Source organism: Nesterenkonia flava (genome assembly GCF_031432335.1).
GTDB lineage: Bacteria > Actinomycetota > Actinomycetes > Actinomycetales > Micrococcaceae > Nesterenkonia > Nesterenkonia flava.
This window is the reverse complement of the sequence record NZ_JAVKGT010000009.1, coordinates 1-57,671: the sequence shown is the minus strand read 5'-3', so window position 1 is coordinate 57,671 and position 57,671 is coordinate 1. Positions and strand designations below refer to the sequence as shown.

Annotated in this window: 53 protein-coding genes, 3 tRNA genes and 1 pseudogene (1 of these 57 running past the window's edge); 46 read left to right on the top strand and 11 right to left on the bottom strand. The window is 65.8% G+C overall.

Annotated features, from left to right (window positions below; translation table 11 throughout):
- Positions 1–75: the end of a glycerol dehydrogenase gene (locus RH857_RS04985; protein ID WP_310536866.1), read on the top strand. 1,074 nt of this gene lie to the left of the window's left edge; only the last 75 of its 1,149 coding nucleotides appear in the window; its start codon lies off the left edge, out of view; it ends in the stop codon at positions 73–75.
- Positions 76–109: 34 nt separating this feature from the next.
- On the opposite strand, the gene RH857_RS04980 is transcribed toward RH857_RS04985, so the two are convergent.
- Positions 110–1,024 carry a LysR family transcriptional regulator gene (locus RH857_RS04980; RefSeq protein WP_310536865.1) on the bottom strand — a complete coding sequence of 305 codons (915 nt, stop codon included), beginning with the start codon at positions 1,022–1,024 and terminating at the stop codon, positions 110–112.
- Between the two features lie 92 nt (positions 1,025–1,116).
- Between RH857_RS04980 and RH857_RS04975 the strand changes: the two genes are divergently transcribed.
- The 21 genes from RH857_RS04975 (at position 1,117) to nucS (ending at position 23,344) form a co-directional block, all read left to right on the top strand.
- Entirely contained in the window at positions 1,117–1,869 is a 753-nt protein-coding gene (locus RH857_RS04975) for a LysE family translocator (protein ID WP_310536864.1), read from the top strand.
- A gap of 17 nt (positions 1,870–1,886) precedes the next feature.
- A complete protein-coding gene (argS, locus tag RH857_RS04970; RefSeq protein ID WP_310536863.1) occupies positions 1,887–3,557 on the top strand; it encodes an arginine--tRNA ligase in 1,671 nt (556 codons plus the stop codon).
- A 24-nt stretch (positions 3,558–3,581) separates the two neighbouring features.
- Positions 3,582–5,027: a diaminopimelate decarboxylase gene (gene lysA / locus RH857_RS04965; RefSeq protein ID WP_310536862.1), complete on the top strand. Its 1,446-nt coding sequence runs from the start codon at positions 3,582–3,584 to the stop codon at positions 5,025–5,027.
- A gap of 33 nt (positions 5,028–5,060) precedes the next feature.
- Complete coding sequence (locus RH857_RS04960; RefSeq protein WP_310536861.1) at positions 5,061–6,392, top strand: homoserine dehydrogenase; 1,332 nt, start codon at positions 5,061–5,063, stop codon at positions 6,390–6,392.
- Positions 6,393–6,408: 16 nt separating this feature from the next.
- Positions 6,409–7,476 (top strand): threonine synthase, encoded by a 1,068-nt coding sequence (gene thrC, locus RH857_RS04955; RefSeq protein WP_310536860.1) that lies wholly within the window; start codon positions 6,409–6,411, stop codon positions 7,474–7,476.
- A 42-nt stretch (positions 7,477–7,518) separates the two neighbouring features.
- A complete protein-coding gene (gene thrB / locus RH857_RS04950) occupies positions 7,519–8,556 on the top strand; it encodes a homoserine kinase (protein ID WP_310536859.1) in 1,038 nt (345 codons plus the stop codon).
- 186 nt (positions 8,557–8,742) lie between these two features.
- Positions 8,743–10,608 carry a transcription termination factor Rho gene (rho, locus tag RH857_RS04945; RefSeq protein WP_310536858.1) on the top strand — a complete coding sequence of 622 codons (1,866 nt, stop codon included), beginning with the start codon at positions 8,743–8,745 and terminating at the stop codon, positions 10,606–10,608.
- A gap of 193 nt (positions 10,609–10,801) precedes the next feature.
- On the top strand, positions 10,802–11,878 hold the full coding sequence (prfA, locus tag RH857_RS04940) for a peptide chain release factor 1 (RefSeq protein ID WP_310536904.1): 1,077 nt from the start codon (positions 10,802–10,804) through the stop codon (positions 11,876–11,878).
- Between the two features lie 131 nt (positions 11,879–12,009).
- Entirely contained in the window at positions 12,010–12,939 is a 930-nt protein-coding gene (gene prmC, locus RH857_RS04935) for a peptide chain release factor N(5)-glutamine methyltransferase (protein WP_374761121.1), read from the top strand.
- 30 nt (positions 12,940–12,969) lie between these two features.
- Positions 12,970–13,716, top strand: coding sequence for an L-threonylcarbamoyladenylate synthase (locus RH857_RS04930; protein WP_310536856.1), 747 nt, complete (start codon positions 12,970–12,972; stop codon positions 13,714–13,716).
- Positions 13,716–14,879 (top strand): MraY family glycosyltransferase, encoded by a 1,164-nt coding sequence (locus tag RH857_RS04925; RefSeq protein WP_310536855.1) that lies wholly within the window; start codon positions 13,716–13,718, stop codon positions 14,877–14,879. The genes RH857_RS04930 and RH857_RS04925 overlap by 1 nt, the downstream gene beginning before the upstream one ends.
- Entirely contained in the window at positions 14,869–15,294 is a 426-nt protein-coding gene (locus RH857_RS04920) for a hypothetical protein (protein ID WP_310536854.1), read from the top strand. The genes RH857_RS04925 and RH857_RS04920 overlap by 11 nt, the downstream gene beginning before the upstream one ends.
- A gap of 215 nt (positions 15,295–15,509) precedes the next feature.
- Positions 15,510–16,322 carry a F0F1 ATP synthase subunit A gene (gene atpB / locus RH857_RS04915; protein ID WP_310536853.1) on the top strand — a complete coding sequence of 271 codons (813 nt, stop codon included), beginning with the start codon at positions 15,510–15,512 and terminating at the stop codon, positions 16,320–16,322.
- Between the two features lie 83 nt (positions 16,323–16,405).
- A complete protein-coding gene (locus tag RH857_RS04910; protein ID WP_022872799.1) occupies positions 16,406–16,615 on the top strand; it encodes an ATP synthase F0 subunit c in 210 nt (69 codons plus the stop codon).
- A gap of 64 nt (positions 16,616–16,679) precedes the next feature.
- Positions 16,680–17,246 (top strand): F0F1 ATP synthase subunit B, encoded by a 567-nt coding sequence (locus RH857_RS04905; protein WP_310536852.1) that lies wholly within the window; start codon positions 16,680–16,682, stop codon positions 17,244–17,246.
- Complete coding sequence (locus tag RH857_RS04900) at positions 17,246–18,055, top strand: F0F1 ATP synthase subunit delta (protein ID WP_310536851.1); 810 nt, start codon at positions 17,246–17,248, stop codon at positions 18,053–18,055. Before RH857_RS04905 ends, RH857_RS04900 begins: the two co-directional genes overlap by 1 nt.
- 79 nt (positions 18,056–18,134) lie before the next feature.
- Positions 18,135–19,763, top strand: coding sequence for a F0F1 ATP synthase subunit alpha (atpA, locus tag RH857_RS04895; protein ID WP_310536850.1), 1,629 nt, complete (start codon positions 18,135–18,137; stop codon positions 19,761–19,763).
- 74 nt (positions 19,764–19,837) lie between these two features.
- The gene (locus tag RH857_RS04890; RefSeq protein ID WP_310536849.1) at positions 19,838–20,731 is read left to right on the top strand and encodes a F0F1 ATP synthase subunit gamma; all 894 of its coding nucleotides are present in this window, start codon (positions 19,838–19,840) and stop codon (positions 20,729–20,731) included.
- Positions 20,732–20,773: 42 nt separating this feature from the next.
- Positions 20,774–22,234 carry a F0F1 ATP synthase subunit beta gene (gene atpD / locus RH857_RS04885; RefSeq protein ID WP_310536848.1) on the top strand — a complete coding sequence of 487 codons (1,461 nt, stop codon included), beginning with the start codon at positions 20,774–20,776 and terminating at the stop codon, positions 22,232–22,234.
- Between the two features lie 5 nt (positions 22,235–22,239).
- Positions 22,240–22,503 carry a F0F1 ATP synthase subunit epsilon gene (locus tag RH857_RS04880; RefSeq protein ID WP_310536847.1) on the top strand — a complete coding sequence of 88 codons (264 nt, stop codon included), beginning with the start codon at positions 22,240–22,242 and terminating at the stop codon, positions 22,501–22,503.
- A 148-nt stretch (positions 22,504–22,651) separates the two neighbouring features.
- A complete protein-coding gene (gene nucS, locus RH857_RS04875) occupies positions 22,652–23,344 on the top strand; it encodes an endonuclease NucS (RefSeq protein WP_310536846.1) in 693 nt (230 codons plus the stop codon).
- Between the two features lie 24 nt (positions 23,345–23,368).
- Here the strand turns inward: nucS and RH857_RS04870 are convergent, their stop codons facing one another.
- Positions 23,369–23,677 carry an Rv1322 family protein gene (locus RH857_RS04870; protein ID WP_310536845.1) on the bottom strand — a complete coding sequence of 103 codons (309 nt, stop codon included), beginning with the start codon at positions 23,675–23,677 and terminating at the stop codon, positions 23,369–23,371.
- A 216-nt stretch (positions 23,678–23,893) separates the two neighbouring features.
- Between RH857_RS04870 and RH857_RS04865 the strand changes: the two genes are divergently transcribed.
- The 7 genes from RH857_RS04865 to RH857_RS04835 all read left to right on the top strand — a co-directional run bounded on the left by RH857_RS04865 (position 23,894) and on the right by RH857_RS04835 (position 33,024).
- Complete coding sequence (locus tag RH857_RS04865) at positions 23,894–25,933, top strand: hypothetical protein (RefSeq protein ID WP_310536844.1); 2,040 nt, start codon at positions 23,894–23,896, stop codon at positions 25,931–25,933.
- 124 nt (positions 25,934–26,057) lie between these two features.
- Positions 26,058–27,026 carry a tetratricopeptide repeat protein gene (locus RH857_RS04860; RefSeq protein ID WP_310536843.1) on the top strand — a complete coding sequence of 323 codons (969 nt, stop codon included), beginning with the start codon at positions 26,058–26,060 and terminating at the stop codon, positions 27,024–27,026.
- A 188-nt stretch (positions 27,027–27,214) separates the two neighbouring features.
- Entirely contained in the window at positions 27,215–27,970 is a 756-nt protein-coding gene (locus tag RH857_RS04855) for an ABC transporter ATP-binding protein (protein WP_310536842.1), read from the top strand.
- Positions 27,955–29,529 carry a transporter gene (locus RH857_RS04850; RefSeq protein WP_310536841.1) on the top strand — a complete coding sequence of 525 codons (1,575 nt, stop codon included), beginning with the start codon at positions 27,955–27,957 and terminating at the stop codon, positions 29,527–29,529. Before RH857_RS04855 ends, RH857_RS04850 begins: the two co-directional genes overlap by 16 nt.
- A gap of 66 nt (positions 29,530–29,595) precedes the next feature.
- Positions 29,596–29,955 carry a DUF3039 domain-containing protein gene (locus RH857_RS04845; RefSeq protein WP_374761120.1) on the top strand — a complete coding sequence of 120 codons (360 nt, stop codon included), beginning with the start codon at positions 29,596–29,598 and terminating at the stop codon, positions 29,953–29,955.
- A gap of 3 nt (positions 29,956–29,958) precedes the next feature.
- Complete coding sequence (locus tag RH857_RS04840) at positions 29,959–31,758, top strand: DEAD/DEAH box helicase (protein ID WP_310536840.1); 1,800 nt, start codon at positions 29,959–29,961, stop codon at positions 31,756–31,758.
- Between the two features lie 288 nt (positions 31,759–32,046).
- A complete protein-coding gene (locus tag RH857_RS04835; RefSeq protein ID WP_310536839.1) occupies positions 32,047–33,024 on the top strand; it encodes a hypothetical protein in 978 nt (325 codons plus the stop codon).
- An 8-nt stretch (positions 33,025–33,032) separates the two neighbouring features.
- Here the strand turns inward: RH857_RS04835 and RH857_RS04830 are convergent, their stop codons facing one another.
- Positions 33,033–33,680 (bottom strand): isochorismatase family protein, encoded by a 648-nt coding sequence (locus RH857_RS04830; protein WP_310536838.1) that lies wholly within the window; start codon positions 33,678–33,680, stop codon positions 33,033–33,035.
- 86 nt (positions 33,681–33,766) lie between these two features.
- Entirely contained in the window at positions 33,767–35,080 is a 1,314-nt protein-coding gene (locus RH857_RS04825; protein WP_374761119.1) for a nicotinate phosphoribosyltransferase, read from the bottom strand.
- Positions 35,081–35,108: 28 nt separating this feature from the next.
- Between RH857_RS04825 and clpS the strand changes: the two genes are divergently transcribed.
- From clpS to RH857_RS04795, 6 genes are all read left to right on the top strand, one after another.
- Complete coding sequence (gene clpS, locus RH857_RS04820) at positions 35,109–35,405, top strand: ATP-dependent Clp protease adapter ClpS (protein WP_310536836.1); 297 nt, start codon at positions 35,109–35,111, stop codon at positions 35,403–35,405.
- Positions 35,405–36,118: a DUF2017 family protein gene (locus tag RH857_RS04815; RefSeq protein WP_310536835.1), complete on the top strand. Its 714-nt coding sequence runs from the start codon at positions 35,405–35,407 to the stop codon at positions 36,116–36,118. The genes clpS and RH857_RS04815 overlap by 1 nt, the downstream gene beginning before the upstream one ends.
- Before the next feature lie 77 nt (positions 36,119–36,195).
- Positions 36,196–36,978: an MBL fold metallo-hydrolase gene (locus tag RH857_RS04810; protein ID WP_310536834.1), complete on the top strand. Its 783-nt coding sequence runs from the start codon at positions 36,196–36,198 to the stop codon at positions 36,976–36,978.
- Between the two features lie 28 nt (positions 36,979–37,006).
- Positions 37,007–37,747 carry a ribonuclease PH gene (gene rph, locus RH857_RS04805; RefSeq protein WP_310536833.1) on the top strand — a complete coding sequence of 247 codons (741 nt, stop codon included), beginning with the start codon at positions 37,007–37,009 and terminating at the stop codon, positions 37,745–37,747.
- Positions 37,744–38,403, top strand: a complete 660-nt coding sequence (gene rdgB / locus RH857_RS04800; protein ID WP_310536832.1) for an RdgB/HAM1 family non-canonical purine NTP pyrophosphatase — start codon at positions 37,744–37,746, stop codon at positions 38,401–38,403. The genes rph and rdgB overlap by 4 nt, the downstream gene beginning before the upstream one ends.
- Positions 38,400–39,545: a 3'-5' exonuclease gene (locus RH857_RS04795; RefSeq protein WP_310536831.1), complete on the top strand. Its 1,146-nt coding sequence runs from the start codon at positions 38,400–38,402 to the stop codon at positions 39,543–39,545. The genes rdgB and RH857_RS04795 overlap by 4 nt, the downstream gene beginning before the upstream one ends.
- Here RH857_RS04795 and RH857_RS04790 read toward each other — a convergent pair.
- Positions 39,526–40,200 carry an ADP-ribosylglycohydrolase family protein gene (locus RH857_RS04790; RefSeq protein WP_310536830.1) on the bottom strand — a complete coding sequence of 225 codons (675 nt, stop codon included), beginning with the start codon at positions 40,198–40,200 and terminating at the stop codon, positions 39,526–39,528. The genes RH857_RS04795 and RH857_RS04790 overlap by 20 nt on opposite strands.
- An 85-nt stretch (positions 40,201–40,285) precedes the next feature.
- Here RH857_RS04790 and RH857_RS04785 point away from each other — a divergent pair, with 85 nt between their 5' ends.
- The 3 genes from RH857_RS04785 to RH857_RS04775 are packed head-to-tail and all read left to right on the top strand — an operon-like array spanning position 40,286 to position 45,248.
- Positions 40,286–41,548 carry an exonuclease SbcCD subunit D gene (locus RH857_RS04785; protein WP_310536829.1) on the top strand — a complete coding sequence of 421 codons (1,263 nt, stop codon included), beginning with the start codon at positions 40,286–40,288 and terminating at the stop codon, positions 41,546–41,548.
- The gene (locus RH857_RS04780) at positions 41,545–44,634 is read left to right on the top strand and encodes an AAA family ATPase (protein WP_310536828.1); all 3,090 of its coding nucleotides are present in this window, start codon (positions 41,545–41,547) and stop codon (positions 44,632–44,634) included. Before RH857_RS04785 ends, RH857_RS04780 begins: the two co-directional genes overlap by 4 nt.
- A complete protein-coding gene (locus tag RH857_RS04775) occupies positions 44,631–45,248 on the top strand; it encodes a hypothetical protein (RefSeq protein WP_310536827.1) in 618 nt (205 codons plus the stop codon). Before RH857_RS04780 ends, RH857_RS04775 begins: the two co-directional genes overlap by 4 nt.
- Here the strand turns inward: RH857_RS04775 and RH857_RS04770 are convergent.
- The 5 genes from RH857_RS04770 to bcp form a co-directional block, all read right to left on the bottom strand.
- Complete coding sequence (locus RH857_RS04770) at positions 45,240–45,989, bottom strand: alpha/beta fold hydrolase (protein ID WP_310536826.1); 750 nt, start codon at positions 45,987–45,989, stop codon at positions 45,240–45,242. The genes RH857_RS04775 and RH857_RS04770 overlap by 9 nt on opposite strands.
- Positions 45,990–46,041: 52 nt before the next feature.
- Positions 46,042–47,538 carry a malate:quinone oxidoreductase gene (locus tag RH857_RS04765; protein ID WP_310536825.1) on the bottom strand — a complete coding sequence of 499 codons (1,497 nt, stop codon included), beginning with the start codon at positions 47,536–47,538 and terminating at the stop codon, positions 46,042–46,044.
- Between the two features lie 90 nt (positions 47,539–47,628).
- On the bottom strand, positions 47,629–49,269 hold the full coding sequence (locus tag RH857_RS04760) for an ABC transporter substrate-binding protein (RefSeq protein ID WP_310536824.1): 1,641 nt from the start codon (positions 49,267–49,269) through the stop codon (positions 47,629–47,631).
- 167 nt (positions 49,270–49,436) lie between these two features.
- Positions 49,437–49,520 (bottom strand) — tRNA-Leu (locus tag RH857_RS04755).
- 77 nt (positions 49,521–49,597) lie between these two features.
- Positions 49,598–50,065 (bottom strand): thioredoxin-dependent thiol peroxidase, encoded by a 468-nt coding sequence (gene bcp / locus RH857_RS04750; protein ID WP_310536823.1) that lies wholly within the window; start codon positions 50,063–50,065, stop codon positions 49,598–49,600.
- A gap of 81 nt (positions 50,066–50,146) precedes the next feature.
- On the opposite strand from bcp, the gene RH857_RS04745 reads away from it, so the two are divergent.
- A complete protein-coding gene (locus RH857_RS04745) occupies positions 50,147–50,695 on the top strand; it encodes a hypothetical protein (protein WP_310536822.1) in 549 nt (182 codons plus the stop codon).
- A gap of 112 nt (positions 50,696–50,807) precedes the next feature.
- Here RH857_RS04745 and RH857_RS04740 read toward each other — a convergent pair.
- Positions 50,808–50,883, bottom strand: a tRNA-Lys gene (locus RH857_RS04740).
- 291 nt (positions 50,884–51,174) lie between these two features.
- Between RH857_RS04740 and RH857_RS04730 the strand changes: the two are divergent.
- The 7 genes and pseudogenes from RH857_RS04730 (at position 51,175) to RH857_RS04700 (ending at position 57,650) form a co-directional block, all read left to right on the top strand.
- Positions 51,175–52,784 (top strand): annotated as a pseudogene (locus RH857_RS04730) (AbgT family transporter).
- A gap of 123 nt (positions 52,785–52,907) precedes the next feature.
- Positions 52,908–52,981, top strand: a tRNA-Pro gene (locus RH857_RS04725).
- Positions 52,982–53,030: 49 nt separating this feature from the next.
- Positions 53,031–54,383, top strand: coding sequence for a trigger factor (gene tig, locus RH857_RS04720; RefSeq protein WP_310536820.1), 1,353 nt, complete (start codon positions 53,031–53,033; stop codon positions 54,381–54,383).
- 164 nt (positions 54,384–54,547) lie between these two features.
- On the top strand, positions 54,548–55,156 hold the full coding sequence (locus tag RH857_RS04715) for an ATP-dependent Clp protease proteolytic subunit (protein ID WP_310536819.1): 609 nt from the start codon (positions 54,548–54,550) through the stop codon (positions 55,154–55,156).
- A 37-nt stretch (positions 55,157–55,193) separates the two neighbouring features.
- A complete protein-coding gene (locus RH857_RS04710) occupies positions 55,194–55,838 on the top strand; it encodes an ATP-dependent Clp protease proteolytic subunit (protein WP_310536818.1) in 645 nt (214 codons plus the stop codon).
- 135 nt (positions 55,839–55,973) lie between these two features.
- Complete coding sequence (gene clpX, locus RH857_RS04705; RefSeq protein WP_310536817.1) at positions 55,974–57,266, top strand: ATP-dependent Clp protease ATP-binding subunit ClpX; 1,293 nt, start codon at positions 55,974–55,976, stop codon at positions 57,264–57,266.
- Positions 57,267–57,365: 99 nt separating this feature from the next.
- Positions 57,366–57,650, top strand: a complete 285-nt coding sequence (locus RH857_RS04700) for a hypothetical protein (RefSeq protein ID WP_374761118.1) — start codon at positions 57,366–57,368, stop codon at positions 57,648–57,650.
- The last annotated feature ends 21 nt before the right edge of the window (positions 57,651–57,671 follow it).

Here is a 57,671-nt window from a genome sequence, read left to right as displayed (position 1 = left end):
ACCGAAACAACCTCTCGCCGAGTTCGTGCTGCCCATGGCCTGCCGGAGCCTCAGCTCTACCGGGCCCCTCACTAGAGAACCTTCCCCGTCTCGCGGCAGCGGTCTCTAGTCAGTCCTCCGGGCGCAGGCCGGCCTCCGCGGCCAGTGTGCGGAGGGTCTCCAGCGCCACCGTCACGGGGCGTGTGCTGCCGCGGTCCTGCCGCACGTGAGCGACCACCCGGCGCTGCAGCTGAGGTTTCTCCAGCGCTCGGATGCTCACACGTGCGGGCGCGTCCTGCAGCGCCAGCCGGGTCAGGACCGTGATCCCGACGCCGGCCCCTACCAGGCTCAGGGCGGCGTAATGGTCGTCCAGTCGTGCGACCACGTTGGGGGAGAAGCCCGCGGCGCGGCAGGCCGAACGGATGATCCGGGTGGCCGGCGTCTCATAGATGTCGTGGTCGATCCAGAGCTCGTCGCGCAGCTCATGCATCGGGACGCGCTCGTAGGACTCCAGACGGTGACCAGCGGGGAGGGCGACGTCGAACTCCTCCACCCCCAAGGGGTACCGCAGGTAGCCCTCCAGTCGCTCCTCCGGTGCCTCGAGGCTCTCCTGACGCAGGTCCAGATCCACCGGCTGGGGGGAGCGGCCCAGCGGGGTCTCGTTGAGGCTGATCTCCACCGTGACCTCGGGAGACTCCCGCCTCACAGCGGTGACCACGTGCGGCAGCCATTCCTTGGCCGCTGAGGAGAAAGAGGCCAGGGTCAGCTGGCGGGTGCGTCCGCGCCGCAGGTCCTCCGCAGTTCGCTCCAACCGGTCCAGTTCAGCCAGCGCGTCCTCGGCGTGCTCAGCCAGCTGCAGGGCAGCAGGGGTGGGCATCAGGCCTCTCCCGTGTTTGATAAACAGGTCCAGACCGGTCTCCCTGGCCAGCTCCGTCATGTGCTGGCTCACCGTAGCGGGGGAGTAGTGCAGGTTCCTCGCCGCCGCATGCAGCGATCCGGCAGCTAGCACGGCCTTGAGAATGCGCAGTCGGTGAGGGCTGATCATGGCTCCCATCGTCCCAGAATGTTCGGGAATGGCGAACGGTTCATGGTTTTTATCTGCTTGTCCCGTTGGACATCCGACCGGACTATGGAGGGGTGACTTTCAGTACCTACTTTGCCCTGGTCGGCGTTGCTGTCATCCTTGCGGTGACCCCCGGGCCCGACACGATGCTCTCCCTGCGCTATGCCCTCTCCTCCCGGCGCGCCGGGCTCGATGCTGCCACGGGATCCTCCCTTGCCGCATTCATCTGGGCAGCGCTAGCTGCCACAGGTCTGGCCGCTCTCTTCGAGACCTCCCCGCTGGCCTATGAGGTGCTCAGCCTGGTGGGCGGCTGCTATCTGATCTTCCTGGGCAGCCGCGCCCTGTTCACGGCGAGGACCCGGATGCGGGCCGCTGTGCCAGCGGCGAAGACCTCTGAGCGGCGGAGCGTTCTGGTGGGCGCTGGATCTGCAGCGCCGCTGCCCGACTCGCCGGCCTCTCCTCTGGCCGGTGAGCATGCCGCCGCCCGGGCCGCCTCCGAGGTGATGGGACCCCGTGCGCGCACAGGCCTCCTGGCGGGGATGGGCACGTGCATGACCAACCCCAAGGTGGGGCTCTTCTTCCTCGCCCTCTTCCCGCAGTTCACTCCGCAGGATTCCTCACTGGCCTTCACGGTCGGTGTGCTCGGGGGAACTGTGGCACTGACGATGTGGCTCTACTTGGTCGGCGTCGTGCTTCTGGTCGACGCCGCCAACCGCTGGCTCTCCAACCCGAGGGTCACCGGCTGGATTGAGCTGGTCAGTGGACTGACCCTGCTGGGGCTGGGTGTCTTCATGCTCGCCAGCGGGGCGACAGGAGTGCTGGCCTGAGGCTTTAGGATGGGTGGGTGACTCCTGAAGAACTCTCCCATGTGGTGAAATCTGCCCTGTTGCAGTCTGTCGACGCCGGCGAGCTGACCCTCCCTGAGGGCGCGGCCTCCCTGCCTGATGACATCCGCGTGGAGCGACCCAAGAGCCGCGATCACGGCGACTGGGCCACCACCGTTGCCCTGCAGCTGGCCAAGAAGGCCGGTATGAACCCGCGGCAGCTGGCCGAGGCGCTCGCCGCGCGTCTGCGTGAGGTCTCCGGTATCTCCGCCGTTGGGATCGCCGGACCTGGCTTTATCAACATCACCCTCGACGCTGCCGTGGCTGGCCAGCTCGCCCGCACCATCGTTGAGTCCGGGGAGCGATTCGGGCACAACGAGGCGCTGGCCGGCCACACCGTGAACCTGGAGTTCGTCTCCGCGAATCCGACCGGGCCGCTGCACATCGGCCACACCCGCTGGGCGGCACTGGGTGACGCCATTGGGCGACTGCTGCGGGCTTCCGGAGCCGAGGTCACCAACGAGTACTACATCAACGACGCCGGCAATCAGATGAACGTCTTTGCCTCCAGTGTGATGGCGCGCATCCACGGCGAGGATGTGCCCGAAGGCGGCTATCCGGGCGAGTACACCAAGGACCTGGCCGCGGAAGTCCTGGCCGCTCGTCCGGAGATCAGGGACATGCCCCGCGAGGAGGCCCTCCCCATCGTGCGCGAGCTGGCCTATCAGTCTCAGCTGGCACAGATCAAGAAGACCCTGGCCGACTTCGGGGTGCACTTCGACGTCTACTACTCCGAGACCACCCTGCACACCGAAGGCAAGATCGAGTCCGCCATCGCGACGCTGCGCGAGCAGGGCCACATCGAGGACCGCGACGGTGCCATCTGGCTGCGCACCACCGACTTCGGTGACGATAAGGACCGAGTGCTCATCAAGGCCGACGGCGAGCCCACCTACTTCGCGGCCGACGCCGCCTACTACCTCACCAAGCGTGAGCGCGGCTTCGAGAAGAAGATCTACCTGCTCGGCGCCGACCATCACGGTTACGTGGCCCGTCTGAAGGCCATCGCGGCCTGCGCGGGTGACGACGCGGAGAAGAACATCGAAATCCTCATCGGCCAGCTGATGAGCGTGCGCGGAGCCAAGCTGTCCAAGCGTGCCGGCAACATCATCGAACTTGCCGACCTCATCGAGTGGCTGGGCACCGATGCGCTGCGCTACACCCTGGCGCGGTTCCCCGCAGACTCGCCCATCGACGTCGACCCGGAGCTGCTGCAGTCTAAGACCAATGACAACCCGGTCTTCTACGTGCAGTATGCCCACGCCCGCGCCTGCAACGCCGCCCGTAACGCGGCTGCGCTGACGGTGGACCGCTCGGCCTTCGACGCCAGCCTGCTCACCCACCCCACGGAGGAGGAGCTGCTGGCTCACCTGGGGCGGTTCCCCTCCACTGTGGCCTCGGCCGCTGAGCTGCGGGAGCCTCACCGCGTGGCACGCTACCTGGAGTCCCTGGCCAGCGCCTATCACGGCTGGTACGCCAAGTGCCGCATGTCGCCCAGCACACACGAGGACGGCAGTGTGGAGGATGTCACCGACCTGCACCGCACGCGGCTGTGGCTCAACGACGCCACCGCCCAGGTGCTGCGCAACGGGCTGGCGCTGCTCGGCGTCAGCGCGCCCGAGAAGATGTAGCGACAAGCGAGGCAGGAGCACCCCATGACCACGCCCCACTCGCTGGCCCCCGAATGGCTCAGCGCACGTGAGAACACCGACGACCTGGAGGAGAAGCTCTTCCCCTCCGACGCGCTGCGCAACGACCGCGGCGAACTGAGCATCGGGGGCATGTCCGTCACTGAACTTGCCCAGAAGCACGGGACCCCGCTGTACGTCATCTCCGAGTCAGACTTCCGCGCCCGGGCGGCAGCCTTCCGCGACAGCTTCGCGCAGGCCTTCGCTCCCGAGGCTGAGGTTGATGTGTACTACGCCGGCAAAGCCTTTCTCTCCACCCATGTGGCCGCCTGGGCCGCTGAGGAGGGATTGTGCGTGGACACCGCCAGCGGCGGTGAGCTCGCGATCGCCCTGGCCGGGGGAGTCCCGCCCTCGCGCATCGGCCTGCACGGCAACAACAAGTCAGACGCCGAGATCACCCGTGCCCTGGAGGCCGGCGTGGGACGCATCATCGCTGATTCCCTGGATGAGATTGAGCGCATCTCTCGGATTGCGACCGCCCTGGGAGTCATTGCGCCCGTGATGCTGCGGCTGACCCCCGGCGTACACGCCTCGACCCACGAATACATCGCCACCGCCCATGAGGACCAGAAGTTCGGACTGTCCCTGACCCCGGTCCCTGGTTTCCAGGCCGAGGATGCCAATCCCTATCTGGGCTCCCCGGCGTGGACGGCAGTGGAGAGGGCGCTAGCTTCGGAGGGCGTGGAGCTGAAGGGTCTGCACTGCCACATTGGCTCCCAGATCTTCGAGCCTACTGGGTTCGAGCTGGCGGCCACCAAGCTGATCGCCTTCCTCGAACGCATCCAGGCGGGACTCGGCGTCACCCTGGCTGAACTGGATCTGGGCGGGGGACACGGCATCGCCTACACGGAGGCCGATGCGCCGCGGCACCCGCAGCAGATTGCTCAGGCGCTGGCGGCCACCGTGAAAGCCGCCTGTGCCGAGCACGGGCTCGCCGTGCCGCGCATCAGCATCGAACCCGGCCGTGCCATTGCCGGGCCCGCCGGTATCACGCTCTACACGGCCGGAGTGCAGAAGGACGTCGTCGTCGAGGGCGACCTCACGCGCCGTTACATTGCGGTCGACGGCGGCATGGGTGACAACGCCCGGCCGGTGCTCTACGACGCCGACTACTCGGCAGTACTGGCCTCTCGGCGAGTCACCGGAGAGCACACGCTGTCTCGGATTGTGGGCAAACACTGCGAATCCGGAGACATCGTTGTCCGAAACGTATACTTGCCGTCGGCTGTGGCGGCCGGAGACATCCTCGCCGTCCCGGCCACCGGGGCCTACTGCCACTCGCTAGCGAGCAACTATAACTATCTGACCCGACCGGCCGTCGTTGCGGTGAAGGACGGCACCTCCCAGGTGCTCATCCGGCGCGAGACCGAGGACCAGATGCTCAGCCGCGACACCGGCTTCAACCCCGCCTGAGACGCCCGCTTCACCAACACGTACGAGGAGACCATGCCCGCGGCAACGGATGCGAATGTCTTCACCATCGGCCTGCTGGGAGCCGGCAACGTCGGAGCCCAGGTCGCACGGACCCTGGTGGAGGAGCGCGAGCTCATCTCTGCGCGAGTGGGCACTCCCGTCAAGCTGATCGGCGTCGCGGTGCGCGACCCCGAGACTCCGCGTGACTGGAAGATCCCCGGGGAGCTGCTGACCACCGATGCCGAGGCTCTGGTCGATCAGGCCGACCTCGTCGTCGAGCTCATCGGCGGTATGGAAACGGCCGGCTCACTCATCGAGCGCGCGCTGGGCCGGGGAGCCGCCGTGGTCACCGGCAATAAGGCGCTGCTGGCCTCCCGCGGGGCAGAGCTGCAGGCCATCGCCGCCGAGACCGGAGCGGTGCTGCGCTACGAAGCCGCCGTGGCCGGGGCCATCCCCATCCTGCGGCCCATTGAGGAGTCCCTCTCCGGTGACCGCATCACCAAGGTCATGGGCATCGTCAACGGCACCACCAACTACATCCTCGATCAGATGGACACCACCGGCGCGGCCTTCGCCGACGCGCTGGCCGAGGCTCAGAAGCTGGGCTACGCCGAGGCCGATCCCACCGCAGACGTGGAGGGCCACGACGCTGCCGCCAAGGCCGCGATCCTGGGGACTCTGGCCTTCCACGCTCCCTTCACCATCGACGATGTGTACTGCCAGGGCATCACCGAAGTCACCGCAGAGGACATTGAGGCCGCAGCGGCCAGCGGATACGTCATCAAGCTGCTGGCCATCGCGGAGAAACGGGCCGAGGGTGCCATCCTGCGCGTGCATCCGACGCTACTGCCGCGCACTCACCCCCTGGCGAGCGTGCGCGGCGCCTTCAACGCCGTCTTCGTGGTCGCCGAGAACGCCGGAGAGCTGATGTTCTACGGTCAGGGGGCCGGCGGCACCCCCACCTCCTCCGCGGTCATGGGAGACCTCGTCTCCGTGGCGCGCCGACTCCGCGGGCCCAGCGCTGAGGCTCCCGCCATCTCCTCCGAGGTGGAGCTGCCTGCCCTGCCGATCGAGCAGGCAGAGACCCAGTACTACATCGACATGGAGGTCGCCGACCGTGAAGGCGTGATCGCCGAGGTCGCCCGGGTGCTCGCTGATCACCACGTCTCCATCGAATCCATGCGCCAGCCCGGCTCCGTCAGCGTGGACGGGGAGGTCGACACCGACAACGACGCCGGTGCTCAGGTGCAGATTGTCACCCACCGGGCCCGCGAACGGGACCTGGACGACACCGTGGCCACCCTCAAGGGCCTCGGCGTGGTGAAGTCGGTCAATTCAGTCCTCCGTGTTGAAGTCGAACAGTAGGGAAGTGGAGCACGCAATGGCTCATCAGTGGCGCGGTGTCATCCGCGAGTATGCCGACCGCCTGCCGGTGGACGAGTCCACCCGCATCATCACGCTCGGCGAGGGCGGCACCCCGCTGGTGCACGCACCGGCGCTTTCGGCGCTCGTGGAGGGCGAGGTCTACCTCAAGGTCGAGGGGATGAACCCCACCGGCTCCTTCAAGGACCGGGGCATGACCATGGCCATCACGGCCGCGGTCAACGAAGGCGCCAAGGCCGTGGTCTGCGCCTCCACCGGCAACACCTCCGCCTCCGCCGCCGCCTATGCCACCCAGGCGGGCCTGACCTGCGCGGTCCTGGTGCCCGCCGGCAAGATCGCCATGGGTAAGCTCTCCCAGGCCATCGCCCACGGTGCGGAGCTCATCCAGATCGACGGCAACTTCGACGGCTGCCTGGACATCGCGCGCAAGCTCGCCGAGAACTACCCGGTCTTCCTGGTCAACTCCGTGAACCCCGCGCGCATCGAGGGTCAGAAGACCGCGGCCTTCGAAGTGGTCGACGCCCTCGGAGATGCCCCTGACTACCACCTGCTTCCCGTGGGTAATGCCGGCAACATCACGGCCTACTGGAAGGGCTACCAGGAGTACTACGACGACGGCCCGGCCTCCTCCACGCCCGTGATGTGGGGCTTCCAGGCCGCGGGCGCTGCCCCCATCGTCAACGGACACCCCATCACCGAGCCGGAGACGGTGGCCACCGCCATCCGCATCGGCAACCCCGCCTCCTGGGAGAAGGCCGAGGCCGCCCGGGATGAGTCCGGCGGAGTCATCGAGGCCGTGACCGACGAGCAGATCCTGGACGCCCACCGCTGGCTCTCCTCCAAGGAGGGCGTGTTCGTCGAACCCGCCTCAGCCGCCGGGGTAGCCGGGTTGATCGCCAAGCACGCCGCGGGCGAGGTGCCCAGCGGCAAACGCTTCGTCATCACCGTGACCGGTCACGGGCTCAAGGATCCGCAGTGGGCGCTGAAGAATGCCGACGGCTCGGATGTGACTCCCACCCAGGTACCCCAGGACGTAGAGACTGTGGCCAAGGCGCTGGGACTGTAGAGCGGCCTGGGCATCCAGCCACAGCGAGACGAAGGAATGAGCATGCAGAACCTGGGACAGCTCGGCCAAGGACTGGCGCCGCATGAGGCGCTGCGGGAGACGGCTGAGCCGCTGCTCTCCCCGCTGAGCGAGCCGGTGAGCTTCAGACTGCGCGTGCCCGCCACCAGCGCCAACCTCGGCCCCGGCTACGACAGTATGGGTCTGGCGCTGGCCTTGTACGACGAAGTGACAGTCGATGCCGCCCCACGCGCGGACCAGCGGGAGGCGGCGGTCGACGTCGTCGTCTCAGGCGAGGGTGCCGAGACGCTGCCTTCGGACGCCTCACATCTGGTGATCGCTGTTGTCGAGCGCATCCTGGGTGCCAAGGGCTACCAGCTCCCGGATCTGAGGGTCCAGGCCAAGAATGTCATTCCGCACTCGCGGGGACTGGGGTCCTCTGCCGCGGCGGTGGCGTGCGCAGTGCTCACTGCAGACCAGCTGATTCCCGGCGGGCTCAGCGAGGATGACAAGCTGCAGATCGGCTCCAGGCTCGAGGGGCACCCCGACAACTACGTTCCCGCACTGCGCGGGGGAGTGGCCGTTTCCTGGGAAGCCAGCGGGGGCCACAAGGTGCCCATCTTCCGTACCGCGGCCCTGCGCGTTCATCCCGGGCTGCGCACGGTGGTCGCGATCCCCAACTTCGTCCAGTCCACGCAGGCCGCCCGCGACCTGCTGCCGGAGACGGTGGCCCATGCGGAGGCGGCGAAGAACTCCTCCCGTGCAGGGCTACTGGTCCATGCGCTGACCAACGATCTGGACCTGCTCTTCGAAGCCACCGAAGACAGTCTTCACCAGGAGTTCCGGCGTCCGGCGTTCCCCGCCTCGATGGGACTGGTGGACGCCTTGCGGGACACCGGCCTGGCCGCGGTGATCTCCGGAGCGGGCCCCGCGGTGCTTGTGCTCACCGACTCCGAGGGCACGGCACGAGCATCACAGGTCATCACCGCCTACGCCGACACGCTGACCGGCGGCGACACCTTTGCGCCGCGCAGTCTGCCGCTGAGCACAACAGGTGCTACAGTGGAGGCAATCCAGCGGTGATCATCCAGATCATCGGATGACCGCGGATTTTTCGCGCAAATGCGCACTCTTCCCATCCGGGAGCTGAATGATCTGCTCTCTCGCGAGCCGACCTGCTCAGCTGCCCCACATCTGCGTGTCACTTTCCCCGCTAGATGTGACGTAGGGGAACTTCTCTCAACGCTGTAGACGCGATAAGGAATCTTCGTGACAGACACCACCACTGAGACCCCCCAGGCTCAGGACGCCGAACAGGCACCCAAAACCTCCGACGCACCCAACGGCGGTCTGGCCGGCCTGAAGCTGGCCCAGCTCAAAGCCCTTGCCTCCCAGCTGGGCATCACCGGAGCCTCCCGCCTGCGCAAGCCGCAGCTGGTCGAGGCTATCGCCGCCCATCAGCGCGGCGGGGCCGTGGCTGATCGCCAGGCCAAGAAGGCCGACGAGCTGCCCAAGAACGAGTCCGCCGCTGAGTCCGCACCCGCTGAGGCCCAGGACAGCGCGCAGCAGAACGGCGCCGCACAGAACACCGGCACGGCCAACGACGGCGGACAGAACGGCTCCGCTGAGCAGGCCGAGAACGAGCAGGACGGCGGCCAGTCCAAGGGCAACAACCGCCACCGCCGCAACCGCGACCGCAACCGCGGTGACCAGGACGGTCAGAACCAGGGCGAGTCCCGCGGCGACCGTGACCAGCGCGGTGACCGAGACCAGAATGACCGCTCCCAGAACGATCGCTCGCAGAACGAGAGCGACCAGGACGACGACGGCGGACGCCGCAACCGCAACGACCGTGACCGCGGCGGACGCGACGGCAACGACCGCGATGACCGCCGGAACCGCCGCCGCAACCGCAACGACCGCAACCGCCGCGGACGTAACCGTGGCCCCGAGCACGACGACACCGAGGTCACCGAGGATGATCAGCTCATCCCGATCGCCGGCATCCTCGACGTGCTGGACAACTACGCCTTTGTCCGCACCTCCGGCTACCTGCCGGGCCCCAATGACGTCTATGTCGCACTGACCCAGGTCAAGAAGCACAACCTGCGCAAGGGCGACGTGGTCACCGGCTTCATCAAGGCACCCCGCGGCGACGAGGACAAGTCCAACAACAAGCGCCAGAAGTTCAACGCACTGGTCAAAGTCGACAAGGTCAACGGCCGTCCCGCGGACCTGAATACCGACCGAGTCGAGTTCAACAAGCTGGTCCCGCTCTACCCCCAGGACCGCCTGCGCCTGGAGTCCAACGACCCCAAGGCCATCGGTCCCCGTGTGATCGACCTGATCTCCCCCATCGGCAAGGGCCAGCGCGGCCTCATCGTCTCCCCGCCCAAGGCCGGCAAGACGATGATCCTGCAGGCGCTGGCCAACGCCATCAAGACCAACCACCCTGAGGTTCACCTCATGATGGTGCTGGTGGATGAGCGACCCGAAGAGGTCACCGACATGCAGCGCACGGTTGACGGCGAGGTCATCGCCTCTACCTTCGACCGGCCCGCCGACGACCACACGACCGTGGCCGAGCTGGCCATTGAGCGCGCCAAGCGCCTGGTGGAGCTAGGCAAGGACGTCGTCGTGCTGCTGGACTCTATGACGCGACTGGGCCGTGCCTACAACACTGCGGCACCGGCGTCGGGCCGTATTCTCTCCGGCGGTGTGGACGCCAACGCGCTCTACCCGCCCAAGCGGTTCTTCGGCGCCGCCCGCAACATCGAGGACGGCGGCTCCCTGACCATCCTGGCCACCGCCCTGGTGGAGACCGGCTCCAAGATGGACGAAGTCATCTTCGAGGAGTTCAAGGGCACCGGCAACATGGAGCTGCGCCTGTCCCGCCGCCTGGCTGACAAGCGCATCTTCCCGGCTGTCTCGGTCACCGAGTCCTCCACCCGCCGGGAGGAGAACCTCCTCTCCCCGGAGGAGGTCAAGATCATGTGGAAGCTGCGTCGTGTCCTCTCCGGGCTGGACCAGGAGCAGGGTCTGGAGCTGCTGATCAACAAGATCAAGGAGACCCAGTCCAATGCTGAGTTCCTCATGCTGATCTCCAAGACCACCCTCGGCGAGAACGGCAAATAGCGTCGCACCAGAAGCCCGGGCCGAGCACATGCTCCTGGCCCGGGCTTCTGCCGTATCGGTTCCAACCACTGTTCATTCGGCGGCGCAGCCCGGCCATGGACGGGCCCCTCTCTGTGGTGAAATACCCTCACACTGCGCCGCCGTACGAAACACCTAAGGACGCATCCGGATGAGCACTCAGATCAATCCCCGCATGTTCGACTCGGTCGAGAACCTGCTGGCCGAGCACAAGGAGCTTCAGGCCCGGCTCGCTGAGCCCGAGACCCACGCCGACCAGTCCCTGGCCCGCAAGCTGGGACGTCGCTACGCCCAGCTCAACGGCGTGGTCGAAGCACATAAGCGCTGGACAGGACTGCAGGACGATCTGGAGACCGCCCAGGAGTTCGCCGACGACGACGCCGAGCTTGCCGCCGAGGTTCCGCGCCTGCAGGAGGAACTGGAGGCTGCTGCCGAGAAGCTGCTGCGGATGCTCATTCCGCGCGACGAGAACGATGCCCGCAACGCGATCCTCGAGATCAAGGGCGGCGCGGGCGGCGACGAGGCAGCACTGTTTGCCGGAGACCTTCTGCGCATGTACACCCGCTACGCGGAGTCCAAGGGGTGGAAGACCGAGATCATCTCCTCCACCCCGTCTGACCTGGGTGGATATAAGGATGTGCAGGTTGCGATCAAGGCCAACACCAACGACCCCGCTGAGGGCGTCTATGCGCACCTGAAGTTCGAAGGCGGAGTGCATCGGGTCCAGCGTGTGCCCGAGACCGAGTCCCAGGGCCGCATCCACACCTCCGCGGCCGGGGTGCTGGTACTGCCGGAGGTGGATGAGCCCGAAGAGATCGAGATCAACCAGAACGATCTGAAGATCGACGTCTACCGTTCCTCAGGTCCCGGCGGACAGTCGGTGAACACCACCGACTCCGCCGTGCGCATCACCCACCTGCCCACCGGCATCGTGGTGGCTATGCAGAACGAGAAATCGCAGCTGCAGAACAAGGAAGCGGCCATGCGCGTGCTGCGCTCGCGGCTGCTGGCCCACCAGCAGGAGCAGCTGGACGCCGAGAACGCCGCGGTCCGCAAGTCGCAGGTGCGCACCATGGACCGCTCCGAGCGCATCCGCACCTACAATTTCCCGGAGAACCGGATCGCGGACCACCGCACCGGGTACAAGGCCTACAACCTCGACGCCGTCATGAACGGTGACCTCGAGCCCGTGATCGCCTCCTGCATCCAGATGGATGAGCAGGAGCGCCTCGCCGCCCTGGCCGAGCAGTAGGTCTTCACGGAGCGATTCCCAGTTGTGTGGGCAGCTGGTGCGTTCTGAGGGGCGTTTCTCCCGTTGAGAACGCACGAAGTGCCCACACAAGGTTGACCAGAGGGAGGGGGCGAGCCGTGGAGCTTGCCGGAATGATCCGCAGGGCCGGTGCGCGCCTGGCAGAGGCGGGGGTCCCCTCACCGCGGGTGGACGCCGAGCTGCTGGCCGCCCACGTCCTGGGTACCAGTAGGTCCGAGGTGCAGGTTAAAGCGCTCATGGGCGTGGAGGCCTCAGACGGCGACCTCGTCCGGTATGAGGCGCTGGTGGAGGAACGAGCCCGCCGCATCCCGCTGCAGCACCTCACCGGAATCGCTCCCTTCCGCACCCTTGAGCTGCGCGTGGGCCCCGGAGCCTTCATTCCGCGGCCGGAGACGGAGACCGTGGTGGAGCTTACGCTCCAGCAGCTGCGCGTCCTGGCCGACGGCGGTCTCGCCGCTCCCCGGGTGATCGATCTGGGCACCGGATCCGGTGCCATCGCTGCGGCGATCGCGGCCGAGTTCCCCGACGCGGAGATTCACGCCCTGGAGCTCTCCGCTGAAGCCGCCGCTTGGGCACAGCAGAACTTCGAAAATCTTCCGCACGGCTCCGCCCGCGTGCATCTGCATCGCGGAGATCTCCGTGACGTGGAGTCCCTGCGGGCATCGCTGCAGAACGTGGACCGGGGTTCAGCAGACCAGCGCCTTCGTGTCAGCGGGGAGGAAGAGATGAGGTTCGACGTCGTCGTCTCTAATCCTCCCTATATTCCTCCCGGTATGGTGCCCACCGAGATTGAGGTGCGCGAACACGACCCCGAGCTGGCGCTCTACGGAGGCGGGGAGGACGGTCTTCAGCTGCCCCGGGCGGTGATTGAGACCGCGGTGCAGCTGCTGCGTCCGGGTGGCTGGTTCATCGTGGAGCATGCCGAGGTGCAGGCTCCGGCACTGAAGCGCATCTGCGAGGCCAACGCTGCGCTGACGGATGTGGCGACTCACCAGGACCTCTCGGGCCGGGACCGGGCGACCTCCGCCCGAATCGCGCAGTAAAACAGCCGCGGACGTGAAACAATACAGCGCGTGAGTGAGACCATCGACTGCCGGACCCCCGAAGAGCGCGAGCGAGCCATGGCCGCTGCCCAGGAGATCATCCGGCGCGGCGAATGCGTGGTGCTGCCCACCGACACGGTTTACGGCATCGGGGTAGATGCCTTTTCCCCGCAGGCCGTCTCTGTGCTGCTGGCCGCCAAGGGGCGCAATCGGACTATGCCGCCGCCGGTGCTGATCTCACGCCTGGAGGTGATGGACGCCCTCGCCACGGACATCCCCGACTATGCGCGCACACTCGCCGAAGCTTTCTGGCCGGGAGCGCTGACCCTGATTCTGCGCGCCCAGCCGTCGCTGGCATGGGACCTCGGAGAGACTCGGGGGACGGTGGCGCTGCGCATGCCCGCCGACGACGTGGCGCTTGAGCTGCTCTCAGCGGTGGGCCCCATGGCTGTCTCCAGCGCGAACCGCACCGGTATGCCCGCAGCCACGACCGCTCAGGCGGCCCGCGACATGCTGGCGGACTCGGTGGCCCTGTACCTCGACGACGGCGAACGCGCCCAGACCCAGCCCTCCACGATTGTGGACTGCACCGGGACGCATCCCCGGGTGGTTCGGGACGGCGGGGTGCCCGTGCACGAGCTCCGTGCGCTGGTGCCTGAGACCCTCGGAATGGGGGAGGAGCCCGTTGCGGATAGCGCGTCCGAGGAGGCTGCTTCCCCCGAACAGCCGGCGTCGTCCTCTGATCCCGATGACGCCGCGGGGTCCACGAACGCCTGATGATCTACTTCCTCGTAGTGCTGACGTGCTCGGCGCTGGTCACCTATGCGCTGACCCCGCCCGTCCGTCGGCTGGCTCTGCGGCTGGGGATCTACACCCCGATCCGGTCGCGGGACATTCACTCCACCATTAAGCCGCGCTGGGGCGGGCTGGCAATCTTCTTCGGCATGCTGGCCGGCTTAGCCGTGGCTGCGCCGATTCCCTACCTGAGCGGGCTGTTCAGCGACCTCAGACCGCTGACGGGCATCGTGCTGGCCATGGTGCTCATCGTCATCACAGGAATGGCCGATGACACCTGGGACATCCACTGGGTCATCAAACTGGCCGCCCAGGTCGGCTGCGGCGTCATCCTGGTGCTGTTCGGGATTCGCCTGGAGGTCATGCCCGTGGGATGGCTCGGAGTGGGGGAGCCCGCCGTCCAAGCCTGTCTGACGGTCTTCCTGGTGGTCATGACCATCAACGCCTTCAACTTCATCGACGGCCTGGACGGACTGGCCGCAGGAGTCGCCGCGCTGGGCGGCTCAGCCTTCTTCATCTACAGCTATCTACTGACGCTCTCCCTCAACGAGTTTGACGCCTCCAATCTGGTCACGCTGCTAATGGCCGTGCTCGTGGGATCCTGCCTGGGGTTTCTACCGCATAATTTCCATCCCTCCACGGTGATCATGGGTGACACCGGCGCGATGCTGCTGGGGCTGGTCATGGCTGCCGGGGCACTCGCGGTCACGGCCGACGTCGGGCAGCTGGGGGAAGGATTCCGCTTCAGGAACATCCCCGCCTACATGCCGGTGCTGCTTCCGCTGGCGGTGACGCTGCTGCCGCTGCTGGACCTGATGCTCGCCGTGATACGCCGCACGGCTAAAGGTGCCTCACCCTTCAGCCCAGACCGCGGGCACCTCCACCACAAGCTCATCGACTCCGGCTACTCCCACCCGCAGGCGGTGCTGCTGCTCTACCTGTGGGCTGGGTTCTTTGCCTTCGGCGTCGTCTCCTTCAACTTCCTGCCCTGGTGGCTGGTCTCCCTGGGAATGGCGCTGACCCTCGGGCCGGCGCTGGTCTTCACGCTGGGGCCCTGGATGCGACGACGGGCCCGCAGGGCCACCCGGGAGGCGGCGCGCCGAGCGCTGGCCGAACGCAGAAGGAAGGACGCTCATGGGCGGTAGAAGGAACGCACCAGAGCACGGTGCCTGGTGGCGTCTGCTCAAGGTCGCCTTTGTGTGCAGCACCGCGACGCTCCTGGTGCTGACCGCGGCGGCGTGGGCAGCCGGAGGGTCGGAGGCTGCGATCTCGGCGCTGGTCGGGGGAGGACTGGTCATCGCACTGTATGTGCCCTCAATATGGGCAGTGGACGTCGCCGAACGGACAGTCCCAGACCTCGCCATCCCGCTCTACATGCTGCTGTTCGTGCTGAAGTTCATCGGAGTGGGGCTGTTCCTCACCGTCATCGCCGTACCGGCCTGGCTCAGCCTGGCGTGGGGTGGATCCGCTGCCGTGGCGGTGCTGGTGGTCTGGCAGGCGGCCTCGATCTACGTCTTCAGCAGGATGCGCCTGCGTATCGTGCCCGCCCAGGACCAGTAGCTCAGCGATCCCTTCCCGCAGGAGGAACTGCATTGTCGCTACTTCTACAGAATGTAGTAGTGTTGTCTCCGCAGCCTCAAACGTGCGCTAGTTCACCTTGGAATTGATAGGGTGAGCGTCACGCGCACGGTGTGAATCCTGCGCTAACTTGCTAACTTCTCGCACAGAACGAACCTCATCTGAGGCTTCGTCGACGACCGATGAGAGGACCAGCGTTGCTTACGCTTGCCCTGAGAGCCGCCGATGGAGGCGAGTTTCAACCCCCTAGCATCAACGACACCCACCTGCCCGAGATTCTTCCTTGGGGCGTCGAGTGGGGAGAGGGCTTCCTCGGAAAGAACGGCCTGGTCCTTCTTGTCTCCGTTGTGGTGATCTGGGCCTTCTTCTCCTTCGCCATTCGTCGGCAGTCGCTTGTTCCCACACGCATGCAGTTCATCGGCGAGTCCATCTACGCCTTCGTACGGAACTCGCTGGGCCGCGACATCCTCGGCGAGAAGCACTTCAAGCCCTGGATCCCCTTCCTCTTCGCGATCTTCACCTTCATCCTGGTGAACAACCTGATGGGTGCGATCCCCGTCATTCAGATGCCGAGCTTCTCGCACGCCGGTCCCGCCTACGTCATGGCCGGAATCGTGTACTTCACCTGGATCGGCGTCGGTATCCAGAAGCACGGCCTGCGCTACTTCAAGCTGGTGACCATTCCCTCGGGCGTGCCGTGGTACGTCATGCCGGTGATGATCCCGCTAGAGATCATCTCCAACTTCATCGTGCGTCCGCTGACGCACTCACTGCGTGTGATGGCAGTGATGCTGGCCGGTCACATGATCGTGATGATCGCCGCCGCCGGCTCTGAGTTCCTGGTCACCCAGCAGGACAACATCTTCCTGAACGCCACCGGCATCATCGTGCTCATCGGCTTCGTCCCGCTGTACTTCCTTGAGCTGCTGCTGATGGTGCTGCAGGCCTTCGTCTTCGCCCTGCTGACTGCGATCTATCTGCAGGGCGCCATCGAGGCCGACGCGCACTAGCGCCGCGCAGACTTACGACTTCTAACTGAATAGACCCGCACGAAAGCGCCGGGAACCCGGCACCTTCACAAGAAAGAGAACACATGGAAATCATCGGTAACGTGAACATGATCGGCTACGGCCTCGCCGCTATCGGCTCCGCACTGGGCGTGGGCCTGGTGTTCATGGCCTACATCAACGGTGTGGCTCGTCAGCCCGAGGCACAGCGTGTGCTGCAGCCGATTGCCATCCTGGGCTTCGCCGTGATCGAGGCGCTCGCGATTCTCGGACTCGTCTTCGCAATCTTCCTCTAAGTCAGACCACAGCACCTGAAGGCGCCCGCACGGGCGCCTCATGATTAGGAAAATGGGTGAATTCATGATCAGCACTGCACTGATCCACGCGGCAGAGGACGGCGAGTACACCGCCAACCCTCTGATCCCGCACCCGTGGGAGATGGCTGCTGCCTTCATCGGCTTCTTCGTCCTGCTGTTCGTGGTCATCAAGTTCGTCGTACCCAAGTTCGAGGCCACGTATCAGGCGCGCGTCGCCGCGATCGAGGGCGGCATCAACGAGGCTGAGGAGGCCAAGGCTGAGGCCGAGGCCCTGAAGTCGGAGTACGAGAAGAACCTGGCCGATTCCCGTGCTGAGGCATCGTCGATCCGTGAAGAGGCTCGCACCGAGGCTGCGCAGATCGTGGCCGAGGCCCAGGAGAAGGCTTCCGCAGAGGCTGCCCGTATCCGCGAGCAGGCTCATGCGCAGATCGAAGCCGAGCGCGCCGCAGCGGCGGCCTCCTTGAAGGCCGACGTCGGCTCCCTGGCCACCAAGCTGGCTGGCCAGATCGTGGGCGAGGCTCTCGAGGACGACGCCCGCTCCCAGCGCGTGGTGGACCGCTTCCTGGCTGACCTTGACGCCGAGCAGAACAAGGCAGGAGCGGCTCAGTAATGGCAGGGGTGACCAGCGAATCTCTCGCAGCTTTGGCTACTGAGCTGGAGCCGGTTCTGGCTACGGCCGATCTCGCCACCGCGGACGAGCTCTTCGCCGCGCTGGACGTGATCGACAGCTCGGCGGCTCTGCGCCGCTCGCTGACGGACCCTGCCCGCTCACCTGAGGAGCGCGCGTCCGTGGTGCGCAGTCTCTTCGGCAGCAAGGTCCAGCCGACCACTGCGCGAATCCTGGAGGCCATCGTCTCCAAGCGGTTCCGCAAGGAGCGGGACCTCGGCGACGCCGTTGAGACACAGGCCGTGGCTGTGGTGACGGCGCAGGCTGAACGCTCTGGTCTGCGCGGCCTAGAGGAGCTGGAGGGCGCCCTGCTGCGTTTCCGCCGTACCGTCCTGACCTCTCACGAGGTGCAGCGGGCACTGACCGACGCTCAGGCTCCTACCGAGTCCAAGCAGAGGCTGGCTGCCCGACTGAGCCCTCAGGTCTCCGACGGGGCACGGCTGCTCATCGACCGGGCGGTGACCTCTCCGCGCGGAGTGCGTCCCTCCGCACTGGTGGAGCGCTTCGCTCAGGCCGTGGCCGCACGCCAGCAGCGCTGGATCGCGCAGGTCACTGTGGCCAAGGAGCTGGACTCCGCCTACCAGGAGCGCCTCTTGGCGAGCCTGAACCGCTACTTTGGCAGAGAGCTGAAGCTCGACGTCGTCGTCGACCCCGCAGTGGTCGGCGGCATCCGAGTTCAGGTTGCTGATGAGGTCGTGGACAACACCGTCTCGGCCCGCCTGAACGACCTGAACCGGAAACTGGCCAGCTAGCCTTCAGCTGGAGAGACAAACTTTCAACCGCACGGTCGCATAGTTGGCGGCCACTGATAGAGGAGAGCAGGGACTGCAGATGGCCGATTTGACCATCAACGCCGACGACGTCCGCAATGCTTTGAACGAGTTCGCCGCGTCCTACCAGCCGGGCAGCGCCGAACGAGTCGAGGTCGGACGTGTGATCTCGGCAGCCGACGGAATTGCCCGCGTCGAGGGTCTGCCCTCGACCATGGCGAATGAGCTGCTTCGTTTCGAGGACGGAACTCTGGGTCTCGCCCAGAACCTGGACACCCGCGAGATCGGTGTGGTTGTCCTGGGCGAGTTCTCCGGGATTGAAGAGGGCCAGGAAGTAACCCGCACCGGAGAGGTTCTCTCCGTGCCCGTGGGTGATGAGTTCCTGGGCCGCGTTGTGGACCCCACCGGCGCCCCCATTGACGACCTCGGCGAGATCAAGGCCGAAGGCCGCCGTGCTCTGGAGCTGCAGGCTCCCACCGTGACCCAGCGTCAGTCCGTGGGGGAGCCCCTGCAGACCGGCATCAAGGCGATTGACGCCATGATCCCGATCGGACGGGGCCAGCGCCAGCTCATCATTGGTGACCGTCAGACCGGTAAGACCGCCATCGCGATCGACACCATCCTGAACCAGAAGGCCAACTGGGACTCCGGCGACGTCAACAAGCAGGTGCGCTGCATCTACGTGGCGGTGGGTCAGAAGGCCTCCACCATCGCCGGCGTGCGTCAGACCCTTGCTGAGAAGGGTGCCCTGGAGTACACCACTATCGTGGCCGCTCCTGCCTCTGACCCTGCTGGTCTGAAGTACCTTGCTCCCTTCACCGGTTCTGCCATCGGTCAGCACTGGATGTACGGCGGCAAGCACGTTCTCATCATCTTTGATGACCTCTCCAAGCAGGCTGAGGCCTACCGTGCGGTGTCGCTGCTGCTGCGTCGTCCTCCGGGACGCGAAGCGTTCCCCGGCGATGTCTTCTACCTCCACTCCCGCCTGCTGGAGCGCTGCGCCAAGCTCTCTGACGAGATGGGCGGCGGCTCCATGACCGGCCTGCCTCTGATCGAGACCAAGGCCAACGACGTCTCGGCGTTCATTCCGACCAACGTCATCTCCATCACCGACGGCCAGATCTTCCTGCAGTCTGATCTGTTCAACGCGAACCAGCGCCCCGCTGTGGACGTGGGTATCTCCGTGTCCCGCGTGGGTGGTGCCGCACAGGTCAAGGCGATGAAGAAGGTCTCCGGCACCCTCAAGCTGGACCTGGCGCAGTACCGCGACATGCAGGCCTTCGCAATGTTCGCCTCCGACCTGGATCCGGCTACCCGCCGCCAGCTGGTCCGCGGTGAGCGTCAGACCGAGCTGCTGAAGCAGGGCCAGTACAGCCCCTACCCGGTGGAGGAGCAGGTCGTCTCCATCTGGGCCGGCTCCAACGGTCACCTGGACGATGTGGAACTGGCTGATGTGAAGCGGTTCGAGGCCGAGTGGATCGACCACCTGAAGCGCCGTACCGATGTGCTCACCAACATTGCCTCCACCGGCAAGCTCGAGGATGACACCGTCTCCACCCTGAAGTCCGCCATCGTGGAGTTCAAGAAGGCCTTCCAGTCCGAAGGTGCTCAGTCCCTGGTGGGCAACGAGCAGGCCGAGGCGCTGAGCGATGAGGACATCAACCAGGAAGAGATCGCCAAGCAGAAGTGATTCTGCTTCACTCGGTGACGGGGCGCCGACGCCCCGTCACCGGTGATCTCTCCACCGACTGAGGAAGGACAAGCATGGGAGCCCAGATCCGGGTCTATCGCCAGAAGATCAAGTCGACGTCGTCGATGAAGAAGATCTTCAAGGCGATGGAGCTGATCGCGACCTCGCGCATCGGTAAAGCGCGCGCTCGTGCTCAGGCATCCACCCCCTATGCGGAGGCCATCACTCGCGCCGTTTCGGCCGTGGCCAGCCAGAATGACGTGGAGCACGTGCTCACCCAAAAGGTGGCCGAGCCCAAGCGCGCAGCTGTGCTGATCATGACCAGCGACCGAGGCCTGGCCGGAGCGTACTCCACCAACGTGCTCAAGCGTTCCGAGTCCCTTGTGGCTCGACTGAAGGCCGACGGTGTGGAAGTCCGCCCCTATCTGTATGGCCGCAAGGCGCAGGCCTTCTACGACTTCCGGTCTCGGGAGTACGACAAGGTCTGGACCGGCAACACCGACAGCCCTGAGGTGTCCACTGCCCGGGAGATCGGCACCACACTGGTGGACCGTTTCACCCAGGCTACTGAGGAGGGCGGCGTCGACGAGCTCTACCTCGTCTACACCGAGTTCCAGTCCATGGTGAAGCAGGAGCCAGTCGTTCACCGCCTGCTGCCCCTGGCAGTGGTGGAGAAAGACGCGGAGGGTGCCGACCAGTTCCTTCCGCAGTACGACTTCGAGCCCAGCCCTGAGGACGTGCTGGACGAACTGCTGCCGCGCTACATCGAGTCCCGGATCTTCTCCGCGATGCTCGAGGCATCTGCCTCCGAGCTGGCCGCTCGCCAGCGCGCCATGAAGTCCGCCGCTGACAACGCCGACGAGCTGATCCGCAAGTACACGCTGCTGCGCAACAACGCTCGCCAGGCCGAGATCACTCAGGAGCTCACCGAGCTCATCGCCGGTGCCGACGCGCTGGCGGCCTCCTAAGACACAAGTTGACATCATCCAAGATCAAGTGAAGTGAGAGAGATGACTGCCACTACTGCAGAACAGAGCCCCGCAGGGGCCCCGGCACCGGGTGCGACCGGCCGGATCGCCCGCGTGATCGGCCCGGTCGTGGACATCGAGTTCCCGGCCGACTCCATCCCGGAGATCTACAACGCCCTGACCGCAGAGGTCACCCTGGGCGGGGAGACCCGCACCATCACCTTCGAGACCGCACAGCACCTGGGTGACAACCTGGTACGCGGCATCGCCCTGCAGGCCACCGACGGCCTGGTCCGCGGCGTGCCCGTGCAGGACACCGGCTCGCCGATCTCGGTGCCTGTGGGTGACTCGGTCAAGGGTCACATCTTCAACGTTCTGGGCGAGACCCTGGACATCCCCACCGAGCAGCTCGAGATCACCGAGCGGTGGCCCATTCACCGCAAGGCCCCCAACTTTGCTGCGCTTGAGGGCTCCACCGAGATGCTGGAGACCGGCATCAAGGTCATCGACCTGCTGACCCCCTACATCAAGGGCGGCAAGATCGGCCTGTTCGGCGGCGCAGGTGTGGGAAAGACCGTGCTCATCCAGGAGATGATCACCCGTGTGGCCCGCAACTTCGGCGGTACCTCCGTCTTTGCCGGTGTTGGCGAGCGTACCCGTGAGGGCAACGACCTCTGGGTCGAGATGGAAGAGGCCGGCGTGCTCAAGGACACCGCACTGGTGTTTGGTCAGATGGACGAGCCGCCGGGAACCCGTCTGCGCGTGGCGCTGACCGGTCTGACCATGGCGGAGTACTTCCGCGATGTGCAGAACCAGGACGTGCTGCTGTTCATCGACAACATCTTCCGCTTCTCCCAGGCCGGCTCCGAGGTCTCGACGCTGTTGGGCCGCATGCCCTCCGCAGTGGGTTACCAGCCCAACCTGGCGGACGAGATGGGTGTGCTCCAGGAGCGCATTACCTCGACCCGCGGTCACTCCATCACCTCGATGCAGGCCGTCTACGTCCCCGCGGATGACTACACCGACCCCGCACCGGCCAACGTGTTCGCCCACCTGGATGCGACCACCGAGCTCTCGCGTGCGATCGCCTCGCGTGGTCTCTACCCCGCTGTGGACCCGCTGACCTCGACCTCCCGCATCCTCGACCCGCAGTACGTGGGTCAGGAGCACTACGACTGCGCCACTCGCGTGAAGCAGATCCTGCAGAAGAACAAGGAACTGCAGGACATCATCGCGATCCTCGGTGTGGACGAGCTCTCCGAAGAGGACAAGATCATCGTCTCGCGTGCCCGCCGCATCGAGCAGTTCCTGTCGCAGAACACCTACACGGCGAAGCAGTTCACCGGCGTGGAGGGCTCGACGGTCTCCATCAAGGACACCATCGAGGGCTTCAACGCCATCGCCAACGGCGATCTCGACCACATCCCCGAGCAGGCCTTCTACAACATCGGCGGACTGGACGACGTGGAGCGTCGCTACGCCGAGATGCAGAAGCAGGACTGATCGCCATGGCCGAACTCGACGTCCAGGTCGTCGCCACCGACCACGCGGTGTGGTCGGGCAAGGCGAAGTCTGTCCGCGGACGCACCGTGGAAGGCGATATCGGCATCCTGCCAGGCCACACTCCGGTGCTGGCCCTGCTGGGTGAGGGCGAGCTCGCTATCGAGCCGGTCTCCGGTCCCAAGGTCACAGCGCAGGTCAAGGGCGGATTCTTCTCCGTCGACCATGATCGGGTGACCATTGTGGCCGACGACGCCGACCTCACCACCTAAGGGCTGAAGACTCAGCCCATACCTCTCACTTCACTGAGCCGAAGGCCCGGGTCCCCGCGCGGGGGTCCGGGCCTTCGGGTGTCTGCGCCCGGTTGCCACACTCGCGACGGGGAGTGGGGCACGATGACCACTGTTAGGATTTCTGCTTGTGCGACTGGTGATTGCGACATGTTCGGTGACCTATTCCGGCCGACTCAACGCCCATCTGGCGTTGGCCACACGGCTGCTGATGGTCAAGGCCGACGGTGCCGTTCTTATCCACTCCGACGGCGGCTCGTATAAACCGTTGAACTGGATGTCCCCGCCTGCACGTATGCGCATCACGGAGCCCGACGAGCATCAGGCCGAAGCCGGGATCCAGGAAGTCTGGACCGTGAAGGCCGATAAGTCCGATGACACCCTCAAGATCCTCATCTCTGAGGTTCACCATGACTCCTCCCATGAACTCGGATCCGACCCCGGCCTGGTGAAGGACGGGGTCGAGTCTGACCTGCAGCGCCTCCTTGCCGAGCAGATCCAGCGCCTGGGCGAGGGGCACACCCTGATCCGCCGTGAGCACCCGACGCCGATCGGGCCGGTGGACATCCTGGCCAAGGGCCCTTCAGGGACAGTCGCGGTGGAGCTCAAGCGCCGCGGTGACATCGATGGCGTAGAGCAGCTGACGCGCTACCTGGAGCTGTTGAACCGAGACCCCCTGCTGGCACCTGTGTCAGGCGTGTTCGCCGCACAGCAGATCAAGCCGCAGGCACGCACGCTGGCCGAGGATCGAGGTATCCGCTGCGTAGTCCTCGATTATGAGGAGATGAAGGGCGAGGACGACGCGGAGTCCAGACTGTTCTGAGCCTATCCGGCGCGCAGCGACACCTCAGGCGATTCTCCAGCACTGAGAGTGCCAGTGGCGGCGTTCCGAAGCCGCGAACTCGTCTCCCATGATCGAATCGGCCCGCCACGCCACCACGTGAGCGGTACCCGCGGCGATGCTCAGCCCGCAGCCTGGGCACGTATAGGTCTTGGTGGCGGCGCTGCCGGAGATATAGCGCACGTGGTACTCGCCGTCGCGTCGTCGCACCACTCCGGTGCTGATGCCGCCGGGGGCGAAGAGCCCGGGGGAGAGGGGACGGTGTTCGCGCTGCCACTTCGAGCCGCCCGCGCTGCGCTTCTTTCCTCTGCCCATGGTTCTATCTTCCCAAACCTAGCGGCGGCTGCCCGCCGGTAGGCTGGACGTGAACGAGCGGCGGTGCCTCCTGCACGAGATGCCCGCTATCGCGTGCCACACACACTCGCGGTCGGGTCCCTTCCAGGGAGCGTACAGATTTGTTATCGTATCGTTACCTTCGCTAGTCTTGACCGCTGACATACCACGCTGCCATCTAAAGGACACCCAACTACCGTGCGATTCATCTCCGCCATAGCCGCTTTCCTCGCAGGACTGCTCCTGCTGGGACTGGGCCTCGGCCAGCTCACTGTGTGGGCCCCCGAGGACTCCACGACCGTCACCAGCCAAGAGCTGGAGGACGCACCCCTGACCGTGATCACCGACGACGTCATCGACTCCGAGGCCGGTCGTGATGAGCTGACCATCGATGCCGAGGGTGAATACACTCTCGCGCTCGGGCGCACCCACGACGTGGAGGCATGGGTCGGCGAGACCTCACACGTGCTAGTCAACGGGTACGAAGAAGCCTCGGGTGAGGACCAGGAGGCCCAGCTGACCGCCGAGCGCGTGGAGGGCGAGGAGACTGCCCCCAATCCGGCCGGCTCTGACCTCTGGGTCGTCACCGAGACCGTTGAGGGTGAGCACACCTACCAGTGGAACACCCAGGGCGACGGCGGTGAGTGGTCCGTGCTGGTCTTCCGCGACGGCACTGAGGCTGCACCCTCACAGATCTCGATGACGATCACCGAGGATAACGACACTACTGGCGCAACCGTCATGCTGGTCCTGGGTGGCCTGCTGCTGCTGCTGGCTCTCGGACTGCTGTACTGGGCCCTTGCTGGGGCACGCCGCGACCGCGAAGAGCGCCACGAAGACGACGAGACAGATGGCACCTCCGCAGAGGTGCCTGCTGAGGAGACCACGGTGACGGGCGAAACCCCTGCACAGGAGTCCGAGGGTACGCCCTCCACCGAAACCGATACCGAGCGCGGTGATTCCGGACGCTCGTTCTTCGCCGCGCTGACCGCCGGAGCCCTCGCGCTGGGAGCCGCGGTGGGCGTCGCCGCGCCCGCTCAGGCGGAGGAGACCGCTCCTGCTGAGGAAGGTGCCGAGCAGAGCCAGACAGATCAGGCTGAGGCGGAGCAGGAAGAGGCCGAGGGCGAGGCCCCGCAGCTGGAACAGGAGCATTCCGTGCTGCTGGATTCCCAGCTGGAGCGCATCCTTGAGGACATCGCTGTCACTGCCGCTGAGGCTGATGAAGCGGGTGACGCGGAATTGCTCGAGCCCCGGATCGCAGGTCACGCCGCGCAGGTGCGTGAGCTGGCCTACCGCAATCACGAGCTTGCAGAAACGTCCATGCCCCAGCCCATCGGAACCGAGGTCCTTTCGGCTGCGGTGACCAGCGAGACCGAGTTCCCCCGCGAGGCCATCGTGGTGACCGAACACCCCGAGACCTCTCTGCGCCAGGTGCTCGTGCTGGAGCAGGAGTCTGCCCGGGAGAACTATCGCCTGACGCACTTCTCCCTGATGCCTTCGGACTACGACGCGTTTCCGGTCATCGCCACGGAGCAGGGCGGCGTGAAGTCCGTCGAGCTGGACAACGAGGACAACGGCCTGACCCCTGCCGCAGCCCTTGAGGGACTCTCCCAGTTCTTCGCTGACAGCGACCATGACTTCGCTGAGCGTGTGGCTCCCAGCAGCTACATCGATGACCTCCACGGCTACTTCACCCAGCTGGAGGAGGCCATGGAGGCCACCGAGCTGAGCTTCCCCGAGCCGCAGGTCCACGAGGAGCTCACCGCCCTGGAGCTTCCCGACGGTTCCGTCGTCGTCGCCGGCTCTTTCGAGCTGATCATGCAGATGGCACCCCTGGCTGACGGAGACACGATCTTCCTGGACTATGACCTGGTGGAGGAGCTTGTCGGCACCGACTGGACCACTTTCCCGACCGAGATCCTGACCCTCCAGTCCGCTGTAGTGCGGATCCCCGCAGACTACGGCGATGGCGGCCAGATCGAGCTCGTCGGCATTCACGAGCTCACCATGGACGCCTCCATCGACGAGCCGGAGTGGTTCGAAGGCTACCCCGGACCCGCCGTCCGCGATGAGGACGAGGACGAGGAGACTGAGGACCAGGACGAGTCCGAGGAGCAGGCCGACGAGGATGCTCAGGACTCTGACGAGGAACCCGAGGAGGACACCCAGTCCGAGGGTGACGAACCGGCGGAGGAGACCGACGCCGATCAGACCCCTGAGGAGGACGCAGAGGCCTAAACCCGGCCCTCGTCCGAGGCAGGACGCTTCCCATCGACTGCGCCCGTCCCACATCAGTGGGGCGGGCGCAGTAGTCTAGAGACAGTATGTCCAGCCCCCGTGTCATCCAAAGAGGAGCTTCACAGTGTCCCAGCCCCCGCACACTGATCCATCGGCCTCGGGCAGTGCCCGCCCGGTCAATGCACGAGGCGCGGTAGACCTGTCCTCGCTCGCCGGTACGCCGGCTGCGTCCTCCCAGTCTCAGCCCTCGTCCCAGGGGCAGGGCGGCGAGGGACGCGATACGTGGTGTGTCAGCGCCCAGCCTCAGCAGCTGCAGCAGCTGGTTCAGCTCTCCGCCCAGGCGCCCGTTCTGGTGCTGCTTCACGGCGCGGATGAGACGTCAGCGCGATTCCGCTCCACCCTGGAGGACGCTGTCGACGCCCAGGGCGGACGCATCCTTCTCGCGGCCATCGACGTGGCCGCCTCGCCCGAGCTCGCACAGCAGGCAGGTCAGCTGCCCGTGGTGACGGCGTTCCTGGCCGGTCAGCCCATTGGTGAGTTCGACGCCAGCGCACCCGTAGAGCAGCTGCCCCAGGTCGTCACCCAGATCCTGCAGCTGGCCACCCAGAATGGGGTGACCGCAACTCTGCCGCCGCAGGGCAAGCGCGGAGGGGGCGAAGGTCCGGAGCAGGAGCCCGAGATGCCGCCTCTGCACCGGAAGGCTCACGAGGCGCTCGAGGCGGGGGACTACGAAGGTGCCGTAGCCGCCTACGAGCAGGCCATCAAGGAGAAGCCCGACGACGAGGAAGCCAAGCTCGGCCTCGCGCAGGTCCGCCTGATGCAGCGTACGCAGGACGTGGACCTCGCGGCCGTGCGCCAGCGCGCTGCAGAGAACCCGGATGACGTGCAGGCACAGATGGCCGTTGCCGACGTCGACGTGCTCGGAGGACACGTCGAGGACGCCTTCACTCGTCTTGTCCGCTTCATCCAGGCTCACCCTGGACCGGACCGCGAGACCGCGCGCAAGCACCTCGTGGAGCTCTACAGCATCGTGGGTGACTCCGACCCTCGCGTGGCTGCTTCCCGCAAGAAGCTTGCCTCGGCGCTGTTCTGAGCTGGTCCCGCGGGCGGGGAGACCCCGCCGCGCTCTCGGCGGGCTGACGCCCGCCTTCGCGCCTGAAGCGCTGGTCCCGCGGGCGGGAGAGACGCCCCGGGCCCACGGACTGGTCCCGCGAGGCGTAGCTCGTCACATCATCCGATGGGCTGATGGACTGGAGGCGCTGCGCCGTTAGGCTGAACCTTATGGAGAACGCAGCACTGGCGATACGGGGTCTCAGCAAACGTTTCGGCGGCAAGACCGCCGTCCACCATCTGGATATGGAAGTCCCGCGAGGGTCCTTCTACGGATTCGTGGGCCCCAACGGCGCGGGCAAGACCACCACACTGTCCATGGCCACCGGTCTGCTGCGTCCGGATGAGGGCCAGGTGGAGGTTGCCGGCGTCGACGTCTGGGCCCACCCCACAGAGGCCAAGCGGCGGATGGGGGTGCTTGCCGACGGCGTACGCCTCTTCGACAAGCTCACCGGCGAGCAGCTGGTGACTTACGCAGGACTTCTGCGCGGCATGGAGCGCGACCTCGTCGCAGAGCGCACCGCCGACCTGCTGCGGGTCCTCGGGCTGGAGGACTCCGCCGGCAAACTCGTCCAGGACTACTCGGCGGGTATGACCAAAAAGATTGCCCTGGCCTCGGCCATGGTGCATGCGCCCGAGCTCCTGGTGCTGGATGAGCCATTCGAAGCGGTGGACCCGGTGTCCGCACGCACCATCCGTGGGCTGCTGGACTCCTACGTCGCCTCCGGAGGCACCGTCATCCTCTCGAGCCACGTCATGGACCTGGTTCAGCGCATGTGCAGCCACGTCGGCATCATCGCTGCCGGGCAGCTCCTGGCCTCCGGCACCGTGGAGGAGGTCCGGGGCGATTCGGACCTGGAGACCCGGTTCGTGGAACTGGTGGGCCTGGAGGCAGGGGAGCAGGAGCTGTCATGGTTGCGACTCTGATTCGCCTGAAGTGGCGCTTGACGCTCAACACTCTCAACCGCTCCACCTGGGCCGTCTTGGGCACGATCTTTGGCGGACTCTACGGTCTCGGTGTGGTCGCCTTCGTGGTGCTGCAGCAGATCATGACCGGAGCAGATGCCGACGCAGAGACCAGCTTCCTGGTCTCTGTCCTCTGGGGCACCCTGGCGTCCCTCATCTGGCTTATCGCCCCGCTCTTTCTCGCCGGCGATGCCCTGATGGACCCGAAACAGTTCATCACCTATGCGGTGCCCCGGAGCCGGCTCATCCAGGGGTTGGTGCTAGCGGGCATGGTCTCCATCGGTGCCGGGCTGACTCTCATCTGGCTGATCGGCCAGACGATGCTGTGGCGCTTCGACCTTGCCGCTCTCCTTGTGGCGGTCCTGAGCGTGCCGGTGCTGTTGGTCACCTACTGCCTGATCTCCCAGGCGGTGGCCACCACCGCGGCCGCCTGGTTCTCCGGGCGCCGCGCCCGCGATCTGGTCGCCGTGCTGGGCATCGGGGTCGCCGTGATGGCCTACCCGATCATGATGGGCCTGCTGCAGGTCTTCGACTCCATTTGGGACGCGCTGCCTGTTATCGCCGAATGGGTCGCCTACACCCCCTTAGCCGCGGGAGTGGCGCTGCCATACGACGCCGCCACGGGCAGCTGGGGCCCGTTCGCCCTGCGCCTGGCAGTGCTGCTGGCGACCGCCGTCGTCGCCGCCCTGGTCATCAGGGCCGGTCTGGTCAAGATCACCGAGCGGCCTTCGGTCCCCGCTGGTCGCACGCGGGAGAACAAGGCGGGCAAGCTCGGCTTCTTCGGCCGCTTTCCGGCCACGCCGTGGGGTGCTGTGGCTGCACGTGCCATGACCTACTGGCTGCGCGATCCGCGCTACGGTGGTTCGCTCATCGTCGTGCCGGCCATGATCTTCGTCGCGGTCTTCCTGCACTGGCAGGGTGGCGCTGTCTGGCCGCTCTACGCCATCGGGCCCTTCATCGCCTGGATGCTCGGATACGCCATCAGCGCTGACATCTCCTATGACTACACGGCCTTCGCCCTGCACGTGACCACCGGCGTCACCGGCTTTCAGGACCGGTTGGGGCGGGCTGCAGCACTGCTGAGCTTTGCCCTGCCCTTCACGGTGCTGGCCTCCGCGGTGCCGATGATCTGGGCTGAGAACGCCTGGCACCTGGTCATCGTCACCTCGTTGGCGGTGGGTATGCTGCTGGCGATGGTCGGGCTTTCTTCGGTGATTTCCGCGCGACTGGTCTATCCCACACCCCGCCCGGGGGACTCACCGTTCAAGCAGCCGCAGGGTGCGGGCGGGCGCATGATGGTCATCCAGCTCGGTTCCATGATGGCGACTGTGGCGCTCATGCTCCCTGAACTCGTCCTGCTGATCATCTACGCTGTCAGCGGCGCTGCGTGGGCCGGCGTCGTGCTCGTCACGGTGACCCTGCTCAAGGGTCTACTGCTGACGTGGGCTGGGATTGTCTGGGGCGGCAGGATCTATGATCGCAGCCAGCCGGAGCTCTTCCAGTACGTGCAGGCCTACTGAGGTAGTGCGCCACGGTGCGCGGGACCGGCAGTGCATCTGTCAGAGGCATCTCGTAAACTTGTGAGTATGGCTGACTCAATGACTCTCGCTCACACGTTCTGGATGCACACTGCTGATCCGGCCGCCGCTCCGGCGTCCGGCGGTGCTGCGACCATCGAACGCCAGCACCAGGAGCAGCTGAGCGAGCCCGGGGATCACGAGCGGTTCGCCCACTACGTGAAGAAGGACAAGATCATGGAGTCCGCCCTGGAGGGCGGCGCCGTCGTCGCACTCTGCGGCAAGGTGTGGGTCCCCTCCCGTGACCCCAAGAAGTTCCCCGTCTGCCCGGAGTGCAAAGAAATCTACGAAGGCTTCGGCGAGGGCGGGGACAACTCCGGCTCTGGCAAAGGACGCGGCCGCGGTTTCTTCGGCTTCGGCAAGAACTGAGGCGTGAACACACCACCGAGCGAGGCCGGGCCCACCCTCTTCGACGTTGGCACTGTTGTCGGTGCCAATCTCCCCCCAGCCTATCCGCACCGCGCCGCTCACGGCACCGCCGGCACCCTGCGTCAATGGCAGCAGGAGGCCTTGGATCTCTACATCCAGAAGAAGCCAAGGGACTTCCTCACCGTTGCGACCCCTGGAGCCGGTAAGACCACGTTTGCTCTGCGCGTCGCCAAGATGCTCGTGGAGTCCGGAGAGATCAATCGGCTCTACGTCGTGGCGCCCACCGAGCACCTCAAACGGCAGTGGGCGGACGCCGCCGCCCGTGTGGGCCTCTCCATCGATCCCAACTTCAAGAACTCCGACGGCCGCCACGGACGCCAGTTCATCGGTGTTGCGGTCACTTATGCCCAGGTGGCCAACAAGCCCGCGCTGCACCGGAACAAAACCGAGGCCGCGCGCACGTTTGTCATCTTCGATGAGATCCACCACGCCGGTGACTCACTCTCCTGGGGAGACGGTGTGCGTGAGGCCTTCGACCCGGCGGTGCGCCGCCTGGCGCTGACGGGTACGCCCTTCCGCTCGGATACCGCGCCGATTCCTTTTGTGGACTACGTCGAGGACGCCGACGGGGTGCGAAGGTCCCGTGCGGACTATTCCTACGGCTACGGCCCGGCGCTGAAGGACCGTGTGGTGCGTCCCGTGGTCTTTATGGCTTACTCCGGGAACATGCGTTGGCGCACCTCCAGCGGTGAAGAGATGGAAGCGCAGCTCGGCGGCGCCGCGACCAAGGACATCACCCAGCACGCCTGGCGGACCGCGCTGAACCCTGAAGGGGAGTGGATCCCTGCCGTTCTCGCCGCAGCCCACAAGCGCCTGCTGAAAGTCCGGGACAAGATCGAGGACGCCGGGGGCCTGGTCATCGCCACGGACCACGAAGCCGCCCACGCCTATGCGGCGCAGCTGGACCGTCTCACAGGCCAGAAGACCACGGTGGTCCTCTCCGACGACAAGGAAGCGTCGAACCGGATCGACGAGTTCAGCGCTGACGGCTCCAAAATGTGGATGGTCGCGGTTCGTATGGTCTCCGAGGGCGTCGATGTGCCGCGGCTCTGCGTCGGGGTCTACGCGACCTCAACCTCGACCCCGCTGTTCTTCGCCCAGGCGATCGGGCGATTCGTCCGTCTGCGCAAGAAGGCCGAGGTCGCCAGTGTGTTCCTGCCCTCGGTGCCCGTGCTCACGGACCTCGCCAATGAGATGGAGGCTGAGCGCGACCATGCGCTCGCCGTGCCCGAGTCGGCCCAGGAGCAGGACGGGATTCCCGAGGAGCATATGCTCGCCGAGGCGGAGAAGGAGGACCGCGCCAGCGAAGAGCTCACCAAGGGCTCCTTCGCCGCGCTGGGCTCCAACGCATCCTTCGACAAGGTGCTCTTCGACGGTGACGAGTTCGGCCTCGGGGGAGCGGTGGGGTCCGAGGAGGAGATGGACTTCCTCGGCATCCCTGGTCTCCTGGAGCCCGAGCAGGTCTCGACGCTGCTGCGCAAGCACCAGCAGCAGCAGCTCAAGCGCCGGCCCGCAGCGGCTGAGCGCCAGGCTGACGTCGTCGACCATCGGCAGCTTAAGGATCTGCGCAACCGTCTGAACAAGTCAGTCTCGGCGTATTCGGCGAAAACCGGAATGCACCAGGGCAGTATCCACACCAAGCTGCGTGATGCTTGCGGCGGGCCGGCGGTGGGCCAGGCGACCCAGGCGCAGTTGGAGGCGCGGCTGAAGAAGCTGCAGCAGTGGTTTGTGGGCATGAAGTAGCCCGTGAATGCCGCCCCGCGACCTGTCGGTGCCACAGCGCTCGCACATGTTTCACCGCCGGACTGATCTGCGCCGGCACTGAAACTCTCGCGATCGCTGGGGGAGTACGTGCATCGTGAACGCCTGGTGGTGTTTCAGCATCGCTGATCGGTTCGCCGTTGATCCGGGCCACCGCCGATCCTGAGCGTCATTTCCCCAAGTTGTGTATTCCTCGGCCAACCTCCCGTGATCTTCTCGGATGGGTTTGCTACGGCTTACGGTGATTAGGCCGTCGGTCACGCTGTTCGAGTGAGTCTGCACATTATTCATCCCCGGACCGACGGAAGTTCCCGAGCCACCGCCCTGCGTGCGGTGCGGCGCGGGGAGCTCCTTACGCTGCGCCCCGGAGTGTTTCTGCGCCGGGCGGAGTGGGATCAAGCCCCGCCCTGGAGCCGGCATCTGGCGATGACGGCCGCAGCGGGACTGCAGCGTCCAGCACGCATCTTCTGCCGACAGACCGCGTTGGTGCTCTACGGCGTTCCGCTGCTGGGGTTGACCCGAGAGGTCCATGCTCGAGCCAGCAGCGACTCCCGGGCGGGAGTCAGCGGAGGCCCCGGCCCCAGAGGGCTGATCCCTGTGCGCACGGTGCGTCCTCCGGTGCCTCGTACGGGCAACGCGGACTGCTTCCGGGGTCTGTTTCGGGAGCAGGTGCGGGTCGGGGGAGGGTGGTTGCCAGTTCCGGACGTGAGGCTCGACGGCGGAGGGGAAGTCCGCGTGCAGGTGGAGCCTCTTCCCCTGGTTCTGATGGACACGGTGCCCCGCTTGGGGACGCAGGAAGCTGTGGTCATCCTGGACGCGGTCCTGGGCGGACGATCGGTGCTGGGGCGTCTCGACCGCGACGCGCTGGCGGAGGCGCAGCAATGGCTGTGGTCATCACGGGCGCGGGCTGCGTGGGAACGGGCGCTGGGGTTTGCTGACCCGCGCAGTGAGTCGCCGGGAGAGTCCCGATCGCGGGTGCTGATAGATGAACTCGGCTTCGCTCCGCCGCAGCTGCAGACGGTACTACGGCTGCCCGACGGCGGAACGGCGCGTCTGGATTTTGAGTGGATGCGGGAAGGAGTGGTCGGTGAGTTCGATGGGCGAATTAAGTTCACCGAGGCGTCACGGCTTTCCCAGACCTCACCGGGGGAGGTCTATTGGGCCCAGGTGCGCAGGGAAGAGGCCATCCGTGACACGGGGCGGCGACTGGTGCGCTGGGAATGGGATGACCTGAACCGCCCGCGGTGAATGCCGGGCTAGAGCTCCAGCTCGTCGAGGGTGACTACCTCGATGTCGGCCTCTCGCAGCTCATCGAAGGTCTCAGCGACTCGATCTTCATTCACCCCAACGGTGAGGTCGGAGATCACCCGAACCCGGTAGTCGTTCTCCGTCGCATCCAGTGCGGTGGCCCGAACGCAGTGGTCGGTGGCGATACCCACAATCGTCACCGAGTCGATGCCGCGATCACGCAACCACGTGTCCAGCTCCGGGGAGCCCGAGGGAACGACGTCGGAGGGTTCCACACGAATGCCCTTCTCGCCCTCGAGGATGCCGACCCGTTCGGGATCTCCGAGCTGGCCTTCGAAGCCGGAGTAGCCGTCGGAGAACATGCCTTTGAGGAATCGGGCATCGACGTGATCGGTGTCCAGGTCTTCGTGTAACTCGGCGCCGGGGGAGCCGGCCACGCAGTGCACGGGCCAGGTGGTTTCGAAGTTCGGGGAGTCGGAGAAGTGCCGGCCCGGATCGATGTGCCAGTCCTGGGTGGTCACGATGGCCTCGTACTCGGCGTGGGCGTCCTCGAGGAACTCCGAGATGCGGGCTGCGACCTCCGCGCCCCCCTCTACCGCCAGCGAGCCGCCTTCGCAGAAGTCCGTCTGCACATCAACAATGATCAGAGCCTCCATGCCACCAGTCTAGGGCTCAGGCAGGGACCGCGAGAAGCCCAGCAGTGACCGCCGGGGCCGTCATGCGACGACGGGAGCAGCGCAGCTCAGGAGAAGATCGTGGGGATCACCGGGTCCCCATCACTGAGGCGGTGAGCCTGAGCCGGAAGTTCTGCCAGGGACTCGGCATGGCGTTCCCGTGCGGTCCGTACTGCCTCAGACCCGGTATGACCGGGGCGGAGCTCGCCGTCGACGATGAGGGGCACATGAAGTGACCTGGCGGAGCTGCCTTCAGTATTAGGCTCGCCGCCCACCCCCAGCACTTCAGCCTCGGCGATCCCGTGCTCATCGAAGGTGCGCACGGGGTGCTTCACCCCGGCCCGGCCAGTCTTGCCGGCGGAAGCCTTCTCCACCGGCACGGGGGTGCCGGCGTCGTCGTCGCGCTCCACGAGCTTGTAGACCATGGAGGCGGTAGGCGCACCGGACCCGGTCACCAGACGGGTGCCCACGCCGTAGGAATCCACCGGAGCGGAGGCAAGGCGGGCAATAGCGTACTCATCCAGGTCCGAGGAGACGATGATCCTGGTGGAGGTGTTGCCCAGGGAATCCAGCAGCCGGCGCACCCAGTGCGCCTGCTCCACGAGATCGCCGGAGTCTAAGCGGACCGCGCCCAGCTCAGGCCCGGCGATCTCCACTGCCCGGCGAACGGCAGTCTCCACATCGAAGGTATCCACCAGCAGCGTAGTGCCGGGGCCAAACGCCTCCACCTGGGCGCGGAAGGCCTCCTCCTCGGAGTCGTGCAACAGGGTGAACGCGTGGGCGGCGGTGCCCAGGGTGTCCAGCCCGAACTGGCGACCGGCCTCGAGGTTGCTGGTGGCGGTGAATCCGGCCACCGCGGCCGCGCGCGCGGCTGCCACCGCAGAGTGCTCCTGCGTTCGGCGGGATCCCATGTCCACGCACGGCCGGCCGTCGGCCGCCACGGTCATGCGGGAAGCTGCGGAGGCAATGGCCGAGTCGTGGTTCATCACCGAGAGCACGTAGGTCTCCAGCACGCAGGCCTCGGCAAAGGTCGCCTCGAACCGAAGGACGGGGGAGTGCGGAAAGTAGGTCTCGCCCTCCGCGTATCCCAGCACGGTGCCGGAGAAGCGGTAGCCGCTGAGGTAGTGAAGGGTCTCGTCGTCGAACACGCCGGTGGAGGAGAGGAAGTCCAGCTCCGAGGTGCCAAACCTGAAGCGCTGCAGACCCTCCAGCAGACGCCCGGTTCCGGCCACTACCCCGTAGCGCCGACCTGCCGGTAGCTTGCGGGCGAAGACTTCGAATACGCATCGGCGGTGCGCTGCACCTGAAAGCAGCGCCGCCTGCACCATGGTGAGCTCGTACTGGTCGGTCAGCAGAGCAGAGGATTCCGTCATCGTCCCCATCCTAGCCCCGGCTCGTAGAATGGCCTGTATGAGTTCCGCCCCCTCCGCCACCCTCCCGCGTGAGGACACGGACGTCTCCGAGCAGGTCTTCGCGGCCCACCCGTACCACGTCGTGGTCTGGAACGACCCGGTGAACCTGATGTCCTACGTGGCATGGGTCTTCCGCAGCTACTTCGGCCACTCCAAGGAGAAAGCGCACCAGCTCATGCTCCAGGTCCACCACGACGGCCGTGCGGTAGTGGCCACCGGACCGCGGGAGAAGGCCGAACGCGATGTGACCGCCATGCACAGCTACGGCCTCCAGGCCACTCTTGAGGAGGCCTGATGGCCCGCGCCTTCCGCGCCACGACTCGTGGATACACCGCAGACCTCGACGCCCACGAACGTCGCCTGATCTCCGGTCTCTGCGCCGACGTGATTCAGCTGCTGGAGGCCAGGGCTGCTGAGGTGAGCGGGGCTGCTGAGGTCAAGGCGCGGCCTCAGACCCCGCAGCACGACGACGACGCGGCCTCCACCGCAGGCTCTGAACCTTCTGAGATCGCTTCTTCCCAGGCCGAAGACGATGACGTCTTCGCCCACTTCCGCCGGGAGCTGGAGGGGCTGGGTGAGGAGGTCCCCGACGCCGGCATGGCCCCGCCCGAGGATCCGGTCCTCGCGCGCCTGCTGCCCGATGCCTGGTCCCCGGATCACGCCTCTGACAGGGGCGAGGCGGGCCAGTTCCGGCGCCTGTCCGAGGCCTCTCTGCGGGAGTCGAAGATCTCGGATCTCCGCACAGCGCGCATGCTTTTAGAATCTTCCCCGGTGCGGCTGCGCGAGGAGCAGGCTCCCATCTTCGGCCGGGCCCTCAACGACCTGCGCCTGACTCTCTCCGTGCGGCTGGGCATTGAGGACGAGGACGATGCCGAGCAGATCCACCAGATGGCGGTGGACGGTGGCGCCAAGACCACGGAGACCTTCATGGCGGAGATCTACACATTTCTGACCTGGCTGCAGGAAACGCTGTTCTCCGCGATGCTCGATGTACTGCCCGATGAGTAGTCGCTATGCTGACCACAGCCTCGCCACGAACAGCACGTTAGAGCAGACCGAGCACCGTAAGGGAGCAGCATCAGCCTATGAAGTTGACGATTGTCGGAAACAGCGGCTCCTTCCCAGGCCCAGCCTCTCCCGCCTCCTGCTACCTGCTCTCGGCCGAGCATCAGGGGCGCACCTGGCGGATCATCCTGGACCTAGGCAACGGCGCCATCGGCGCCCTGCAGCGGCATATTGCGCTTGAGACCCTCGACGCCGTCGCCTTGAGCCACCTGCATCCGGATCACTTCATGGACCTGTGCGGCCTGCATGTGGCTGTGCGGTGGCGGCCCGGGGGCTGGCCCAGCGACAAGATCCCTGTCTACGGTCCTACCGGCACCCACGAGAGGATCACCTCCGCCTACGGCTTGGGTGAAGATGAGACGATGGACGCCGACTTCGACTTCCACATCTGGACTGCGGGTCAGGCCGAAACCGTGGGGCCCTTCACCATCACCCCCATCAAGGTCCGGCACACCATCGATGAACCCTATGCCCTGCGGGTCCAGGTCACTGAGGACGGTGTCACTAAGACGCTGACCTACTCGGGTGACACTGATGCCTGCGACTCTCTGGTCGAAGCGGCCCAGGACGCAGACCTGTTTTTGTGCGAGGCTGCGTTCGAGGACGGACGGGACGACCACATCGAGGGCATCCACCTCAACGGCACGCGGGCGGGACAGATGGCGGCCCGGGCGGGAGCCAAGCGTCTGCTGCTGACCCACATCCCGGTCTGGACCGATGCGAAGGTGGTCCGGTCCCACGCCGCCAAGCACTACGACGGCGAGCTGGGCACCACGGTGCCCGGCACCACCTACGAGATCTGATACGTACGCAACAGGAGTACCGCACACCGTGACACAGAACTACGTCCGAGCAGACGGCCGTGCCATCGATCAGCTCCGTGAGGTGAAGATCACCCGCGGATGGTCTGAGCACGCCGAGGGAAGCACGCTCATCGAATTCGGCAATACCCGGGTGCTGTGCACCGCAAGCTTCGAATCTGATGTGCCCCGCTGGCTGCGCGGAAACGGCACCGGCTGGGTCACCGCGGAGTACGCCATGCTTCCGCGTGCCACCAACACCCGCAATTCCCGGGAGTCCGTCAAGGGCAAGATCGGCGGACGGACCCACGAGATCTCCCGGCTCATCGGCCGCTCCCTGCGGGCCGTGGTCGACACCAAGGCACTTGGTGAGAACATGATCACCCTGGACTGCGACGTGCTCCAGGCCGACGGCGGCACTCGCACCGCCGCGATCACTGGCGCCTTCGTCGCTCTGGTCGACGCGGTGGAATGGGCCCGCGGCGAGGGCCACATCTCCAAGAAGGCGGAGATCCTCACCGACTCGGTGGCAGCCATTTCAGTGGGGGTCCTGCCCGACGGCACTGCGGTGCTGGATCTGCCCTACGGGGAGGACGCGACCGCCGGCACGGACATGAACGTCGTGGTGACCGGATCCGGCGACTTCGTCGAGGTCCAGGGCACCGCCGAGGGCGTGCCGTTCTCCCGAGACCAGCTCAATGAGCTTCTGGACCTGGCCGTCATCGGCACCGGCCAGCTGGCCGAGATCCAGCGCGAGGCACTGTCGAAGTGATCGAGCAGACAACCCCTGCCGGCGCGACCGGGGCCCTGGTCGTCCTGGCCACGCGGAACCAGGGCAAGGTCCGCGAGCTGCGTGCGCTGTTGGCCTCTTTGCCCGGCCTGGAGGCGGTGGACCTGGAGACGGCGGTGATCGACGCCGTAGCCGCCGGCTGCAGCGAGATCCCCGAGACCGGTGTGACGTTCGAGGAGAACTCCTTGATCAAAGCACGCGAAGTGGCGCGGCAGACTGGCCTACCGGCGGTGGCCGACGACTCAGGGCTCGCCGTCGAGGTCCTCGGCGGAGCTCCCGGCATCTTCTCGGCCCGGTGGGCCGGCACGCAGGCCTCCGATGAGGCCAACCTGCAGCTGCTGCTGGAACAGCTGGCCGATATCTCCGATGAGCACCGCGCCGCCGCCTTCGTCTGCGCCGCATCACTGGTGCTGCCCTCTGGGGATGAGTACGTCGAGCACGGCCGCCTGCAGGGCACGCTGCTGCGCGCACCCCGCGGAGACGGCGGCTTTGGTTACGACCCGATCCTGCAGCCGCTCGGGGAGTCCCGCTCCTGCGCCGAGCTGAGCATGCAGGAGAAGAACGCCATTTCCCACCGTGGCAAGGCTTTCGCCGCTCTGGCGCCGCGGATCGCGGCGGTGCTGCAGGCAGCGCGGTGAGGCGCCCAGCAGAGCAGATGCACGACTCCCAGCAGCATCATCCCGTAAGAGGCGTCCCCGGACTGCACTTCACCGCAGTGGATTTCGAAACCGCCAACGGCTTCCGCGGTTCCCCGTGTGCGGTGGGCCTTGTGCGCATCCGTGACGGCAGAGAAGTCGACTCGTTCTACACCACCATGCGGCCGCCACTGGGCTTTGACCGGTTCGATCCCCGCAATGTGGCCATCCACGGCATCACCCCCGAACAGGTGGCGGACGCCCCGCGGTTCGGTGAGGTTTTCGGAGAGATCATCGACTTCATCGGTGAGGACACGTTGGTGGCCCACAACGCCGCTTTCGACCTGGAGGTCTTCGAATCCTCCCTCGAAGTCTCCGGCTTGGACTGCCCCGGGATGCGTTGCCTCTGCTCGGTGAGCCTCTCCCGTGCCACCTACGAGATTCCATCCCATGCGCTGCCACAAGCAGCGGCAGAGGCCGGTTACGAACTGACCCGCCACCACTGGGCGCTGGAGGACGCGCGAGCCTGCGCGGCAATCGTCGTCGACATCGCCCGACGCCGGCAGGAGGCCACCCTGGAGACGCTCTTCGGCTCCTGCGGGGTGGAGACCACCGAGCTGGCCTCCTGGGAAGGGATCCGCGACCGGGAGTCCCGAGCCACACGGCAGGTCCGGGCCTTCGCCCACCTGTTCGACTCCCGGATTCCCGACATCGACCCCCAGAGCTTGCCCGACCTAATGCGCTGGCAGGACGAAGGCAGAAACCCGCAGGTCAGTGCAGAGGCTGATCCCCAGCATCCCCTCTATGGGCACCACGTGGTCTTCACGGGAAATCTGGGCATCCCACGGGCTGAGGCCAAGAAGCTCTGTGCGCGGCTGGGGGCGAGCACCTCATCCCGCGTGACCGGAAGCACCAGCCTGCTTGTGGTGGGGGATGGGTTCGAACCCTCCGATATGTCAGACCCGGAGGCGTGCGAGCCGCTGCGCAGCAGCAAGGCCAGGGACGCGCTTCGGCGCCGCGACTCCGGACAACCGCTTCGGGTGTTGTGCGAGGAGGACTTCCGCGAACTCATCGGAGCCGAATGGCCCCAGGGGCTCGCGCCCCTGCCGGCCGCGCTGAGCAACGCTACTGCCGCGGGGATGTAACCTCGCGCCAGCGGCGCCCCAAGTCCTCGACGACGACGCCCAGCAGGCCGATCCCGGGCAGCTGGGGCTGCGTCTGCACGGGTTCTTCACTCAGCTGGTGATGAAGATGACGGACGTGCTCCTGGGCTCGTGCCACCAGCTCCGGGCTGCCGTGGGTCAGGCAGACCGCCTGCTCGGTCCAGTTCATGCGCATGGACTCGTCGATATAGGGCACCAGAGCCAGGGGTGCCAGACGCAGGAGGACGCCGTCGTCGTCCGCCTCAGGCTGGGCGGGGGCAGAGGGGTAGGCCATCTCGCCGGAGGAGAGCCCGGCTACCGCCGTGCCGGAGGATCCGGGAGCCACCTGCACCGCGCCTGAGCGCAGCAGCAGTCCCAGGGCTCGATCGGTCGGGCGCTCGGGCGGCTCGGGCGCCTTCGGAGGGTAGCCCCCGTTCATTAGCCGGTACCAGCGCAGCCCCGCCAGCCACATGCAGGCCATGGGATCCGCTCCGGTGCCCTGGCGCGTCCACTCCAGGACCTCCAGGAGCCCGTCGGCCAGGCACAGCCGGTGCAGCAGCTCCGCATGGACGGTCACTGCCTCGTTCTGGTCGGCCTCGGGAAATTCCTGAGCCATTGCCTGCTCAACATGACTGATCAGCGCCTCATCGTGTGTCACGTGTTCAAGGGTATGTCACCTTCTGAGGGCGTCATGATTGAGCGTGGTGCGAGGGGATGTCCCACCCAGTCGCTAGCGTGGAGGTATGCGGATCCTGCACACCTCTGACTGGCACCTCGGACGGGGCTTCCACGGCTATGCTCTGCGCGCCGAGCAGGAGCAGATGCTCGACACCGTCTGCGCTGCGGTTCAGGAGCACGGCGTCGATGCCGTGCTGATCTCCGGAGACATCTATGACCGGGCCTTTCCTCCCGAATGGGCCGTTCAAGCTCTGGAGGATGCCCTGCTGCGGCTCGTGGAGCTGGGCTCCAACGTGATCATCACTTCCGGCAACCACGACTCGGCGGCGCGCCTGGGCTTTGCCCGCGGCCTGATGTCGGCCTCGGGGGTGCATATTCGCAGCGCTCTGGAAGACGCCTGGACTCCCGTAGAACTCGCCGAGGGTGATGAGCGCGTCCTGGTCTACGGGGTGCCGTATCTGGAGCCGCAGCTCTATGCGGCGCAGTTGGGCTGCGCACGGGCCCATCACACCGCCGTGATGAATGAGGTGCTCGGGCGAGTCCGTGCCGACCTTCGCCAGCGCCGTGAGGTGGGGGAACATATCGACAGGGTGCTGCTGATGGCGCATGTCTTCGCCGCCTCCGGGGTGGCGACCGACTCGGAGCGCAACATCGGAGTGGAGGCTCGCGCGGGTGATGTTCCCGAGCATCATGAGGAGACCATCGGCGGCTTGTCAGTGGTACCGCTGGAGCTCTTCGGCGGATTTGACTACGTGGCGCTGGGACACCTGCACGGACGGCAGAGACTGAGCCCGACGGTTCGCTACAGCGGTTCACCCGTGACCTACTCCTTCTCGGAGGCGGATCAGGCCAAGGGGGCATGGCTGCTGGACACCCGACCAGCGCAGGACCCCGCGGAGAATGGAGCGGAGCGTGCGGAGCTGGTCCGGACCGAAGCGGTCGACGAGGACGTTCCTATAGCCATCACGCCCCTGGGCTGGCGGATCGGCCGGCAGGTGAAGAAGCTGCAGGGCACGATCGAGGAAATCCTCTCCCCGGAGACGGTTGAGGCCTGGTCCGACGCGTACGTGCAGATCAAGCTCACCGACCCTGAGCGACCCGAACGTGCCCACCAGAGGGTCCGCGAGGCCTACCCCTATCTGGCCACCTTCAGCTACGAAGGGGAGGGGCGGGTCCGTTCCAGCAGCACCTATTCGGCGAAGGTCGAGGGTGCTGCCAGCGATGCTGAGATCATTGCTGGTTTCCTTGCCCATGTCCGTGACCGTGGCCCCAGCGACCAGGAGCGGCGTGTGATCGAGGAGACCCTTGAGGCGGTGCGTATCCGATGAAGCTGCACACCCTGACCCTGTGCGCCTTCGGTCCCTTTCCCGGCACCGAGAGCGTGGACTTCGACGCGCTCGGTGCCGACGGCCTCTTCCTTCTGCAGGGCAAGACCGGTGCGGGCAAGACCAGCATCTTGGACGCCATCACCTTCGCCCTCTACGGGGACGTGCCCGGGGAGCGAGACAAGAATCTGCTGAAGTCCCACCACGCCCCCGCCGAACGTGAGCCGTATGTGCTGCTGGAGTTCACCAGCGGTGAGAACCGCTACCGCATCCGCCGAACTCCGCAGCACTACCGCCCCCAGGTTCGTGATGCCACCCAGTGGCGCCAGATCAACCAGAGCGTCACCCTGGAGATCTTTGACGGCCAGGAGTATCAGCCCCTCACCAGCGGAGTGCAGGCCGCCAGCGACGAAATTCGCAGGCTCCTGGGCCTGGACATGGCGCAGTTCACCAAGGTGATCCTTCTGCCCCAGGGAGCGTTTGCTCAGTTCCTGCACGCCAACAGCAAAGAGAAGCAGGCGCTCCTGGAGCGACTCTTCGACACTGACAGATTCCGCGCGGTCGAGGAGCACCTGCGGAACCTGGCGCGTGAGACGGAGACGCAGGTTAAGGAGATCGACGGTCGGATCGAGGTGCTCTCGGGGTCGTTACGCCGGGACGCAGCGGTGCTGCTGTCCCTTCCCCAGCCGAACAGCGCCCAGCAGGCGCAGGACCAGGATCCGGATCTTCGGGAAATCCCGGTACCGGATCTCAGCAAAGCGGTCAACGAGGCGGCTGAGCATCACCACCAGGTGCTGACCGCGGCACTGAGCGCATGTACCGAACGCCGCGACGAGGCCCTCGCGCGGTCCGAGGAGCTTCACCTTGCACGCCGGCAGCTGCTGGCCTACGCCGAGCACCGGCGGGCCCTGGAAGCCCAGGCGCAGAGACATCCCGAGATCACACGGATGCGCGCCCAGCTGAGCGACCACGAGACCGCCACGGGGGTGAAGCAGTGGTTCGACGCCGCGGAGCACGCGAGCCGGCAGCTGCGCCAGACTCAGGAACGTGCGCTGGCTGCGGCTGACGTCGCGCAGCGGGCGCTCCACCAGCAAGAGGACATTCAGCCCCGGCAGATCATCGCCGAGGGCACAGCAGAAGTTGCCGGCGACGAGCTTGAGGCCGCCTACGAGGAACTCGTGACTCTGCGGTCGCGGCTCACCGAGCAGGACGCGGCCGACCTGGAAGACCGTCACCGGCGCCTGGTCCACGAGCAGGAAACCGCCCAGGCTCGACGTTCCCGGGCGCAGAAATCCGCCGCGGGCCTGGAGCAGACGCTGAATGCAGCACAGGCACAGCAGCAGGAGCTTCAGGCTGGCCTTGCTGACCTCGACGCGCTGGATGCTGAGCTGGAGGAGGCTGGTCAGCGCACTTCCCGGGCGGCCCAGCTCGTGGAGCTGGTTCAGCGCAGAGACTCAGCCCAGCAGCGCCTGATCGACGCCGAGGAGGAACAGCGCCTGCACCACGAGGCCCAGGGCGCGGCAGAAGAGGCCTACCGGGCGGCCTCGAGCAGCTACCTGCGCAATATGGCAGCCCATCTGGCAGCCCAGCTCAGTCCAGGAGAACCGTGTCTGGTCTGCGGATCCAGTGAGCACCCTCAGCCCTACGAACCCGGCAACGACACCGCCACCCAGGAACAGGTCGAGGAGGCCCAGGCCCGCCTGGATTCTGCGCGCCGAGCAGCGGAAAGCGCCCGCGCGGTCGCTGAGGCCGCCCAGGAGAGGCTCACCGAAATCCTGACAACCCTGGGTGAGGACGCCGAAACCCCAGCAGCGCAAGCACAGGAGCGTGCACGTGCAGCGGAGGATGACCAACGCGCTGTACGACGGCGGCGGCGCGAGCAGCATCAACTGCGCGAGGAGCTGGGCCAGCTCACCAGCCAGATCGGGGAGACCCGTCAGCAGCTGACCGAGGCTCAGCACACAGTGCAGACTCAGACCACGGAGATCGGCAGGCTCGAACACGAAGCGCAGTCGCTGGAGACAGCCCTGGCACAGCTGAGGGGGACCCACCCCACCGTGCATGAGCGCTTGGAGGCACTGGCCGGTCTTGACAGTCTTCTGGATCAGGCTCGAAGGGCCGTCCGGCAGGCCGAGACCGCCGCCTCCCAGGAGGCCACGGCGCATCGGGCTGCGGAGCGCCAGCTGGTGACCTCGCCGTTCGCGACCGCAGAGTCTTTGACCGGGGCCCTGCTCAGTGCCGAGACGGTTGAGGAGCTCAGCGCCCAGGTGCGCAGGTTCGAGGCTCAGGAGCAGCGTCTAGCGGCCCAGGGCGAGCAGGACGAGGTTGCCCAAGGACGTAGACGGCACGACGCGGGAGAGAACCTGCCCGGCGAAGAGCAGCTCCGCGAGGCGGACCAGCTGGTTCAACGCGCCCAGCAGGACTGGGAGGACTCTCAGCGTGCCCTCACCACCTTCGAGGCTCGCGCGGAATCGGTCAACGAATGCCTGTCATCCTTGGACGCGGCCCTCACCGAACGGGAGACCCTGGCCGCTGAACAGCTGCAGCGCGCGGAGTTGGCGGCCACCGTCAACGGGAGCGGGCCGGACAATCCGCTGCGCATGACGTTGACTGCCTTTGTGCTTGCCGCCCGGCTGGAGCGCGTGGCAGAGGCGGCCAGCCGTCACCTCCACGCGATGTCCGAGGGCCGGTACCAGCTGCTCCACGATGACGACACCCGAGGCCGCGGCCAGCAGGGGCTGGATCTGAAGGTCCATGACGAGCACGCCGACGAGCAGCGGCCCACCTCATCGCTCTCAGGCGGCGAAACCTTCATGGCTTCCCTGTCTATGGCGCTGGGGCTGGCTGAAGTGGTGCAGGCGGAATCCGGCGGGATCAGCATGTCCAGCCTCTTCATCGACGAAGGGTTCGGGTCACTGGATGAGGAGACTCTCGAGGCCGTCATGACGGCGCTGCACGCCCTCCAGGGTGAGGGGCGGCGCGTGGGCGTCGTCAGCCACGTCAGCGAAATGCACCGCCAGATCCCCGCGCAGCTGCAGGTCATCAAACAGCGCCACGGATCGACTCTGAGAGTGCGGGCCCCGCAGTGAGCGCCCCGCTGCCGGGCAGCGCTGACACAGGACCCGAAGGTGCTTCAGCACGCCGCGGTCGGCACAACGGTTCTCATGCCGGGGACAGGCTTCTGAGGGCCGCTGTCCAGCTGCCCCGTGTGCTGCTGCTGCCGGCACTGGCGCTGGCGATTACGGATGAGGGGACGTTTCTGCTTGCAGTCCTGACCATGCTGCTCACGTTCGCCATCCTGTGGTGGGCACCGCAGGCCACAGGGTGGATGGGCCGACGGTTTTCCGTGCGGAACATCCTGCTGCTGACCGGGATCGGCCACACGGCGGTGCTGATCGTGCTGATCCCCGCCATCGACAACCTGCTGGGCGCGCAGAACCCCTGGGCCTCTGCCCCTGTGGTGCTAGTGCTTTCCCTGCTCGCCGGTGCAAGCGCGCCCGTGCTGCCCCGCCCGCTGCGCAGTACGGCGGTGAACCGCCTGAGTCTGGTGCTGGCTGTGGTGCTGGGATTCGCGGTGGGCCTGTTCTCCACCGCGGGGGTGCTGGGTCTGGCCGCCGTGCTCTCCGCAGCCACCACACCGGTGCTGGCTGTGCGGCTGCCCGCTGAGGAGCAGGACGAACCTCCGCGGAGGATTTCAGCCTGAACGGTGCCCGGCGAGAAACTCCAGGACTGCGCTCTTGTACGTGGCCGAGGTCAGAGCGTTGACGTGGGTACGTCCGGGGAGCGGGACAAACTCCGAGGGGCTGCCGGTCCCGGCGACCAGATCGGCCAGAGCATGAGCGCCCTCAGCGATGGAGTCGCGTTCTCCGGCGACCACCAGGGTAGGCACCGTGGGGACCTTAGCGGTCGGATCCAGACGGTCCTGGGCCAGGCTCAGGCGCAGTTCCACCACATGCGGCAGGTTCTGGTCCGGAAGAGCCGCGGCCACGGTAATGAATCGGCGAGTCCGTTCATCGCTCGGTTCCTCCCCGCCCGCCGCCCAGGCGCGGGCCTGCTCGGCATCCACCCGGTAGACCTCGTCGGTGACCGGTGAGCCGCCCATGACCAAAGAGGCGACGGCGTCGTCGTGCTCATAGGCCAACTCCCACGCAATACGCGACCCCAGCGAGTATCCGTGCACTGCGGCAGTGCCGCCGGCCTGATCGATGACCTCGGCCAGATCCGCCACCAGGTGAGGGATCCGCAGGCCTGTCGGGTTTATCTCCGAGGAGGCTCCGTGGCCGGGCAGGTCCACGGAGAGGATCTCTCGTCCGGCGTCGGCCAACGGGTCCAGCCACCCGGTCTTCACCCAGTTGAACAGCGTGTTGGACGCGAAGCCGTGGATCAGCAGCACCGGCTCCACGCCGTCCTCGACGGAAGCCGGTGCCCAGCGATGCACCGTCATACCCCGCGGAGTCCGGAACGACTCAGGCGCGGGGTAGCGGAGCCTGCCCATCTCAGACGTCGAGCTGCAGAGTCTTGTTAGTGGCGGCCGTGACCTCGCCCAGGAGCGTGGGGTCGTCATTGAGAAGGCGGCCGTAGGAGGGCACCATCTGCTCCAGGCGGGGCTTCCATCCTTCAGCCTGAGCCGGGAAGCAGCGCTCGAGCAGCTTGAACATGATGCTCGGCGCGGTGGAGGCACCGGGGGAGGCACCCAGCAGGCCGGCGATCGAACCGTCGCCGGCAGCCACCAGCTCGGTGCCGAACTGCAGCACGCCCTTGCCCTTTTCGTTCTTCTTCATGACCTGCACGCGCTGGCCGGCGGTGATGAGCTCCCACTGGTCGCCGTCGGCCTCGGGGTAGAAGCGGTGCAGCTCCTCGATCTTGGCCTTGCGGGACTTGGTGACTTCCTTCACCAGGTAGGTGACGAGGTCGGTGTTGTCCTTACCCACCTGCAGCATCGGCACGAGGTTGTGCGGACGCACAGACAGCGGCAGGTCCAGGAAGGAGCCGTGCTTGAGGAAGTTCGTGGAAAAGCCGGCGTAGGGGCCGAACATCAGCGTGCGGCGACCCTCCACGAAGCGCGTGTCCAGGTGAGGCACCGACATGGGAGGAGCGCCCACTGACGCCAGGCCGTAGACCTTGGCGTGATGCTGCTCAGCCACCGCGGAGTCGGTAGCGCGCAGGAACTTGCCGGAGACCGGGAAGCCGCCGAAGCCCTTGATCTCCTCAATGCCGGAGGCCTGCAGCAGACCCAGAGCACCGCCGCCCGCGCCGACAAAGACGAAGCGTGAGTTGGCGGTGGTCTTCTCGCCGGTGGCGGAGTTCTTCACGGTGACCTGCCATCGACCGTCGGTGCCCCGGCGGATGGAGGTGACCTCGTGGCGGTAGCGGATGTCCACCCCGGCGGAGTCCAGGTGCGTGGCCAGCTGCCGGGTCAGGGATCCGAAGTCCACATCGGTGCCGGAGGCGAACTTGGAGGCTGCCACGCGCTGAGAGGAATCGCGTCCCCGGGTCAGCAGAGGCGCCCACTCGCCGATGACTGAGTGGTCCTCAGTGTGCTCGATATCGGCGAAGAGAGGCTGGGCGGCCATGGCCTCGTACCGGTCCTGCAGGTATTGCGCGTTCTCATCGCCCCACACAAAGCTGATGTGCGGCAGGGCGTTGATGAAGGTGCGCGGGGAGCCCAGGGTGCCGTTCTCCACCCAGTGAGACCACAGCTGCCGGGAGACGTGGAACTGCTCGTTGATGCCCTGCGCCTTGACGGTGGAGATCTGACCGTCGGTACCGCGGGGAGTGTAGTTCAGCTCGCACAGGGCGGCATGGCCGGTGCCCGCGTTGTTCCACGGGTTGGAGGACTCCTGTCCGGCCTGGTCCAGCTTCTCGAAGAGGCCGATCGACCAGTTCGGCTCCAGCTCCTTGAGGATGGCCCCCAGGGTGGTGGACATGATGCCCGCCCCGATGAGGATGACATCGAAACGGTCAGCTGCGCTGGTCGACGGTGACGTGGCCACAGGTTCTCCTTGTTCAACTGGTGAAACTGCTCAACTGGTGAGAGTCGGATTCGCCCTTGACTTTACCCGCGGCGTGAGACCCCCATGAAATTAGGAGGGCACGATGTCGTCGAAACGCTCGTGAAGCACCGGTGACATCGGGTAGTCCACGACCTTCGATCCCAGAGCCAGACCGGAGATGGGGTACACCAGGGGCACCGCCGGCATGTCCGCTGCCAGAATGTCCGCCGCCTGTCGGTAGAGCTCGTCGCGGGCCTCATCGTCCAGCTCCGCACGGGCCTCGGCCAAAAGCTGGCGCAGCTCTTCACTGTCATAGCGGAACTCGGCCGTGGACTGGGAGAAGAGGGGGCCTAAGAAGCTGTGGGGCGAACGGTATCCGCCGTTGCGCCCCAGCAGATGCATGGCGCGCTGGTCGTCTCCGAGCATCCTCTCCAGATACCCCTCGTCCCACACGACGGGCCGCGGCTGGATGACGAACCCGGCGGCGGTGAGATCCCGGGCGATGCGGGCGAACACTGCTTCGGGCTGGGGGAGGTAGGAGCGGGTGGTCCGCATTGGGTAGTAGAAGACCAGTGGTTCGCCGTCGTAGTCCGACTCCTCCAGCAGGCGCTGGGCCTCGGCAAGGTTGCGACTGTACCGGGGCACCTCCTCCGAATGCACGCCCAGGGCGGCGGGAACAAACTGGTGGGCCGGACGGGTCCCGTCCAGGAACAGCCCTGCCATCAACTCGTTGCGCTCCACTGCTCGGGCTGCTGCTTCGCGCACCGTCAGATCGGACATCACCGGGTGCTCGAGGTTGAAGCCCAGGTAGAGGATGGAGAAGGGGTCACGCTGAAGAATCTGCCGCCCTGCCTGCACCAGCGGGCGAAGGTTGTCCGCGGTGATGTATTCATAGACATCAGCGGCTCCCCGTGTCAGGTCTCGAAGCCGGTCGAAGGACTTGGGTACGGAATTCACCTGAATGCGCGGCACTGCGGGAGCCCCGCCCCAGTACTCTTCGAAGGCTTCCAGGGTCACGTTGCCGTCCTCGCGGGCCGTGAGGCGGTACGGCCCGGAGCCGGCGGGCTCGCGCTCGAGGAGATCGGGGTCGTCGTCGCTGATGCGTTCGGCTGAGGCGATTCCGAAGGCCGGCAGCGTCAGGGCCTGCAGCAGATACGAGACAGGCTCGGTGAGGGTCAGCACCACTGTGGTCTCGTCCTCGGCCTCCACGGACTCCAGGACGCATTCCTCGCTATCGAGGAAACCGCCGAAGACGGAGGGAAAGGCCAGAGACGTGCCGTTCTCGGCCTCGGTGCCGTAGATCTCGTTCAGGCGACCCCAGCGCTCAATATTGGCGACGACGACGTCGGCGCTCAGCTGCGTGCCGTCATGGAAGGTCACGTCCGGCTGCAGCTGGAAGGTGTAGGTCAGGCCGTCGTCGCTGACTTCCCACTCGGTGGCCAGAGCCGGTGCCGCGGCGCCGGTCTCACGGTCGATGCCGATCAGGGATTCATAGATTTGCCGACAGATGCGTTCGGACTCGGTGTCTACGGCCAGGGCGGGGTCGAGGCTGCGGACGCGGGAGGTGGCCGCAATGACAATGGTTCCCTTATCCGCGGGGTCGGCATCGGGGGAGGGGGAAGAGGAGGGGGTTTCGTCGGTTGCGCTGAAGGGGAGATAGGGGGTCAGCGCCGCTGAGGCGCCGGTCAGACCGGCCGCGCTCAGGAAACCCCTGCGATTCACTGTGGCCATTGGCAGAATTCTACCGGTGCTCAGGGCCCGGGGGCGCCGAGGGACCTGCCGGTTGTCGCGACGAATTCACGGACCGCGTCGACCCCGATCCGTGAAGACCGGCCTGGGCTTATGTCCTGCCACATAGGCACGGGAACCTGAGCCTGATCAGTGGGGCATGTTCTGTCTGGTGCGCGAGGCGGGACTTGAACCCGCACGTCAAAGACACTGGAACCTAAATCCAGCGCGTCTACCAATTCCGCCACTCGCGCGTGCGAGGGACCAGTCTACAAGCTCACCGGCCCCACGCCGAGGTGTCGCCCTCGCCGACACGTCCTCGGAGCTCGGTTCAGACGCCGAGTTTGTCCTTGAGCCGCTGAACATGGCCAGTGGCTTTGACGTTGTAAAGCGCGTGCTCCACGACGCCGTTCTCGTCCACGACGATGGTGGAACGAATCAGTCCTTCCACGACGCGGCCGTAGTTCTTCTTCTCGCCCCACGCGCCATAGGCCTCGGCCACGGAGTGGTCCTCGTCCGACAGCAGAGGGAAGGTCAGCTGCTGGTCAGCGGTGAATTTCTCCAGCGCGGCCACGGGATCCGGCGAGACTCCCAGCACGTGGTAACCGGCGCCCTGCAGGGAGGCCATGGAATCACGGAAGTCGCACGCCTGGGTGGTGCAGCCGGGCGTAGAGGCTTTGGGGTAGAAGTAGATGATGACTTTCTGGCCACGCAGGTCCTTCAGCGAGACGCTGTCCCCAGTGGCAGTGGTGAGGGTGAAGTCGGGTGCGGTGTCGCCGGAGGCAAGACGCTCGGACATAGCTGCTCCTTTAAACCTGTAGATGTCGGGCTGTGACCAGCGTATAACGTGGTTGTCACACCCCCTCTCTACACTGATCCCATGGTCATCCACACCGACCGCAGCGCCGCGGAGGAGCAGCTTGTGGCGGCCCTGCGCGCTGCCTTCGACGCCTCGGTCATGAACTTCGGCTCCTACAACATTCTGTACGCGCAGAATCTGCTTGGTGGGGAGACCGGGGGCGAAGCCACCGGCGGGTCAGAGCCCTCGGCTCAGGAGACCGTGGCCCAGGCGCCCCACCTGCTGGTGGGGTATCGCCGGGGTCCTCTGGAGATGGTGCTGTGCCCGGTTGACCTGGAAGCCGCGCTGGCTCGTGTGCACGCGATATCCGCGGGGGAGGGGTCGGACCAGGAGGACGTTCGGCCGTCCATGCCTGTTACGGTGAACCTCACCAACCTCGCGGCGATGTCCGCCGACGATGATGTTGTAGAGATCACCCTCTCCACGGGGCGCAAGGTGAAGCTGCGGATGTGCGGGGAAGTGCGTTTCGACGGGCTGAGCCAGGTCCGGCTGCGCCAGCAGAACGACGTCGAGGACTTCAACGATTTTCTCGACGAGTTCTTCGACACCGTGGAGCTCATGGGTCACTGACGAGCTCATGGACCACTGAGCCGCGCGCAGGCTTCAAGGGGGGCACAAAATGAGCCGCTGACCAGTACCTCGAGGAGTGAAGTGCTGATCAGCGGCTCATTTTCTGATGCTGTGGTGGGCCGCCCGGGACTCGAACCCGGAACCTGCAGATTAAGAGTCTGATGCTCTGCCAGTTGAGCTAGCGGCCCGTCTTTCTTCAGTTATTCGCGCCCTTCATCTCTTCGGGGCAACGACGTAAAAGCCTAGCAGGACTTTTTCGCCGATGCCAAATCGTGGTGCAGCTCTACTGATCGCACCTAGCGGAGAGCCGCCGTCTCGCCGGCTTCGGTGCCTGTCTGAGGCGAATCCCACAGGCCCTGCGGGGGCTTCAACGGTGACGTCGTCGCCCATGACGTCTATGTTCTTCGGGACAATCTTGACGCCTTCAGCCCCAGATCCCGGGGCTGAGACCGTATTCTTCAGGAACGGACACCCCGCGAATGAACCCCACAGCCAACGAGCCTGTCCCCGGCGCAGAGGCCGCGGCGCCCGAGACAGGCACCCGCCGCCGCGGCATCTTCCAGCGATTCCTCGACGGCATCGAGTTCCTGGGCAACAAACTGCCCCATCCGGTTACCCTTTTTGCTCTGCTGACCCTGGCGGTTGTGGTGCTCTCCTGGGCTCTGGGCGGCTACAGCCTGGAGTTCGAGCGGTTCAACGAAGAGGGCGAGCTTGTCACCGAGACAGTGGCGGTCTTCAATCTGCTCTCGGCCGAGGGCGTGCAGTGGATGTTCACCTCCATGGTTGACAACTTCCTGGGCTTCGCCCCCCTGGGCGTGGTGCTGGCGACCATGATCGGCATCGGCATGGCGGAGCAGACCGGCCTGATCGGCACCGCGCTGCGGACCTTCATCCTTTCCATCCCCCGTACCTTGGTGGCGTTCGCCATCGTCTTCGCCGGCATTATGTCCTCGGTAGCCGCCGACGCCGGCTACGTGGTGCTGCCTCCGCTGGCGGCCATGCTCTTCGTCGCGCTGGGGCGGCACCCCTGGCCGGCATCGCCGCCGCGATTGCGGGTGTCTCGGTCGGCTTCAGCGCCAACCTGCTGCTCTCCAGCATGGACGCCGCCCTGGGAGAGCTGACCCTCCAGGCCGCGGCGACCGTCGATGAGGAATACGCCGAGGGCATGAACATCTTGATGAACTACTGGTTCATCCTGGTCTCGACCTTCGTCCTGGCCATCACCGGCACCCTTGTCTCCCGTTACGTGGTCGAGCCGCGCCTGGGTGACTGGCACGGCGAGGGTGCTGCGGCCGAGGAGGATCGGGCAGCCATGACGATCACCTCCCTGGAGAAGAAGGGCCTCATCGCAGCGGGCATCGCCCTGGTGGTCAGCGTGGCTGCCATGCTGCTGCTGATCATCCCCGAGAACGCTCCGCTGCGCGGAGAGGGCGGCGCGATCGTCCAGTCGCCGTTCATGGACCCCCTCGCCGTCGTCATCATCGCGGTGTTCTTCGTGCCAGGTCTGGTCCACGGCATCGTCACCAAGGTGGTTCGCAACGACACCGACGCCGTCAACCACCTGTCCAAGACCCTCGCCGGTATGGCCATGTTCCTGGTGCTGGCGTTCACCGCCGGACAGTTCATCGCCTACTTCACGCAGTCCAACCTCGGCCAGATCGTCGCGGTGCTCGGCGGTGACGCACTGGAGGCCATCAACCTCAACGGCTTCCTTCTGGTGCTTGTCTTCATGCTCTTCGTCGCCGTCGTGAACCTGTTCGTGGGCTCCGCCTCCGCCAAATGGGCGCTGCTGGCCCCGATTATGGTGCCGATCATGATGCACCTCGGGCTCTCCCCGGAGCTGACTCAAGCCTCCTACCGCGTCTCTGACTCCGCTACCAATATCCTCTCCCCGCTGCTGCCCTACTTCGCGATCATCATCGTGGCGGCCCAGCGCTACGACAAGCGGCTGGGAATCGGCTCGCTGATCTCGGTGATGCTGCCCTACGCCATCGCTTTCATGGCGGTCTGGTCAGTCATGACTCTGGGCTGGATGGGACTGGACCTGCCGTTGGGTCCGAATGCGCCCATCTACTACGAAGGCCGCTAGTTTTCTTCCGTGCAGGCGCCGGTCGGGCGGCATAATTCGCCCGGCCGGTGCCGGACACGCTATTGTGTATCGGTCCGTGCCGACATGGCGCCGAAACCCCGCGAGCGGGGGTGCGGAGCATGACGGGGTGTAGTTCAGTTTGGTAGAGCGCCTGCTTTGGGAGCAGGAGGTCGCAGGTTCAAATCCTGTCACCCCGACGGAATCCTTCTAACAACATTGCAGTAACACCTATTCAGGAGCCCCCACGTGGTCAAGAGCACCGTCGAAGAACTGAACCCGACTCGAGTCAAGCTCACGGTTGAAGTCTCAGCCGAAGAGCTTGAGCCCAAGATTAAGGATGCCTACAAGAGCATCGCTGCACAGGTTCAGGTGCCCGGCTTCCGCAAGGGCAAGGTTCCTGCTCCGATCATCGACCAGCGTGTCGGTCGTGAGTACGTGGTGCAGCAGGCCATCAACGACGGCCTGCAGGAGTTCTACCAGGCTGGTTTGGCTGACGCCGAGCTCACCCCGCTCTCGCGCCCCGAGGTGGAGGTCGAGGAGATCCCCGACGTCAAGACCAACGAGGGTGTGCTGAAGTTCTCGGGCGAGCTGGACATCCAGCCCAAGATCGAACTGCCTGACTACAAGGGCCTTGAGGTTGAGGTTGAGGCTCGCGAGGTCGACGACGAGGCAGCGCAGAAGCAGCTGGACGAGCTGCGCTCCCGCTTCGGCACGTTGAAGGACGTCGAGCGTCCGGCCGCCACCGATGACTTCGTCACGATCGACCTCTCCGCAACCATCGACGACGAAGAGGTCGACTCCGCCACCGGTCTGTCCTACCAGGTGGGCGCAGGCACCATGCTCGAGGGTATCGACGAGGCCCTCGAGGGTCTCTCCGCCGGCGAGGACGCCACCTTCACCACCACCCTGAAGGGCGGCGAGCACTCCGGTGAGGAGGCCACCGTCAAGGTCACTCTGACCGCCGTGAAGGAGCGCGAGCTCCCCGAGGCCGACGACGAGTTCGCGCAGATGGCCTCCGAGTTCGACACCATTGACGAGCTCAAGGAAGACCTGAAGAAGAAGGCCGAGGAGAACCTCGTCACCGAGCAGGGCGTCGAAGCCCGCGATAAGGTGCTGGCCAAGCTCATGGAGCTGGTTGAGGTGCCCGTGCCCGAGTCTGTGGTCGAGTCCCAGATCGAACAGCACTTCAACGCTCAGGGTCACTCCGCCGGCGACGAGCACGACACTGAGGAGCACCGCTCCGAGATCCGTGAGCAGACCGAGGAGGCGTTCCGCAACGAGATCGTCCTGGACAAAATCGCCGAGGCCGAAGAGGTCAACGTTGATCAGTCCGAGCTGATCGAGTACATCGTCTCCACCGCCTCCCAGTACGGCATGGAGCCCAACCAGTTCGCCCAGATGCTGGACCAGGCCGGCCAGGTGCCCATGATCTTCGGCGAGGTCCGTCGTCGTAAGGCGCTGGCGAAGGTCCTGGAGTATGCCAAGGTCACCGACTCCAACGGCGCCGAGATCGACCTGAGCGACTTCGTGACTCCTGCCTCCGCTGAGGACGAGGCCGAGGAGCAGGTCGAGGCCGCAGAGACCGAGACCGAGAAGTAAACCTTAAGCCTCCGCTGAAAGAGCCCCAGCCTCCCGCGCATACCCCACGGGACTGGGGCTCTTTCGCGCCATGGGCGAACACCCCAGCCGACGGCGTCGTCGGGGAGTCTGCGTCCAGTAGTGTTCCTGGTACAACATCACACGATTGACAGTGGAGGTAATCCGTGTCTGAGCACCCCACCGCGGCGGCCACCGTGGCTCCCGAATCCCAGGACAACTACATCTACAACCGTCTCCTCAAGGAGCGGATCATCTGGCTCGGCAGCGAGGTGCGCGATGACAACGCCAACGCCATCTGCTCCCAGATGCTGCTGCTTTCCGCCGAGGACCCCGAGGCGGACATCTACCTCTACATCAACTCGCCCGGCGGCTCCGTGACCGCCGGCATGGCGATCTATGACACCATGCAGTTCATTCCGAACGACGTCGTCACCGTCGCCACCGGCCTCGCGGCCTCCATGGGGCAGTTCCTGCTCTCCTCCGGAACCCCCGGCAAGCGCTTCGCGACCCCGCATGCTCGTATCCTCATGCACCAGCCCTCGGGCGGCATCGGCGGCACCGAGTCAGACGTGCGCATCCAGGCTGAGCTCATTCAGCATATGAAGCAGGTCATGGCAGAGCTGACCGCCGAGCAGACCGGCCAGTCGGTGGACACCATCCTCAAGGACAACGCCCGCGATAAGTGGTTCACCGCGCAGGAGGGCCTCGAGTACGGATTCTTCGACAAGATCGCCCAGCGCTCCTCCACCGTCTCCGGCGACGGCGGCCTCTGAGAGACATCGGCTCATCACGCACTTTAGGAGAATGACAATGAACTTCGATTTCACTCAGACCGCGCCGCAGATGCCGGAGTCCCGCTACATCCTCCCGCAGTTCGAGGAGCGGACCCCCTACGGCTTCAAGCGCCAGGATCCCTACGCGAAGCTCTTCGAGGATCGGATCGTCTTCCTTGGCGCCCAGGTGGACGACGCCAGCGCGGACGACATCATGGCTCAGCTGCTCGTGCTGGAGTCCATGGACTCCGAGCGCGACATCACTCTCTACATCAACTCGCCCGGCGGCTCCTTCACCGCAATGACCGCCATCTACGACACGATGCAGTTCATCCGTCCGCACGTGCAGACGGTCTGCCTGGGCCAGGCGGCCTCGGCGGCTGCGGTACTGCTGGCCGCGGGCACCCCGGGCAAGCGCCTGGCGCTGCCCAACGCCCGCGTGCTGATCCACCAGCCGGCAATGGGTGGCACCCGCGGCACCGCGACCGACCTGGCCATCCAGGCGGACGAGGTGCGCCGCATCCGCACGTGGATGGAGGAGGTGCTCGCCAAGCACACCAACAAGTCCCCGGAACAGATCAGCGAGGACATCGATCGCGATAAGTTCCTCTCCGCTGAGGGCTCCAAGGACTACGGCCTGGTGGACGAGGTCCTCGCCTCTCGCAAGCTTCCTCTCAGCTGAGAAGGCTGAAGACGAAGGGCTCGTCGCTGCTGCGGCGGGCCCTTCGTCGCATCCGCGCCGGTCACCGAAGATGTCAGCGCGGTGGCGTAGTCTGGATAGGTACTATCGTTGGCGGACCTTGAGGGGTTTCATTCCATGGCACGAATTGGTGAGAGCACCGATCTGCTGAAGTGCTCATTCTGCGGGAAGAGCCAGAAGCAGGTCCGCTACAAGCTCATCGCTGGCCCCGGCGTCTACATCTGCGATGAGTGCATCGAGCTCTGCAATGAAATCATCGACGAGTACCTCAACGAGGTGCAGGAGTCTGATGACTTCGAGCTGCCCACGCCCAAGGAGATCTACCAGTTCCTCGACGAGTACGTCGTAGGACAGGAGAAGGCCAAGCGCACCTTGGCCGTGGCGGTGCACAACCACTACAAGCGCGTGCAGGCCACTGGCTCCTCCTCCAAGACCGCCTCCCTGGAGAAGGGCCCCTACGACGACGTTGAGATCGGCAAGTCCAACATCCTCATGGTGGGGCCCACCGGTTCGGGTAAGACCTACCTGGCACAGTCCCTGGCCAAGAAGCTGCAGGTTCCCTTCATCGTTGCCGATGCCACGAGCCTCACCGAGGCCGGCTACGTGGGAGAGGACGTCGAGAACATTCTGCTGAAGCTCATTCAGGCCGCCGACGGCGACGTGAAGAAGGCGGAGCAGGGCATCATCTACATCGATGAGATCGACAAGATCTCCCGCAAGTCGGAGAACCCCTCCATCACCCGCGACGTCTCCGGTGAGGGTGTGCAGCAGGCCCTGCTGAAAATCCTTGAGGGCACCGTAGCCTCCGTGGCACCGCAGGGCGGGCGCAAGCACCCCCAGCAAGAGTTCATCCAGATCGACACCTCCAACGTGCTGTTCATCGTCGCCGGTGCGTTCGCCGGACTGGAGGAGATCATCGAGTCCCGCGCCGGGCGCAAGGGCATCGGCTTCGGTGCGCCGCTGAGCACCATCACGCGCGGCGAGGTTAGCTATGCGGACGTCGAGCCCGAGGATCTGCACAAGTTCGGGCTCATCCCCGAGTTCATCGGGCGCCTGCCGGTGGTGGCCACGGTCGAAGAGCTCGACGACGCCGCGCTGACTGACATCCTGACCAAGCCCCGCAACGCCCTGCTGAAGCAGTACCAGAAGATCTTCGCCATCGACGACGTCGAGCTGGAGTTCACCGACGGCGCGGTCGCGGCGATCGTGGAGCTCGCTCAGGCCCGGGGCACGGGCGCCCGCGGTTTGCGATCCATCCTCGAGGCAGTGCTGAACTCGGTCATGTTCGATCTCCCCGGCCGCGATGACATCGCCGCGGTGACCATCACCGAAGAAGTCGTCCGGGATGCTGCCGAACCAGTCCTTCTCACGCGCAGCGAGGCTAAGAAACTCCGCAAAAAGTCTGCCTAGGGCGGCACGGCCCCCCGTTTCTCCAGCAAGTCCAGCTTACGTCCAGGTCACATGCCGATGATGTGATCAGCGTTACCTAGATGGATGGCTGGAGAAACCATGACGACAACTGGAGGCGCAAAGCGCCGACGAGGTCACATCGGCATCGGAGCCGTTGCCATGACCGCGGCTTTGCTACTGACTAGCTGCGGCGAGGGCGACGACACCCCAGTACTGACCTGGTACATCAACCCAGACGACGGCGGTCAGCAGGCCCTAGCAGAGAAATGCACGGAGGAAGCCGACGGCGCCTACCGCATCCAAACTTCACTGTTGCCCAACGATGCCCCGTCACAGCGCGAACAGCTAGCTGTACTTCCCCGTGAGGTTGTGAACACGGTCTGAGGGCACAGCGCCTCCGATGGC

Bases quoted from the DNA above. Each gene is read 5' to 3' on its own strand.
- RH857_RS04980 (WP_310536865.1), bottom strand. From the start codon at position 1,024: ATGATCAGCCCTCACCGACTGCGCATTCTCAAGGCCGTGCTAGCTGCC.
- lysA (WP_310536862.1), top strand. From the start codon at position 3,582: ATGACCACGCCCCACTCGCTGGCCCCCGAATGGCTCAGCGCACGTGAG.
- RH857_RS04960 (WP_310536861.1), top strand. From the start codon at position 5,061: ATGCCCGCGGCAACGGATGCGAATGTCTTCACCATCGGCCTGCTGGGA.
- thrC (WP_310536860.1), top strand. From the start codon at position 6,409: ATGGCTCATCAGTGGCGCGGTGTCATCCGCGAGTATGCCGACCGCCTG.
- thrB (WP_310536859.1), top strand. From the start codon at position 7,519: ATGCAGAACCTGGGACAGCTCGGCCAAGGACTGGCGCCGCATGAGGCG.
- prfA (WP_310536904.1), top strand. From the start codon at position 10,802: ATGTTCGACTCGGTCGAGAACCTGCTGGCCGAGCACAAGGAGCTTCAG.
- prmC (WP_374761121.1), top strand. From the start codon at position 12,010: ATGATCCGCAGGGCCGGTGCGCGCCTGGCAGAGGCGGGGGTCCCCTCA.
- RH857_RS04925 (WP_310536855.1), top strand. From the start codon at position 13,716: ATGATCTACTTCCTCGTAGTGCTGACGTGCTCGGCGCTGGTCACCTAT.
- RH857_RS04920 (WP_310536854.1), top strand. From the start codon at position 14,869: ATGGGCGGTAGAAGGAACGCACCAGAGCACGGTGCCTGGTGGCGTCTG.
- RH857_RS04910 (WP_022872799.1), top strand. From the start codon at position 16,406: ATGGAAATCATCGGTAACGTGAACATGATCGGCTACGGCCTCGCCGCT.
- RH857_RS04905 (WP_310536852.1), top strand. From the start codon at position 16,680: ATGATCAGCACTGCACTGATCCACGCGGCAGAGGACGGCGAGTACACC.
- RH857_RS04900 (WP_310536851.1), top strand. From the start codon at position 17,246: ATGGCAGGGGTGACCAGCGAATCTCTCGCAGCTTTGGCTACTGAGCTG.
- atpA (WP_310536850.1), top strand. From the start codon at position 18,135: ATGGCCGATTTGACCATCAACGCCGACGACGTCCGCAATGCTTTGAAC.
- RH857_RS04890 (WP_310536849.1), top strand. From the start codon at position 19,838: ATGGGAGCCCAGATCCGGGTCTATCGCCAGAAGATCAAGTCGACGTCG.
- atpD (WP_310536848.1), top strand. From the start codon at position 20,774: ATGACTGCCACTACTGCAGAACAGAGCCCCGCAGGGGCCCCGGCACCG.
- RH857_RS04880 (WP_310536847.1), top strand. From the start codon at position 22,240: ATGGCCGAACTCGACGTCCAGGTCGTCGCCACCGACCACGCGGTGTGG.
- RH857_RS04870 (WP_310536845.1), bottom strand. From the start codon at position 23,677: ATGGGCAGAGGAAAGAAGCGCAGCGCGGGCGGCTCGAAGTGGCAGCGC.
- RH857_RS04855 (WP_310536842.1), top strand. From the start codon at position 27,215: ATGGAGAACGCAGCACTGGCGATACGGGGTCTCAGCAAACGTTTCGGC.
- RH857_RS04850 (WP_310536841.1), top strand. From the start codon at position 27,955: ATGGTTGCGACTCTGATTCGCCTGAAGTGGCGCTTGACGCTCAACACT.
- RH857_RS04845 (WP_374761120.1), top strand. From the start codon at position 29,596: ATGGCTGACTCAATGACTCTCGCTCACACGTTCTGGATGCACACTGCT.
- RH857_RS04830 (WP_310536838.1), bottom strand. From the start codon at position 33,680: ATGGAGGCTCTGATCATTGTTGATGTGCAGACGGACTTCTGCGAAGGC.
- RH857_RS04825 (WP_374761119.1), bottom strand. From the start codon at position 35,080: ATGGGGACGATGACGGAATCCTCTGCTCTGCTGACCGACCAGTACGAG.
- clpS (WP_310536836.1), top strand. From the start codon at position 35,109: ATGAGTTCCGCCCCCTCCGCCACCCTCCCGCGTGAGGACACGGACGTC.
- RH857_RS04815 (WP_310536835.1), top strand. From the start codon at position 35,405: ATGGCCCGCGCCTTCCGCGCCACGACTCGTGGATACACCGCAGACCTC.
- RH857_RS04810 (WP_310536834.1), top strand. From the start codon at position 36,196: ATGAAGTTGACGATTGTCGGAAACAGCGGCTCCTTCCCAGGCCCAGCC.
- RH857_RS04785 (WP_310536829.1), top strand. From the start codon at position 40,286: ATGCGGATCCTGCACACCTCTGACTGGCACCTCGGACGGGGCTTCCAC.
- RH857_RS04780 (WP_310536828.1), top strand. From the start codon at position 41,545: ATGAAGCTGCACACCCTGACCCTGTGCGCCTTCGGTCCCTTTCCCGGC.
- RH857_RS04770 (WP_310536826.1), bottom strand. From the start codon at position 45,989: ATGACGGTGCATCGCTGGGCACCGGCTTCCGTCGAGGACGGCGTGGAG.
- RH857_RS04760 (WP_310536824.1), bottom strand. From the start codon at position 49,269: ATGGCCACAGTGAATCGCAGGGGTTTCCTGAGCGCGGCCGGTCTGACC.
- bcp (WP_310536823.1), bottom strand. From the start codon at position 50,065: ATGTCCGAGCGTCTTGCCTCCGGCGACACCGCACCCGACTTCACCCTC.
- RH857_RS04745 (WP_310536822.1), top strand. From the start codon at position 50,147: ATGGTCATCCACACCGACCGCAGCGCCGCGGAGGAGCAGCTTGTGGCG.
- RH857_RS04710 (WP_310536818.1), top strand. From the start codon at position 55,194: ATGAACTTCGATTTCACTCAGACCGCGCCGCAGATGCCGGAGTCCCGC.
- clpX (WP_310536817.1), top strand. From the start codon at position 55,974: ATGGCACGAATTGGTGAGAGCACCGATCTGCTGAAGTGCTCATTCTGC.
- RH857_RS04700 (WP_374761118.1), top strand. From the start codon at position 57,366: ATGACGACAACTGGAGGCGCAAAGCGCCGACGAGGTCACATCGGCATC.